The sequence below is a fragment of the Pseudomonas sp. SWRI92 genome (genome assembly GCF_014268685.1).
GTDB lineage: Bacteria > Pseudomonadota > Gammaproteobacteria > Pseudomonadales > Pseudomonadaceae > Aquipseudomonas > Aquipseudomonas marvdashtae.
In genome coordinates this window covers 115,344-173,014 of the sequence record NZ_JABWQY010000001.1, presented here as the reverse complement: position 1 = coordinate 173,014, position 57,671 = coordinate 115,344, and the positions used below count along the sequence as shown (strand labels likewise).

The window sequence follows — 57,671 nt, the reverse complement described above, 5'->3', positions numbered from 1 at the left end:
CAACGTGTCGGTAATGGCCGCCCGGCTGGGTGTTCGCAGTGCCTACCTGGGCCGGGTTGGCGATGACCGGCAAGGCCAGTACCTGCTCGACTGCCTGCAACAGGAAGGCGTCGATGCGTCCCGTTGCCGGATGCTGGCGGGAAACAATGGCTGGGCGTGTGTCGACAGTATCGATGGCGAGCGGGTGTTTCTCGGCAGCGACCCTGGCGTGTGTCGCCAACTGCGGCTCGATGCCGACGACCTGGCCTATATCGGGACGTTTGGGCTGGCCCACAGCAGCCTCTACAGCGGCCTGCAAGATCAATTGGCCCAGGTTCGCCAGGCCAGTGGTTGCCTGTCCTTCGACTTCTCGGACAACTGGGTCGAGTTCGACTGGCAGGCGCTGATCCAGCACGTTGATATCGCTTTTTTCTCGGCGGCCGAGCACTCCTCAAAACAAGCCGTCGAGTTGGCGAACTCACTGCGGGCCATGGGCCCGGCGGTAGTGGTCATCACGCGGGGGGCTCAAGGCGCCATCGCGGTCGACGCCCGGGGGACGTACGAACAACCTGCGCTGCCCTGCACGTTCGTCGACAGCATGGGCGCCGGCGACGGTTTTATCGCCGCGTTCCTGCTGGCCTGGCAGGCACGCCAGTGCCTCGCCGACTGCCTGTCAGAGGGTGTCGGTTACGCCGGACAGGTGTGTGGCTGGAACGGCGGCTTTGGCCATGGTCAAGCCGTCGACGCCGAGCGCGTCCAACAACTCAAACGCGCCTTGAACCTTCAAGGCTGAACCCTGCTGCCGCGGGCCAATGCCCGGGACGGCTCCACCCACCTGTCGTGGATACCCTGTCGATGAAAAGATGTCTGATCGGTTTGATGCTCCTGGCCAGTCCATTGATGACCTGGGCCGCCAGCGAAGAGCTACGTTTCGGGGTCGATCCCACCTACCCGCCGTTCGAGTCCAAGCGACCGGACGGCACGCTGACCGGATTCGATATCGAGTTGGGCGAAAGCCTCTGCGTCGAGTTGAAACGGCGTTGCGTGTGGGTGGAAAACGCCTTCGACGGCATGGTTTCGGCCCTCAAGGGCAAGAAGTTCGACGGGATACTCTCGGCCCTGTCGATCACCGAAGAACGCAAAGCTGAAATTGCCTTTTCCAACACCCTCTATGACACCCCGGCACGCCTGGTCGCCCCTGAAGGCAGCCCGTTGCAGCCGACAGCCGAATCCCTGCGTGGCAAGCGCATCGGCGTGCAGCAGGGCAGTGTGTTCGAAGTCTATGCCAAGCGGATGTGGGGCGCCAAGGGCGTGGAAGTTGTGCCTTATCAGAGCAGTGACTTGACCTACTCGGACTTGATCAACGGTCGGCTGGATGCGGCATTCGACGACGCCATCGCGGTGGCCGAAGGCTTGTTGAAGAAGCCCATGGGCAAGGGTTTCGGTTATGCCGGCGAGGTGGTCAAGTCACCGGAGATCTTCGGCCCGGGCACCGGGATCGGCATGCGCAAAAGCGACACCGCCCTGGCCGGCGAAATCAACCAGGCGCTCGAACGGATCCACCAGAACGGCACCTATGAACGCATCGCCAGGAAGTACTTCGACTTCGATATCTCACCGAAGTGAACCACTCGAGTGGAGCCTGACAGCATGTTTCTCGAGGGATACGGCTATCTGATTTTCCAGGGCGCGTGGCTGACCGTGCAGGTGGCCACGTGGGCTGCCTGTGTCGCCTTGGTCCTGGGCCTGCTCGGCGCCTTGGCGAAACTCTCGCCACTGGCACCTTTACGACTGGTGGCCACGGTCTATACCACGCTGGTGCGCAGCGTTCCTGACTTGGTGCTGATGCTGCTGATCTATTACAGCGCGCAGATCGGACTCAACCAGATGGCGGAAGCGTTTGGCGGCGAATCGTTCCAGTTGAACCCTTATGGCACCGCGATCGGCACGTTGGGGTTCATCTACGGAGCCTACTGCGCCGAAACCTTCCGCGGCGCCTTCCAGGCGATTCCGTTCGGCCAACTCGAAGCAGCCCGCGCCTATGGCATGAGCCATTGGCAAGTGCTGCGGCGTATCCGCCTGCCGCAGATGATGCGGTTCGCATTGCCCGGCATTGGCAATATCTGGCAAGTGCTGTTGAAAAGTGCCGGCCTGATATCACTGCTGGGCCTCAACGACATGGTTCAGGTGGCCAAACAGGCGGGCAATGCGACGTCGAGACAGATGTTTTTCTATCTGGTGGTTGCGGTGATATTTTTCGCCTTCGCGATCCTTTCCAACCTGGTGCTCAAACATCTGGAACGACGCTACAGCCTTGAGCCGCAGCGGAGAGTGTCATGATCGAGATTCTGAAAGAGTTCGGACCGAGCTTCCTCTGGTCGGACGGTTATCGCTGGAGCGGCCTGGCCGTCACGCTCTGGCTGTTGGTGACGTCCGCCGTTATCGGCTTGCTCGTGGCCATACCGTTGGCGCTGATTCGCACCTACGGCAACCGCTGGCTGGCCCTGGCGATCCAGCTGTACACCTTGGTGTTTCGCGGCACCCCGCTGTTCGTGCAATTGCTGATCATCTACAGCGGCCTGGCGAGCCTGAGCCTCATCAGGGAATCACCGAGCCTGTGGTGGTTCTTTCGTGACGGCATGCATTGCGTGATCCTGGCCCTGGCCTTGAACACCTGCGCCTATACCATCGAAATCCTCGCCGGCGTGCTACGCACGACACCACGCGGCGAGATCGAAGCCGCCCTTGCGCTGGGCATGACCCGCCGCCAACTGTTCATTCTGGTGCTGATACCGAGCATGCTGCGCCGGGCACTCCCGGCCTATAGCAACGAAGTGATCTTTGTCCTGCATGCCACGGCCATCGCCTTTACCGCGACGGTTCCCGACATCCTTAAAATCGCCGCGGATGTCAACGCGGCCACCTTCAAGACCTTCCAGGCCTATGGCATCGCCGCCCTGCTTTACATGCTGCTGGCGTGTGCGCTGGTGGCGGTGTTCCGATTGGCAGAGCGGCGGTTGTTGGCGTATCAGCGTTAAGCGGGTAAAACCTGGGAGGCTGAAAATTCACGCTTCAGCGTCTATGGTAGATAGCTAATAACAAGATCCCAGTGAAGCCTCTTGGGCTTCACCGCTGATGGAGCCTTTCATGACCCTGCATGACACGCAGACGATCCCCAGCGAACTCGCGGCGTTCGTCAACGACCATTTTTCCGGGCGCGGCCTCAGGCCCGATGGGGTCATTGCACAGTCCTGGTACCGCAGCGTCGTGCAGCACCGGCTGGATCCGGGCGCGGCGAGCCGCAAGAATATCCTTGGCGCCGAGGACATCCGTCGTCACCAGGAACAGCATCAGCAATATCTTTCCATTGCCAGCCAGGGCGTGAACGGCCTGGCCCGGCGCGTGGTGCCCGCCGGTTTTGCCGTGCTGCTGAGCGATGAGCACGGCATCACCCTGGATTCCCGGCTGCCCAGCCAGCACGATGCCTACACCCGATCCGGGCTGGTGGTGGGCGCGCGGTGGGACGAGTCGGAGGTCGGCACCAACGGCATCGGCACGACCCTGGCGGCGGCGCAACCGCTGATCATTCACCGGGAAGAGCACTTCCTGGCGTCCAACTTCCGCCTGAGCTGCTCGGTGGCGCCGATCTTCGACGCGCAAGGCTTGTTGCGCGGTTGCCTGAATGCGACCTGCATGAACAACGAGGGTCCTCGGGAAAGCCAGTACCTCACGTTGCAACTGGTGATCATGTACGCCCGCCTGATCGAGAACGCACACTTTCGCCAGAGCTACCGCGACCGCCTGACCCTGTCCCTCAAACCCATCGATGAAATCGCCGACCTGGCCAACGAGCAACTGCTCGCTTTGGATGAAAGCGGTCGCATCATCGGGGCCAACCGTGCCGCGTTTGTCGCCTTGGATCTGGCCGACAATCCCAGATTGCTCGGCGCTCGCATCGACAGCCTGCTCCCAACCACGGTGGACGAACTGCTCCAGCTGACCAAGGGTGGCGCCCAGGGGGTGCGCTTGCGTGGCCTGCGTGATGAGGCCTTGCTGGACGTCGGCCTGCGTATCCCCTCCGAACAGCACCGCCCGCTGCCCGTCGCCCGCCCCGCCCTCCAGGCTCACCCGGATCTGCAGCAACTCGCAGGTAGCGATGCCAGGCTGCAACAGAACGTGCGGCGCGTGCGCAAGGTGATCGACAAGGGCATTGCGATCCTGATCACCGGCGAGACCGGCACCGGCAAGGAGGCCTTTGCCCGTGCCATTCACCATGCCAGCAGTCGTCGCGCCGGACCTTTCGTTGCGCTGAACTGCGCGGCTATCCCGGAGACGTTGATCGAGAGCGAACTGTTCGGCTATCGCGCCGGCAGCTTCACCGGCGCCAACCGAAAGGGCATGAAAGGCAAGCTGGAACTGGCAAACGGCGGCACCCTCTTTCTCGATGAGATCGGCGACATGCCCGCCCACCTGCAAACCCGCTTGCTACGCGTGCTGGCAGAACGAGAAATTTCGCCACTGGGGGCCGAGGCGCCGGTGATGCTGGACGTCCAAGTGATCTCGGCCACCCATCAGGATCTGCACAGCATGATCGGCGAGAAGCGCTTTCGCGAAGACTTGTTTTATCGCCTCGCCGGCATGAACCTCGCGCTGCCGGCGTTGCGCGAGCGCAGTGACCGAGCCGAGCTGATCGACACGCTGCTCGCAGCCCAGACCGACGCCCGCGGGTTGCGGCTGGACGCCGATGCCCGCCGATGCCTGTTCGATTACCCATGGCCCGGCAACATTCGCCAGCTGCTCAACAGCCTGCGCTACGCGGTGGCCCTGGCCGAAGGCGGCGTGATCGATCTGGACTGCCTGCCCTGCGAATTGCTGACACCGCAGGGGCTGCCACTGGCTACCGGCGTTAAGCCGCAGGCCGGCAATCTGGAAGAACAACTGGGCGGCGAAGAGTCCCGCCACTTGCTGGGCACTCTGCGCCGGCATCGCTGGAACATCAGCGCCGCCGCGACGGACCTGGGCATCTCGCGCTCGACGCTGTATCGCAAGATGAAAAAGCACGGCGTCGTCGCGCCCAACGACCAGCCCTGATACCACGTCCGCACCAATAAAAATGCCGGCGCCCTCACGGGTGCCGGCATTTCTCTGCGCACGGACCAGCGATCAGATCTGAATGTAGACCACGTGGGTGTGGGTGTATTCATACAAGCCGTGCTTGCCGTCCGCGCCGCCAATGCCGGATTTGCGCGTCCCCGCATGGAAGCCCTGCATCGCTTCGAAGTTCTCGCGATTGATGTAGGTTTCGCCAAAATCCAGTTCATGACTGGCGCGCATGGCCGCGCTCAGGCTGCGGGTGTAGATCGATGAAGTCAGGCCGTATTCGCTGTCGTTGGCCAGGGCGATGGCTTCGTCCAGGTCTTCGACGATCTGGATCGGCAACACCGGGCCAAAGATCTCCTGGCGCATGATCGCCATGTCGCTGCCACAGCCGGCCAGAACGGTTGGCTGGTAATGGAAACCCTGGCCCTTGTCGGCCACGGCGCCGCCAGTCACCACTTCGGCGCCCTGCCCCGTGGCGCTCTTGACCATCTGCGCGACCTTGTCCAGCGCGGCCTGATTGATCAGCGGCCCCATGTCCAGATCGTCTTCGGCCAGCGGGTCGCCGTACCGGGTAGCGGCCATCGACGCGGCAATCTGCTCGATGAACTGATCGGCGACCTTGCGTTCGACGTACACCCGCTCGGCGCAGTTGCAGACTTGCCCGGTGTTGATCACCCGTGACGCGGTGACGGCCTTGACCGCCAGCTCCAGGTCGGCGTCCGCGAGCACGATAGCCGGCGCCTTGCCCCCCAGTTCCAGGTTGAGCTTGGTGATGTTCGGCGCCGCCGCGGCCATGATCCGCGAGCCAGTGCCGACGCTGCCGGTAAAGCTGATCAGATCAATGCCGGCATGGCTGGTCAGCTGATGCCCCACTGTCGCCCCCGTGCCGCTGACCACGTTGAACACCCCGGCCGGCAGGTCGGTCTCGGCCACCAGGCGGGCGAACTCGAAGCAATTGATCGGGGTTTCTTCACTGGGCTTGATCACGATGGTGTTGCCGGTCACCAAGGCTGGCGCCATTTTGCGAGCGATCAGGAAGAACGGGAAGTTCCACGGCAAGATGCCGGCCACCACACCCAGGGGTTTGCGCAGCAGGAAGATGCTTTCGCCGACGCGGTCGCTGGTCAGCACCTCACCTTCGAGACGCCGTGCCCATTCGGCCATGTAATCCAGGTAATCGGCGGTGAAGTTGACCTCCACCCGCGCCAGCCCCAGCACCTTGCCTTGCTCGGCGGTAATGATGTGGGCGAGTCGTTCGGCGTTGTCGCGCACTTTGCTGGCGATCTTGCGCAGGTAGCCGGCGCGTTCGATGGCCGGTCGGGCCGCCCAGCTTCTCTGCGCCTTGCGCGCCGCGGCGATAGCCGCTTCAACGTGCTCGCCAATGGCTTCGGGCACCCGCGCCAACAGTCGGTCGTTGGCCGGGTTGCGCACTTCGATGCTGGGGTCGCCGGGAACGAAGGCGTTGGCGATGAAGTTCTGGTAATCGATGATTTCGGTCATGTGCTTGCTCTCGCGGACAGTGTCGAAAACGATGCAGAGGCGCCCCGCCCCTGCATCACCGGGCGTTCATTTGGCGGTGAAGGTTTTCCAGACGCCGCCTTCCTGCTGCAGGTCGTGGGCGCGCTTGATCAGGTATTGATGGATCTGCTCCACCTGTGCCGGCGTGAAGGCGTCGGCAAAGGACGGCATGCCGTCGGGCACTCGGCCACCGAAGAGAATGCCGAGGAACATCTGGTGTTTTTCCGGCGTCAGCTTGCGCAGGTCCGGCAGCACGCCGCCGCTGACCGCATGGATGCCGTGGCACTGCGAGCAATAGCCGTCATAAAGTTTGCCGCCGGCGTCCACCGCGGCGGTGTCACCGGTCAATGGCGGCGGTTTCGGGGTGTCGGCAAGCGGTGCCGGCTCGTTGAGCTTGGCGGTGCCGCCCAGTTTGTAGGTCAACACCTGGGAAAACGGCCGGACCCCGGCGCGCAAGGACAAGGCACCCGCGAACGTCGAGAAGGCACCGCCCCAACCGGCCATGAAGGTGACGTATTGCTCACCATCCACGCTGTAGGTAATCGGCGCAGCCATGACACCACTGGCCGCTGGCTGCTCCCAGAGTTTCTTGCCGGTATCGGCGGCATAGGCGATTACCCGGCCATCGGCGCTGCCCTCGAACACCAGGTTGCCGGCGGTGCTCAAGGTGCCGCCGTTGAAGATCGTCACGTAGGGCACTTCCCAGGCCGGTTGCTGCTTGACCGGGTCCCAGGCGATGAGTTTGCCCGACCAGCCCTTGGCCATTTCCAGCAACCCATCGGCGTCCTCGGGCATCATCCCGGTGCGCAGGCCCAGTTGGTACATGCTCTTGAACGGGTTGCGCTTGGGCGCCTCGGGGATGTGTTCGTAATAGGCGGACATGATGTGCGCCGGGATGTACACCAGGCCGGTGTTCGGGTTGTAGGACATCGGCTGCCAGTCGTGGGCGCCCCAGAACGCGGGCGTGACCAACTTGCGCTTGCCGTCCTTCCAGTACGCGGCGTTCTCGTCATCGACGATGGGCCGCCCGGTCTTCATGTCCATGCCCTTGGTCCAGCTTTGCGGAACGATGCCCTTGGCCGACAGCAGCTCACCCGTGGCGCGGTCGATCACGTAGAAAAACCCGTTTTTCGGCGCCTGCATCAGCACCTTGCGCGGCTTTCCATCGATCGGCAGGTCCGCCAGGATCATGTGCTGGGTGGCGGTGTAGTCCCAGGCGTCTCCGGGCGTGGTCTGGTAGTGCCAGGCGTACTCGCCCGTGTCGGCATTGACCGCGACAATCGAGGACAGGAACAGGTTGTCGCCCTTGGCCTGGCTGCGCCATTTCGGGTCCCACAACGAGCCATTGCCCACGCCGATGTACAGCAGGTTCAAATCCGGATCGAACGCGAAGGAGTCCCAGGCCGTGCCGCCACCGCCTTGAGCAACGTAGGCATCGCCGTGCCAAGTCTTGGCGGCGATGGCCATGGCCTTGTCTTCCGGCGGCAGCTTGGGGTCACCCGGCACCGTGAAGAAACGCCAGGCCTGCTTGCCGGTTTCGGCGTCGTAGGCGGTGACATAACCGCGTACGCCGAACTCGGCACCACCGTTGCCGATCACCACCTTGCCGTTGACCACGCGAGGGGCACCGGTGATGGTGTAGCTGCGCGTGTGATCGGCCCGGGTGTCCACCGACCAGGCGCGCTGGCCGGTCTTCGCATCGATGGCCTCCAGGCGACCATCGAGCACACCCACGTAGACCTTGCCCTTCCACACCGCGACGCCACGGTTGACCGCATCGCAGCACGCCTCGCCGGCGCGGTTGCGGTCGGACTTGGGGTCGTACTTCCAGATCAGCTTGCCGTCGCGTGCGTCCAGGGCGTAGACCACGGAGAACGGGCCGGTGGTGTACATCACGCCGTCGACCACGATAGGCGTGGCTTCGACGCCCCGATCCAGGTCCAGCTTGTAGCTCCAGGCGAGCCCCAGCTGGCCGACGTTCTGGTCGCTGATTTTCTTCAATGGGCTGTAGCGCTGCTCGTCGTAGGTGCGGCCGGTGCTCATCCAGTTACCGGGCTCCTGATCGGCGGCGATGATGCGCTTGCCGTCGACATTCGCTGGCATATCCTGGGCCCAGCCCGGCGCGGCATTGAGAGTCAGCGCCAGCACGACAAATAGCGTCTTGAGCGGAACACGAAGGGGCGCGCTCCGAGAAGCAGTAGGCACGGCGAGGCCAATCTGTGTCATGGGGGAACTCCTGATTCTTATTAGTAGCGAAGCCATTGCGCTGCGCAGCAGAAGAGGAGCAACCCCCATGCCACCGTTTTAAAAATCGTTGCAGGTCCCGTTTTACGGGGCTTTCAAGCCAGGTTACGGGTTGCATCGGCATGCGACAGTTGTCGCATTTGCCGCGACAGCTGTGCCACGCCTGCCACACCCCCGCGCGGTTGCTCCGACGTCAGCGCGGTTGCACACGATCCGTGAAGAAAGCGCTCACACGCTGCGCCCTGGCAGGAAGGATCGTTCGCTCTAAAATAGGCGCAACAATCAGAAGGAGCGCCACGCGATGTTTGCCTCATTTGAATCGGGCCGATGCCAAGTCAACGGTATAACCGTCAACTACCGCAAAGGTGGAAGCGGCCATGGCTTGCTACTGCTTCACGGGCACCCGCAGACTCACGTCATGTGGCACAAGGTCGCCGAGCCCCTGGCGAAGTATTTCACCGTGGTCGCGGCGGATCTTCGCGGCTACGGCGATAGCGACAAACCGGCAAGCGACGCCGAGCACCTCACCTACTCCAAGCGGCAGATGGCCCTGGACGGGTTGGGTCTCATGCGCGAACTGGGATTCGTAAAGTTCGACGTAATGGCTCACGACAGAGGTGCTCGGGTGGCCTTTCGCATGGCGATGGACCATCCAGACGCAGTGAAGCGGTTGATCACCCTGGATATCGCTCCAACGCTGGCGATGTATGAACAGACCAACGAAGCTTTCGCCCGGGCCTATTGGCACTGGTTTTTCTTGATTCGCCCCGCGCCCTTCCCCGAGACGCTCATCGAGGCTGATCCAGAGCTGTATCTGCGCAGCGTCATGGGCGCTCGCAGCGCTGGCATGGCGCCTTTTACCGACTCAGCGTTCGCTGAATATCTGCGATGCCTGGCACTTCCTGGCGCCGCCCATGGTGTGTGTGAAGATTACCGAGCCAGTGCCAGTATCGATTTGGAGCATGACAAGAGCGATCTGCAAGCCGGGAAGAAACTTTCAACGCCATTGCTTGCGTTATGGGGGGCTGACGGCGCCGTGGGCCATTGCTTCGATCCGCTCGGCGAATGGCAAAAAGTGGCCACTGACGTGCGAGGAAAAGCGTTGCAGTCAGGGCATTACATTGCAGAGCAGGTGCCGGAGCGGTTAGTTGACGAGGCGCTTGAATTCCTGCTCCCGTCGGTCCCCGGCGTCAGGTAAGTTCACGCGGTCAAACGGGTTGCGCGAGGAATCGAGCAATCTGGATGACGTTCAGTCTGACTTTGAACGGAACGCATCAACCTTCAATCCGAATCGACTCATTTTGTTGTACAGCCCGCCACGTGACACATTCAACCGCTGAGCCGCCAGGCGGATGTTCCCGCGGCTGTCCTTCAGAGCGGCGATGATTGCGTTCATTTCATGGGTGCCGAGGTCCGCAGCCGCCCGAGGCTCAGGGACGCTGCCCCACGCCGTCGATGGCCGCCCTCGCTGCCTGATCTCCAGCGTAAGATCGCCCGGCAGGATCAGTTCGCCCATCGCCAGGTTGGTCGCCCGCTCAATGACATTTTCCAGCTCACGGACATTGCCCGGCCAGTGATAGCTGCTGAGCATGTCCAGCGCTTCCGAAGAGAGGTCCTGCATCGACTTGCGTAGCGACCGGGCACAACGGGCGAGAAAATGCCGCGCCAGCAACGGCACATCGTCGCGGCGCATCCGCAGTGGCGGCACCGTCAGGTTCAGTACGTTGAGGCGGTAGTAAAGGTCCTCGCGAAAAGCACCCTCGGCCACCGCTTGGCTGAGGTTGCGGTGGGTGGCGGCGATGATGCGCACGTTGACCCGCAGCGATTTTTTCGCCCCCACCCGTGTCACCTCGCCTTCCTGCAGGACACGCAGCAAGCTGACCTGCGCATCAAAAGACATGTCGCCGATTTCGTCGAGAAAGATCGTCCCGCCATCGGCCAATTCGAATTTGCCCGCCGACCCACCGCGAGCCGATCCGGTGAACGCACCTTCGACATGACCGAACAGTTCGCTCTGCACCAGGTCACGGGGAATAGCGCCGCAGTTCACCGCCACGAAAGGACCGCCACAACGGTCGCTGGCATTATGGATGGCCTGGGCGAACAGCTCCTTGCCCGTGCCGCTCTCGCCGAGGATCAGCGTGGTCGAATCACTGCGGCTGGCAATCCGCGCCAGGTGCATCGCATCTTGAATTGCCCGGGAACGGCCGAGGATGGTTTCAAAGGTGTAGCTGGCCTGGGTGCCGATGATCCGTCGGGTGATTTCCCGAATGCGTCGATTCTCGCGCAACGAAACGATCCGCCCGCCTTGCTCCAGCGGGCAGACCGATACCAGGCAGGCCAGATGGCTGCGGTCATGCAGTTCAATGGTGCAATCCAAGTCTCGCACCGTCTCCCCGCTTGCGAGCAGGACTGCATCGGTCAATTCACTCTTGCCCAGGCTCTCGAACGGGCTGCCGAGCAAGTCATGGCCCACGCGAAACAGCTGTCGGGCGTAATGATTGAGCGCCTTGATGCGGCCTTGCTCATCCAAAACCACCAGGCCCTCGTTGAGTACCTCGAGGACTGTTTGTTGTTCTTCCAGCAAGGCTTGCAGCGCCATTTGCCTGGAGACCGCCTCGGCCGCGGCCTGGACGGTGCCCAGCGTATGGAAATGAAACCAGCCTGGCTCCGCCGTCAACGTCAACATACCCAGCGTCCGGCCCTGGGCATCGCGGATGGGCGCAGCGGCGCAATGCATGCGGCGCTGACGCAGGCCAAGCCCGAAGTTTTCCTCGGCCAGCACGTAGACCAAACGGTCTTCGAGGATCGCCAGCCCGGTGCAATTGGTGCCCTGCACTGATTCCAACAGTCGGCTGCCTATGGGAGTGAGGTCCAGGCCACAGAAGTACAACGTGGTGCCTTCGGCATCGGTCAGGTTGATATGCCCCCTGGGGTTGTAGGCAAGCAAACCACGCATGACTTGCGCCGCCGCGGCGATCAGCAGCCGGTTGGCGGCCAGTGTCGCGGTCAGGGCGGCGGGCGCGACAAAACGATACTCGCCGTCTTCCGGATCCAGGCCGGCACCGACGCTGCGCAACCAGGACTCCCAAATCACTCGCCTGATCCCGCCGGGCCGATGAATCTCACCCGCCAGGCACGCGCGCCAGGCCTCATCCAGCGCAGTGCTTGGCCCCTCGTTCAAGGACGCTGGGCCAAGCGCGGTGAGGTAATCGCGGTCTTCGGCGGTCAATGCTGCGGGCTGATCGTTCATTGTCCGGCTCCATGTCCATAATTTCGACATGTCAGTATAGACATGTCATGCAAATGAACATCGACTCAAGCGCGATCACCGTAAATTACCTTACGTTTCAAACACTTAACTATTGGCACAGCGCTTGCTCCTTGCCTGGACAGACGAGGACACTCATACCGCCGAGTCGTAAAAACAATAAAGGGAGTCAAGTTCATGAGCACATCCAACCCACTTCGCCTGGGCCTCATCGGTGCCGGCCGCATGGGCAGTTTTCACGGTTTGACCGCCGCCCGGCACATTCCCGGCGCGTGCCTCGCCGCCATCGCCGACCCTACCTGCGGCCAAGCCGCGCGCCTGGCGGCAGAGTTGGGTGTACAAAAGATCTATACCGATCCACAGCAACTGCTTGATGACCCGGACATCGACGCCGTGCTGATTGCCGCCCCGGCGCGCAGCCACGCTGAACTGGTGATCAGTGCAGCCCGGGCTGGCAAAAGTGTGTTCTGTGAAAAACCGATGGCCATCACCCTGGACGAAGCGGACCGCGCCATCGCCGCCGCTGCCGATGCACGGGTGACGCTGCAAGTCGGCTTCAACCGGCGCTTTGCCAGGAGCTTCCGCACCGCTCATCTGGACGTGGTTGACGGTCGGATCGGCACGCCACAACTGCTGCGCTCGCTGACCCGCGACCCGGCGCTGAACAATCCGGCGGCGTCGCCGCAATGGGTGATCTTCCTGGAAACCCTGATCCACGACTTCGACACCCTGCGCTACCTGAATCCGGGCGCCGAGGCGGTTGAAGTATTTGTCATGGCCGACGCCCTGATCGCACCCGCCTACAAGGACAAAGGCTTTCTCGATACCGCCGTGGTCACGATCCGTTTCGACAACGGCGCCATCGCCACGGCCGAGGCCAATTTCCAGGCCGTGTATGGCTACGATGTTCGTGGCGAAGTGTTCGGCAGCGCTGGCATGTTGACCATGGGCAACGTCAACGACTCTGATTTGCTGCGGTACCTGGCCAATGGCGTCCAGGCCGACACCCAGCGCATGGACACTGACTTGCTGCGGGATGCCTATGTGGCCGAGCTCAACCACTTTGTCCATTGCGTTCGCAGTGGTGAAAAACCATTGGCCAGCGGTGAAGACGCGCGAGCGGCATTGGCAATTGCCCGTGCCTGTATCGAGTCCTTCCAACAAGGCAAAACGGTGCGTGTGCAAGGAGCGCTCTCATGAGTTTCACACCGTTCAAACTGGCGATCAGCGCCGAGATGGTCTTCCTCGACCTGCCCTTCGTCGAACGGGTCAAGCGCATCCACGGCCTGGGCTTCAGCGTCGAGATATGGAACTGGACGAGCAAAGACATCCAGGCCCTGGTGGCGACCGGCGCGGATTTCACCTCCATGACCGGCTACATCGCGGGCAACCTGACCGACCCCGAGGGCATCCGGCAACTGCTCGACAGCGCCAGGGAATCCTTGGCCGTCGCCACTCAATTGGGTTGCCCAAGCCTGAACCTGCATGGCACCGGCCTGGATGGTCAAGGCCTGCCGGTCAAACCCGTGGCCCAGACCACCGGCCGCATGTGGTTGAACGCCTGCAAGACGCTGGAAAAAATCGCCCGCCTGGGCGAAGACGCGGGTCGGGTCTTCCTGCTGGAAAACCTCAACACCGAAGTCGACCACCCCGGCACACCGTTCGCCCGCGCTGACGAGACCCTGGCGCTGATCGAGGCTGTGGGCAGCCCGCACCTGAAGATGAACCTGGACCTCTATCACGCACAGATCGGCGAAGGAAACCTGATCGAACTGATCCAGCGCGCCGGCAGCGCCATCGGCGAAATCCAGGTCGCCGACGTCCCGGGTCGCATGGAACCCGGCACTGGCGAAATCCATTACCCCGCCATTGCCAGGACCTTGTTTGGCATGGGATACAGCGGTGTCGTCGGCCTCGAAGGCTGGGCCAGCGGTGACAGCGAGGTCGCGCTTGAGCGCTTCAGGCAGGCCTTCACGCTTGATGGATGAGGCCCGTATGTAATCAGCACACGCGGCAAATTTCTGCTCTTGATGACGTTTCAACTCATAACAACAAAAGGAAAACCATCATGCGTCGTTGCACACTGCTTTTCGCCACCCTGCTATCGCTCTTCAGCCAATGGGCCGCCGCCGACTATCGCATCGGCGTCAGCATCGCCAGGGTCGACGACAACTTCATGACCTACGTGCGTAACGGCCTGGATGAGGCCGCGAAAAAGGAAAACGTGCAGATCCAGTTCGAGGACGCCCAGGGCGACGTGGTACGCCAGCTCAATCAGGTCCAGGGTTTTATCAATCAAAAAGTCGACGCCGTTATTGTCCTGCCGGTGGACACCTCCGCCACCGCCAACATCACCCGCGCCGCGGTCGAAGCGAAGACGCCGCTGGTCTACGTCAACCGTCACCCGGACGAGCGCACTTTGCCCAAAGGCGTCGTCACCGTGGCCTCCAATGACATTGAGGCCGGGCAATTGCAAATGCGTTACCTGGCCGAAAGGCTCGGCGGCAAGGGCAACCTTGCCATCATCATGGGTGACCTGGCGCAAAACGCTACCCACGACCGTACCGAAGGGGTCAAACAGGTGCTCAAGGATTATCCCGGCATCAAGATCGTCGAGCAGCAAAGCGCCGAATGGCAACGTAACAAAGGCATGGACTTGACCAGCAACTGGCTACTGGCGGGCAGTCGTTTCGATGCCATCGTCGCCAACAACGACGAAATGGCCATTGGTGCGGCCATGGCCTTGCAGCAGGCTGGCAAAGCCAAGGGCGAGGTCGCGATTGTCGGCATCGACGGCTTGCCTGACGGCCTGGCGGCGATCAAGCGTGGGATGCTGGTCGCCTCGGTCTTCCAGGATCCCAAGGCCCAGGCGACCAGCGCGGTGCAATCAGCACTCAAGATGATCAAGGGCGAACCGGTGGAAACGGACGTCTGGGTGCCCTTCCAGTTGATCAAGCCCGAGCAATTGGCGGTGTTTGAACAACATTACAAATAACCTCAAGTGCCCACCCGGGCCCAGAATGCTTCGGCCGATTGACTGAGCGGTGCCGTTGGACGGGTCAGATGAATTTCCAGCGGTATGTCCCAACTTTCGTCGAGCGCCCTGACCAAGCGCCCGTCGAGCATTTCTTGTTCGGTGAGGCTCTTGGGTAACCAGGCCACGCCTTTGCTTTCCAGGGCCATGGACATCAGCACCGCTGCCAGGTGGCTGCTGAAAAGGGGCTTGAGGTGAAGGTAATCTTCTTTACCACGCAGCCTATGGGCGACGATACGTCCCAGTCCAGACTCGTGGGTGTAGGCCAGGTAGGGCAATGCCGCGGGCGAGGTACCGAATTGGGCGGACGCACTCGCTAGCGGGATGAGCACGTCTTCACCGACCTTCTTGCCGACGAACTGATCAGGGGCCAGCAGAGGCGGAACGTCGGGATGGCGATGGCAGAGCAGAAACTGCACCTGGCCATGGATCAGCATCTGCTCGCAGACGGCCATGCTGTCTGAATGCAGCTGCACAGCCTCAATGGGCGCACCGTTCTCCGAGCTTCGAAGCCACTTGGGAAAAAACGTAAACGACAACGAATGGGTGGCCGCGAATTGCAGCGACCTCGCTGTCATTCCGGCGATCTCTTGAGCCTCGCTGCGGATTCTGTACAAGCGCCTGGCCGCCTCCTGGGCACTGGGCAGAATTTGCCGCCCTGCGTCCGTCAGCGTCGCGCCTTGAGGCGTACGGACGAACAATTGCACGCCCATCCAACTCTCCAGCGAGCGAACTCTGCGACTGAATGCCGGCTGGGTAACGTGCCGCGCCTCAGCCGCTCGAACAAAGCTGCCGTACTCCGCAAGCGCTGAAAAGTCTTCAAGCCAAACCAGTTCCAAGGGCCATGCCTCCTGTGCATAGGGTGCGGCATTAATAGCATTGGGCGGGTGACATCTCAACGCATAACGTGGGGCTGCAAACAACAAGAGGAGCCCGCCATGCGGATCGTAGACATTCGTGAAAAAACCGTTTCCATCGCCTCGCCCATTGCCAACGCCTATATCGATTTCTCGAAAATGACCTGCTCGGTTGTCGCTGTCATCACCGACGTGATTCGCGACGGCAAGCCGGTCATCGGCTACGGCTTCAACTCCAACGGCCGCTACGGTCAAGGCGCGCTGATGCGTGATCGCTTCCTGGCGCGTATCACCGAAGCTGACCCGGATACGCTGGTCGACCACGAAAACAACAACCTGGATCCGTTCGCCATCTGGAAAACCCTGATGACCAACGAAAAGCCAGGCGGCCATGGCGAGCGCTCGGTCGCAGTGGGCACCATCGACATGGCCGTGTGGGATGCCGTGGCCAAGATCGAAGGCAAACCGCTCTATCGCCTGCTGGCGGACCGTTACCGTAACGGCGAGGCAGATGACAAGGTCTGGGTCTACGCAGCGGGCGGCTACTACTACCCTGGCAAGGATCAGACCAAGCTCAAGGCAGAAATGCAGAGCTACCTGGATCGTGGCTACGACGTGGTCAAGATGAAGATCGGTGCGGTGCCGCTGGATGAAGATATCCGGCGCATCGAAGCGGTACTCGAAGTGGTTGGGGACGGTCGTCGACTGGCGGTCGATGCCAATGGTCGCTTCGACCTTCAAACAGGCATCGCTTACGCCGAAGCCATCAAGAAATACAACCTCTTCTGGTACGAAGAAGTCGGCGATCCGCTGGACTACGCGCTTCAGGCCGAGCTCGCCAATCACTATGAATTGCCCATGGCCACCGGGGAAAACCTGTTCTCCCACCAGGACGCCCGCAACCTGCTGCGCCACGGCGGCATGCGCCCTGATCGCGACTATCTCCAGTTTGACTGCGCCCTGTCCTACGGACTCGTGGAGTACATGCGCACCCTGAAAGTGATGGAGGAAATGGGCTGGTCTTCGCGCCGCGTAGTGCCTCACGGCGGGCACCAGATGTCCCTGAACATCGCCGCGGGCCTGCACTTGGGCGGCAACGAATCGTATCCCGACGTGTTCCAGCCTTTTGGCGGCTTCGCTGACGGCATTCGTGTGGAAAACGGCTATGTCGGCCTGCCGGATATTCCCGGTGTCGGCTTTGAAGCCAAATCCGCCTTGTATGCCGTCATGCGTGAGTTGGGCGAAGGCTGACTAGCGCCGATCTGCGGTCTCTTTGAAAGAGGCCGCAGCACCCGGTGTCCCCTCGACGCCAAGCCACATGCCCATCACAAAAATAAAATGAGGTGCTCCCGTGGAAATCTCCCAGTCCCGCTGGTACAGCCAGCTATATGTGCAAGTGCTGATCGGTATCGTGATCGGTGCAGCAATCGGTTACTTCATGCCCAATATTGGCGCCAAGCTCCAGCCCTTTGCCGACGGTTTCATCAAACTGATCAAGATGCTGTTGGCGCCGATTATTTTCGGCACGGTGGTTGTCGGTATCGCGAAGATGGGCAGCATCAAGGAAGTCGGACGGATTGGCGTAAAGGCGCTGATCTATTTCGAGATTCTTTCGACCATCGCCCTGGTCATCGGCCTTATCGTGGTCAATCTCGTGAAGCCAGGCGTGGGCATGAACATCAACGCTGGCGCGCTGGATGGCAGCGCCATCAGCAAATACAGCCAAGTCGCGAGTGAGCAAGGCGGCACCGTTGAGTTCTTCCTCAACATCATCCCGCAGACCTTCGTCGGCGCATTCTCCAATGGCGTCATGCTTCAGGTCATCCTGCTTTCGGTGCTGATGGGGGTTGCCCTGGTTCAAATGGGCGAAACCAGCAAGCCGCTGATCAACACCATCGATCTGTTCCTGCAAGGCCTGTTCAAGATCGTCGCAATGGTCATGCGCCTGGCGCCGATTGGTGCCGGTGCCGGCATGGCTTTCACCATCGGCAAATACGGGATTGGGACCTTGCTGTCGCTCGGCCAGTTGCTGGTCGCGCTCTACATCACCACCTTGTTTTTCATCGTCGTCGTGCTGGGCACGGTTGCTCGATGGTCGGGCATGCCGCTGATGCAATTTCTTCGTTATTTCAAGGATGAAATTCTCATCACCCTTGGCACCTGCTCCACCGAAGCCGTGCTGCCGAGAATGATGGTCAAGCTTGAAAAACTCGGCTGCAAAAAATCCGTGGTGGGCATGGTGTTGCCAACCGGGTACACCTTCAATGCGGACGGCACCTGCATCTATCTGACGATGGCCGCCATCTTTATCGCCCAGGCGACCAACACACCGCTGACATTCGTGGATCAGATGATCCTGCTGGGCGTGTTCCTGCTGACCTCAAAAGGCTCGGCTGGCGTTGCAGGCGCGGGTTTCGTAACGCTCGCTGCGACGCTCACAACCATTCACTCAATCCCTCTGGTAGGCCTGGTTTTGCTCCTGGGCATCGACCGGTTCCTGAACGAAGCGCGAGCCGTAACGAACTTGATCGGTAACGGTATCGGCACCATCGCCATTGCCAAGTGGGACAACTCCTTTGACGTCGAGGCCTGCGAGCGTGAAATCGCCGCCATGAAACACGACAAGGCGGCACGAAAGGCGTTATTGGCGCAGAAGTAACCAGTGCGACACTCCGGTCATCGCGTTTCAACACGGCGATGACCGGTGGGGTTTTCAGGTTTGGTTCAAGGCTGGACCGCAGGGACCGTCATCAACTGCATTTGCCTTCAGGCTTTCGGGGCTGCCTGCGCATAAGCCATCCATCACCAGGTCCATCAACCTGGCGAGACGTGGGCGCCATTCGCTCTGGGAGTCTATTTGCCAAATTCCGGCAGTGGCCAGGAAAAAGTCGTCGTGAGTGACCCCGCTACGAATCGTTCCGGCCTTTTCGTTAGCCCTCAAAAGCAATTCGGCTGCTGCCTGGACTGGCGCGTAGCCGGATTTTCCAGGGAACTCGTAAGCGGAAGCGGCCTGGCGTATCGCGGTCGCAAGTCCCGCCTTGGTCATCGCATATTCAACGAGGCAGTCCATCCACTCTCGGAGCGCCTCTTTTGGCGGTTTTGTCGCGAGCAGCTGTTCCGCCAACGAGGCCACCTGCTGCATTTCGAATTGATACACCTCGAATACCAGGCTCTCCCTGGTGGCGAAGTGCCGATAGAAGGTGCCCTGTCCGACTCCGGCTTTCTTGGCAATCGTGCTCAGCGCAACGGCAGGATCATTTGTAAGCTCCACCACGGCGACTTCCAGTATCCGTTCGCGGTTTTTCCTGGCGTCAGAACGCATCACCAATTCGTCAGGCATGGGCAAAGTTTTTCCTTGAGCGCATTGCAAAGCGGACAGCTGTCCGGTAATTTTCAAGAAGCGGACATATGTCCGCTTCCGCATCTCATTGGAGTTTACTATGAACGGCACTGGCAATACGATTCTGGTTACCGGCAGCACCTCAGGTATCGGCCTTGGCTTGGCGCTCAGGCTTCACAAGGCGGGCAACACAGTCATCATCGCGGGACGGCGCAAGGCTTTGCTCGACAAAATTGTCTCGGAACATCCAGGCATTGAATCGGTAGTGCTGGACGTCTGCGATCCACAATCGATCCAGCGCAGCAGCGAAGCGCTTGCGGTCAGCCACCCGAATCTGAACGTCCTGGTCAACAACGCCGGGATCATGCATTGGGAGGATTTGACTGACTCCGGCTACCTGAGCACAGCCGAAGACATCGTGGCAACGAACCTGCTTGGCACGATTCGCATGGTGTATGCCTTCACGCCCCAACTGATCAAGCAGCCCAGTGCCACGATCGTGAATGTCAGCTCAGCGTTGGCATTTGTCCCACTGCCGGCGACACCGACCTACAGCGCAACCAAAGCGGCCGTTCATTCATTCACACAAAGCCTTCGCGTGCAGCTGCAAGCCTCGTCAGTCGAGGTTATCGAGCTTGCGCCACCGGGTGTGCGCACCTCTTTGCTCGGTCAGGAAAACGACGAACATGCCATGCCTTTGGAGGAGTTCCTGGATGAAATCTTCGAACTGCTCAAGCTGTCTCCTACCCCGCGCGAACTGGTTGTCGAACGCGCCAAGCCTTTACGGTTTGCTGAAGCGAGCGGTTCACACGATGAGGTATTGAAAATGCTGGCGGAATACAAAGCACCGGCAGCGTGACGGTCAACAATTGTTATCTGTAAAGAGGTCATTAAAATGAAAATCGGAATTATCGGCGCGGGCAACATTGGGGCAACCCTCGCCCGTAAACTTGCGGCGTGCGGTCATGAGGTCAAACTGGCGAACTCGAGGGGGCCGCAGAGTATTCAGGCCCTTGCCAACGAAATTGGCGTACGCGCCGTGACCAGGGAAGAAGCGGTGTCTGAGGTGGACGCCGTTATCCTCTCGGTTCCATTCGCTAAATATCCCGACCTCAGGCAAACGCTGAGCGATGCTTCCGAGAAAGCCGTCGTCATCGACACCTCCAATTACTACCCGGGACGTGACGGGGCGATTGAGGACATTGACAGTGGCAAGCCCGAAAGCGTCTGGGTGAGCGAGCAGATCGGCCGCCCGGTGGTCAAGGCATGGAACGCCGTGCTCGCAGCAACGCTTGCCGACAAAGGCCAACCCGCCGGGTCTTCGACACGTATCGCCATCCCCGTAGCGGGGGATGACACCGAGGCTGAGGCATTAGCGCAGGGTCTTGTCGAGGACACCGGCTTCACCGCGCTTGCCGCGGGCTCCCTTGAGGACTCATGGCGTCAGCAACCGGGCACGCCGGCGTACTGCACCGAACTGACACTGCCGGAACTGAAACTGGCCTTGTGTGCAGCGGATAAAATAAAAGCGCCACACAACCGGGACGCACTCCTGGCCTGCTTCATGGCCCCGGGCAGTCAGTTTACCCATGAGCAAATTATTGCCGCGAATCGGGCAATGACAGCCTGACAGATGGGCCTGAGCGGGACCTTCGCTCCGCGAGAACGACACCAACTGTAGTGATTACTGCATAACGATATGCAAGTTTTACGATCCGCTACCCGCCAACAAAAAAACAAATGTATTCACCGTAGAAACATCATTACTCTTTGACCATGATCAAAGAACTGAAAACATTCATTGCGGTGGCGAGAGAGGGAACCTTCGCCGCGGCCGGCAGCAAGATAGGGCTCACCCAGGCCGCTGTCAGTGCGCAAATGCAACGCCTTGAGGCGGAGCTCGGCGTCGAGCTGTTTGACCGTAAAGGACGATCAGCCCAGCTCAACCGAATGGGGCAACAGGTGCTGCTGCAAGGGCAGGACCTGGTCCGTCAGTTCCAGAATCTGGGCACGACAAACGTCGGGCTGCCCACCAGCGTCCTGGTAACGATTGGCGCGATTGCCTCTGTGCAACGCTCATTCCTACCGCAAGCGATTGCTCATTTTCATCAGCAGTTTGCGCAGTGCAGGACACGTGTCATTCCGGGTCTTTCCATGGAACTGGTCAATCAGGTGGATGCCGGCGAAATCGACATGGCAGCGATCATCCGTCCGCCCTTCTCGCTTCAAAGTGACTTGCGCTGGACAACGTTGACACGTGAACCCTATCGCCTCATCGTCCCGGCCGATATGCCTGGCGATGACTGGTCGGAGCTGGTTTCAACCCAGCCATTCATTCGTTACGACCGATCTTCTTTCGGCGGCCGACAGGTAGACCGTTTCTTGCGACAAACCCACGTCGTATTGCACGAAGTGTGCGAGCTCGACGAGCTGGATGCGATCGTCAAGCTGGTGGCCAACGGCGTCGGCGTGGCCCTGGTGCCTGAAACCGCCACCCTCCAGGAATGGCCGGCAGCGGTCCGCGCCGTAGACCTGAAACAGCGCACGTTCCACCGCGATATCGGCCTCGTGCACCGTGCCCGCCGCAGCCTCACCGAACCGGTAAACGCGCTGGTCCAACTGATTACCGAACAGGGTCTGAAGAAGCCTTGACGTCTCCCACGGCAACCAGACGATAAGCGCAGCCCGAGGTCGGCAGTATTATTTCGCGAAAAGCTGACGCATATCCTTGAACGCCTTGAACTCAAGCGCGTTACCGCAGGGGTCGAACAAGAACATGGTCGCTTGTTCACCGACCTGCCCCTTGAATCGAATGTAGGGCTCAATCACAAACTCGGTACCAAAGGACCTGAGACGCTCAGCCAGGGCCTCCCATTGCGCCCACTCGAGAACAATCCCGAAATGCGGGACCGGTACGTCGTGACCATCCACCGGGTTACTGTGGACGCTGTCTTGAGAAGCGGTCTTCGGGTGTTCGTGGATCACCAATTGATGACCGTAGAAGTCGAAATCGACCCATTGGCTGCTGGAGCGCCCTTCGCAAAGGCCAAAGACCTCTGCGTAGAAGGTGCGGGCTGCAGCGAGGTCATAAACCGGGATTGCGAGATGGAAAGGAGAAAGACTCATCAGGACTCCGATACAGCTTTCATGGGGTTGTGGGATTGGGCATTGCACGCGTTGCCCAACGTTCTTTTGTAGGTGATTTATGCTAAAGCCGCACCAACCTAATAAAAATCAATATAAATTTTTCACAAACACAATTTTTATTTGTACTTAAGTGCGTGAGCATTCATAGGAGCTGTGACGTGAGTGTCGATATCGATTGCGTCGTGGTGGGTGCGGGCGTGGTGGGGCTTGCTGTCGCGCGCGAAATGGCCCGGGCCGGCCACGAAGTGCTGGTGGTCGAAGCCGCAGAAGCCATCGGTATTGGCATAAGCTCGCGTAACTCGGAGGTCATCCATGCGGGGATCTATTATCTCCCCGAGAGTTTGAAAGCCCGACTCTGCGTCGAGGGCAGGCATGCGCTCTACGCCTATTGCGACGGCCACGGCGTCAATACGCGTCGAACAGGAAAACTGATCGTCGCCAACACTGACGCGCAAGTAGGCCAGCTCCAGGTATTGCTCCAGCGAGGGCGTGAGAACGGTGTAGATGATCTGCGCCTGCTTGATCGTCATCACGCCACCGCTTTGGAACCGGCCCTTGAATGCATTGCTGCGTTGTATTCACCTTCGACTGGCATCGTTGATTCCCATGCGCTGATGTTGTCGCTGCAAGGGGATTGCGAGGCAGCCGGCACCAGCATCGCGTTCCATGCCCCATTGCTCGCTGCAAAAGTGACGGCCGACGGTTTTCTGCTTGACGTCGGTGGGGAGGCCCCCATGGCGCTCGCCTGTCGCCGACTGATCAATGCGGCTGGCCTGCAGGCCCCGGCATTGGCCCGGCGCATCGTTGGATTGGCGCCCGACACGGTGCCACGTGACTATTTGTGCAAGGGAAGTTACTTCAGCGTGTCAAAGCCTGTGCCCTTCACGCACCTGATCTACCCGGCACCGGAAGCCGATGGCCTCGGGGTGCACATGACCATCGATCTGGGCGGGCAGGCACGCTTCGGCCCGGACACCGAATGGATCGAAACCGAGGATTATCAGGTCGATCCGGCTCGCGCAGACGGCTTCTATTCCGCCATTCGCAATTACTGGCCCGGCTTGCCGGACGGCAGCCTGCAGCCGGGCTATAGCGGGATTCGCCCGAAGATCTCGGCGCCTGGCGAGCCTGCCTGCGATTTCCTGATCAGCAGCCCGCGCGAGCATGGCGTTGCGGGGCTGATCAACTTGTTCGGCATCGAGTCCCCTGGGCTGACGTCGTGCCTGGCCATCGCCAAGCACGTTCGCGAGCTGATTGAGCGTTAAAGCGGCGCTACGTGACTACGTGACTACATGACTGCCCACGGAGCACACGTCGGCGCCCGGACTGGTCGACGGGCGAGGACCTGCTATGGTGGATACAGGCCTGAGTAGTTGCGATCCCATACGTATTCAGGTTCGTACAGGGAGTGACGAAGTTGGAAGCAGTGGAACTGCTCGCTATTGATGAATTGGCCACATCGTCTCCACGTGGCGAGTGTGATGTGATCATCGTCAATTACAACGCTGGCGAATACTTGCTGGAGTGCGTGGAGTCGGCGTTTGCCGCCGGTGCGTCCAGGGTGATCGTGGTGGACAACGATTCTCGCGATGACAGCCTGAAGCTGCTTGAACGAACCCACGCGGCTGGCGACTCGCTTGATATCCTACGCAATGCCGCGAACCTCGGCTTCGCCGTGGCGTGCAACCAGGGAGCCCGCCTATCAGCGGCGCCCAATTTATTTTTCTTGAACCCGGACACGGTATTGGCCGCTGATGCGATAAGCCGGTTGCTGCTGACGCTGCGCAGCTCGCCGGAGATCGGCATGGTCGGAGGGTTCCTGTGCAATCCGGACGGCAGCGAGCAAGCCGGCGGACGACGGGTGTTTCCGACGCCAAGGCGCGCCTTCATGCGGGCTTTCGGGCTTTCGCGGCTCTCAACTTTTTTCCCGTCGGTGTTGTCGGATTTCCTGCTGCACAAGGAGCCGCTGCCCAGCGCGCCCATTGTCGTTGAAGCCATCTCGGGGGCGTGCATGCTGGTCAAGCGCGAAGCCATCGAGAGCGTCGGGTTGTGGGACGAAAACTATTTCCTTCACTGCGAGGACCTGGACTGGTGCATGCGCTTTCATCAGGCCGGATGGCGCGTTCTGTTCGTGCCAGGTGCCCGGGTCATGCATGTATTCGGGGTTTGCAGTCGGCACCGTCCGTATTTCGTCGAATGGCACAAGCACCTGGGATTCTTGCGTTTCTATCGCAAGTACTTCCGTCGCAAATACCCTGCCGTCCTCTGGATCAGCGTGGTGATCGGCGTCTGGTTTCGATTCAGCCTGATGGTCCTTCGCCATGCGACTCTGCGGCTCAAAGGTACATGGAATCTACGCTAAGGGACCTCAATTGCGGATAGGGATATTGGGCGGTTCCAGCCTCCTGGGCGAGCGCGCCCTGCCGTTGCTGGCCCAAAGCGGTCACACAACGAGCGCCTTCACCCGAGGCCTACCCAAGGTGCCCTGCTCCGGTGTGACGTGGCGAAAGGCTGATGACTGGCACGCACTGGAGCTGGACATTTTCCTGTCATTTGCGCCCATCTGGGTGCTTGCCGACTATTTAAGGCGCCTTGCCAGCACCCGCATCAGACGCGTTGTCGTCCTGTCGTCCACGAGCCTTTTTGCCAAGCAAGCATCACCTGATATTCGCGAAAGACAGGTGGCGCAACGCTTGATACATGCCGAAGAGCAGCTCGAACAGTGGGCGATCGAACGGCAAATCGAATGGGTGATCCTGCGCCCAACCATGATCTATGGCTTTGGTCGCGACAAGAACATTTCTGAAATAGCGCGGTTCATTCAACGCTTCGGTTTTTTTCCGCTGATCGGTGGCGGTACCGGGCTGCGTCAGCCGGTGCATGGCGATGACGTGATCCAGGCGTGCCTGTCCGCCATCGGCACAGCTGACTTGCCCAGTGGCGGCTACGACCTTTCGGGGGGAGAAGTCCTGTCTTATCACACGATGGTGCAACGCATTTTCCAGGCCCTGGGCCGCCCTGAACGGACATTGCGCCTGCCCGCCAAGGCGTTGAGCCGGGGCGTTTCGATCATGCGCTGGCTGCCTCGCTATCGACACCTTTCCAGCGCGCTGGTGGGGCGAATGAATGAGGATTTGGTGTTCGACCATTCGGATGCCCGGGACCGGCTCGGGTTTACTCCCAGGGCTTTTCAGCTGATGGCTGAGGACTTGCCTGGGGGCTGAGTTGGAGCCTGCCTCTTCGACTTAGCCCTTCCCTCCCACCCCAGTCTCGTCACGCTGGACATGGGCTTGCCAAGCGCCCCATTTGCTTTCGAAGTACGCCTGGTTTTTATCCCAGAGGGCCTGATATTCGCCACTGGCGAACAGCTTTCTGAACGAGGCCTGCCCGTAGTGGTGGATAAACGCATCTTCGGCGCAGACTGTCCGATAGCCGGCCGACTGGACGCGTCGACTGTAGTCGTCGTCTTCGAACATCCCGATACCGAATGCCTCATCCAGATACCCCACCTCTTCGAGGATGCTGCGGCGAAAGGCCACGCAAAACATCGCCAGCATCGAGATATCGAACGACTGTCCCTGGTGGGCCTCGGTATGGCGGTCGGCAAAATTTTGCATCTGTTGGATGTCGGTGTAGGAAACCTCGATTTTCGCCTCGTTGCCTACCGCATTCGTGACCGGTCCGACCAGGCCGATACTCGGGTCCCTCAAATGCATGACCAGCGGGTCCAGCCAGCCGCCAGGCACTACCGTGTCGTTGTTGAGCAGCAGCAGGATGTCACCGTCGGCTTCGCGCAAACCCTGGTTGTTCGCCGCGGCGAAGCCCCGGTTGTCCGGGTTGAGGATGATCTTCGCGGTCGGTACTTCCTGGCGCAGGCGTTCAAGATAGTCACCCGTGCCGTCGTCCGAACCATTGTCGACAACAATCAGCTGGTAATCGGGCCAGGTGGTGTTAGCCAGAATGCTGTTGACACATTGAATGGTCAGGTTGAGGTTGTTGTACGTCACGAGCACGATGGAGACTTTTTCGTACAGTCCGGCGATTGCCATTTGCAGGCTGTTGAATCGATCCTTCCAATCATTGGCCCGGGCGAGTTCCACGCGGCGCTTGTTGAGCGCCAGGTCGCGCTCGGCCAAGGCTCGCTCGATCTGCTCGATGAATTCATCGACCCCGGTGGCGAAGTACAGCAAGTCCTTATAGATGCTCATTTCCGCCAGTGGCGTGGAGATCACCGGCTTGCCCGCGCTCATGTACTCGTAGAACTTCACCGGATCGACCGCATGCGTCACGTTGTAGAGCCTGAAGGGAATCAGGCAGGCATCGAAGTGATCCAGGTAAAGCGGCATCTGCGAGTAAGGCTTGCGACCCAACAACTGCACATTGGGCTTGTGCTCCAGGCCCGCCATATCGTCGACGAAAACATCCCCCACCAGGATGAAATTCCATTCCGGCCGCCGGTCCGCCATGGCCGCCAGCAAGGGATAATCGAGCCATTGCGCCAGGGCGCCGTAGTAGCCAATCACCGGGCCGGCAAGCCCGCCCAGTAGATCATTGGTGAAACAGTGCTGGCGAAAAAAAGCGAAATCCACCGCGTTTCGGACCAGCACGCAGCGGGGGTTATGGGCACACCATTTCTGGTGAAGCAACGCGGCGGAAACAGTCACCAGATCCGCCTGGACAACCAGGTTCTTTTCTTCGCTCAGCAGTTGTTCGCCGATGTTCGGAAACCCATCCCAGTCATCCATGCAGTCATAGTGGATGCGCCAGCCATACCTGGTGCGCAGGCTGAGTGCCACGGGGCTCCAATAAGCGATATGCACCACCGAAAGTGCGGTTCTGATCTGCAGATCGGCGGTCAACGCAGCCATGGCACGCAACAAGGCCTGATGATTTTCAGGCGTGACTATTTTTTCGTAATACGCCTCCTGGAAATCGCGCTGCAGTGCCACTTCGTAAATATTGGGCGCCACCGATGTCAATCGATAGGGCTGCCCCTGTTCCGGCACTTCGCAGGGAACGATATAGAACACCCGATAGCCATTGCTCGCAAACTGGCTCATCAACTGCTGCGGTCGCTGGAAGCGTGCGGCCCAGTCGATGTTGGCGAAGCAGAGAATATCCAGGCGGCCTTTTGTGCCGAAATCAGCTTCCACCTCGACGTTCGGCAATGGCTCCGGTGCTGCCGGGTAGACGATCGCAGCGGTTGTTTCGGGTAATTCCTCGGTGGAGGCGAACCCATAACGCAGCACCCGGAAAAGCGACCGCAATGGCCGGGTAAAACGCCACGAACGGGTCTTTTGCAGGAAGTCGACTTTTGCCAAGGCGATGTCGCGTTCGTTGATGGCCGCGTCTCGTTGAGCCAAGGCGGCGTCGCGGTCGATGAAGGGGCTGTCAGGCTTAAGCACGTGGATACTCATGCAGCGCAGTGCCGTCGCCCGGCGGCCACAGGGAACTGACAGAACCCGGTCGATAAAACGTCGCAGTCAGGCTGCGTCGGGAAGAATGGCAGCCGCGTACCACGGGCGTGACGGCATGCCAGGAATTATCCGAGCGCACCAGGATCGCCGAATTGCCCACCAGCGGCTCGATCTCCGCCGCCACGGCAGTGGGATCGTTGCGGTGCAGGATGTTCAGGCAACCGCCGTCGTTGCGGTCCCAGGACTCATTGAAATAGAGAATATGGGTGACCAGTTTATCGGGCAGGTCCGGATGCGCTCCCAGGCTCGCGCCGGGGCCGTAATGAAAGACATTGACCTCCATCGGCACGCTGCGCAGATCGATTCCGGTCAGCTCCGACATGGCCTCGCGATAGCCGGCCGAGCCAAGGTCCTGCGCCAGCCGCAACCACGCCTCGCTCAGCTCCTGCGCAAAAGCGATGGTATCGGTGCCCATGCCCAGCAAGGCGCGAGCCTCGTAGTCATAATTTTTCTCGCCGCCATAACCACTCACCGTCTTGAAGTGATCATGGGGAAAGGACGCCGCCAGCGCGGCGGCATCCTCGGCCGAGTACAGGTTGCCGATTTCAGCCCATGTGAAGGGATGAGTCCTTAGAGCCGCTGGCGTGAGACGCGAGAGATCTAGCATTGTCAGTTCTTGATCGCTGAGAGGTTTCTGATACCACGGGCGATGGAACGCAGTGGTGCGGTCATTCGGAATGAATGGGAGTTCTGTAGCTCCAGCATCCTGGCGTCACTGCGGGCCAGTTGCTCACGGAGCTGGACGATCCGTTGCTGCTGGGCAAGGTTTTGTGCAGGTTCGATGACGTCCGGCTTCGGCACAACGGGGCTTGCCGGACACTCCGCAGGCGATGGTTCAAGCCCCTCGGCCGCCGCCTCGAGCAGATTGGGCAGATGCTGTAGAAAAGCCCCTAACGCTGGTTGGGACGCCGTTTTACCCCGGCGAATGATCGCCGCGACTCGGTCCCAATGCTCGACCAACCGATCCGCCGCCGCACGCGCCGCGGGCGATGGGTGTGTCTTGCCCACGCGGGCGAGGAACCATTGCGGATCGACCGTCGCCACGTCCGGCAACGCATGGAGTGTGTCGAACCCGGCCAGCGCAGTGTACTTGCCCGTGGTCAGGTCCGCCGAGCAAAACACCGGGACGCCAAACGCCAGGGCGGTGATCGCCAGGTGATAGCTGTGGCCGATCACCGCTTGGGCCTGGCTGATGATCTGCGCCATCAGCAACGGTTCCGGCCAGAACGACAAGGTGACAGCCCCAGGCAAGCGCGCGGCAATCACCGACGGATCGTCACCCAGGACGGGGCCAATCGGCACCACCAGGAACTGATAGCCCTGGAACGCCTCGGCGTGGTCTTCGAACAGTCTTACAAAGGGTTCCACCACATGAATGGCGTGGATCACGATGTAGGGCCCGCTCAACCCGGCGTGCTGGCGCAGGCGAATGAACTCGGCCGAGGGCTGCTGCTCATCGATCAGGCATGGCAAGCCAAACGCGGTATCGGGCAGCACTTCGATTTCGGCCTGTCCGGCAAGCGCGCCGAGGGCATCGCGCGACAGTGCGTCACGGACGCGCACGTACTGGCTTTGCTCAAGGGCCATTTTCAACAACGGCCTGGCCCAGTCGGGAATTGCGTTGCAATGCATCCCCGGGGCGTTCCACATGAGTGGGATTGCGTGCTGCAGCGCGATGAGCGCAGGGGTCAGCCAATAACCGGTAGGGTGATGGATCTCGTCGGTTGTCGGACCATAGCCGTGGGCAACGACTTTATCGAATCGGATCAGGAAGCCGCCGCCGATCAATACCCCATCCAGGCTGGGCGCTATGTCGGGCAGCTCCGTCAACGACGTGACCGCATAGGGCCATTCCGGCCGGGTTTTCCCGTGATAGGAAAACCGATGCAGATTGACCGGGCCCAAGCGCCGGGTCAGCTCCGCCTCGGCGATGATCGGAAACAGCAGATCGCCGTAGTTTTCTACGTCGAACGTGCCAAATATGGCGACCTGCCAAGTGCGTTCGTCCCGTTGTTGCGTCAAAAGCCTCGTTCCTTGAGTCCCGCAGGGCTTGGGCAGCGACTCGACCGGTGGTAGATCGATCCTCTGCAACCCCAGGTCAACCATGCCCAAGAAATTCCTCGGGTTGGGCAGCATATCGAACGCCAAGGGCGCGACCTGCTTCTCGATCAGCTGCGAGGTATCTTCCGTCGCCCCGTGCAACAGCTTGAGCGTGACATGATAGCGCCCCTGCGCAAGGTTGGCCGGGAAGCGCACCGTAATGGCCGTACGCCGCCAGCCGTTTTCGACGGGCCCCGGTTGCAGTGCGAAATTGCCCCCGCCAATCACCAGCAGCCTCGCCTCCTGAATGGTGAAACTGATGTTGGGTTGCATGATCGACTCATGCAGCACCGCCTCGACGTAAATCTCGATGTTGTCGCCATACAGGTAGCTGGAGCATAGCTGCTGGGTGCTGGTGAAGCAGGCAGCGCTGATGTGCCCTTCTTCAGTCCCAAAGGCAATGCCCTCCTGCCCGCCCATGAATGACTTGCGCGTAACCGGGATGACCCCGCCACTGGCCCAGCGACGTTGCTCGTCACGCATGTCGAGCAAGTGCAGCTCGGCCATTTCATCGGGCGAGCCGCTCGCAACGACCCGGCCTGCGCGCAGGTAGATGACCCGGTGGCAGAAGCGCTTGACCATACTCATGTCGTGGGAGACGAACAGCAGTGTCGTGCCGTTGGCAGCCAGCGCTTCGAGCCGATTCAGGCATTTGAATTGAAAGGATGCATCACCGACGGAAAGGGCCTCATCGACGATCAGGATTTCGGGCTCCACACAGACCGAAACAGCGAAGGCCAGCCGTACCAGCATGCCGCTGGAATAGATTTTGGTGGGCTGGTCGATGAAATCGCCGATATTGGCGAAGGCGATGATGTCATCGAAGCGAGCGTCGATTTCCGCGCGACTCAAGCCCAGTACCGCCGCGTTCACATAGACGTTTTCCCGGCCGGTGAACTCCGGATTGAAGCCAGACCCCAGTTCGAGCAACGCGGCAATCCGCCCATGCGACTGGACGCTTCCCCGAGTGGGCATCAACGTCCCGCAGATCAATTGCAGCAAGGTGGATTTGCCGCTGCCGTTACGGCCGATGATACCGACAGTTTCCCCGCTTGCGATGGTCAGGGAAACATCGTCCAAGGCCCAGAACTCACGGTAGAAACGCTTCCTGCCGCGCACCAGCATCTGCAACAGGCGGTCCTTGGGTGCGTCGTAAATCTGATAACACTTGCCCAGGCTTTTGGCGCTGATGGCCACTTCAAACGACATCGGCAAAACCCTTCCATGAATCGCAACCAATAGTGCGGCGCTACCGATCAGTCCTGCTTGGGCGCTGCGGATGAGTTAAGCACAGATGGGGGAAAAAACTTGAAGGAATCGACACTTGGCCTACCCTCCATGAGGACGCGATTCAAGGAGTTCCAGATACAGTCTTGAGGATCAAGCACCGATGCAGTCGTTCAGCACGTCCCCCGCCGCCATGATCAAGAGTGTCCTGATCAATCGAATCCTGATCTACGTGTTGATCCGCAGGGAAGTCATCGGTCGCTACAAAGGCTCGGTGCTCGGTATCTTGTGGTCGTTCTTTACGCCGGCATTGATGCTGGTGGTCTACACCTTCGTGTTCAGTGTCGTTTTCAAGGCCCGCTGGTCTGGCGGCGATGAATCCAAGAGCGAATTCGCCCTGGTGCTGTTCGCTGGCCTGCTGGTCTTCAACCTGTTTTCCGAATGCCTGAGCCGTGCGCCAGGCCTGGTGCTGGCCAATACCAACTACGTCAAGAAAATCGTGTTCCCCCTGGAAACCCTCCCCCTGGTGTCGCTCGGCGCGGCGCTGTTCCACATGGCGGTCAGCGTACTGGCCTGGCTGATTTTCTATGTCGTCCTGTTCGGCACCCCACCGGTAACTGCCCTGCTGTTGCCGTTGGTGCTTCTTCCGTTGGTGTTGATGACGCTGGGAGTCTCCTGGTTTCTCGCCTCGATCAGCGTCTACCTGCGCGATATCGGCCAGTTCATCGGCATTGTCATCACCGCGATGCTGTTTCTCTCACCGATCTTCTATCCACTTTCGATACTTCCACAAAGCTATCAGGCCGCCTTGCAGGCAAATCCCCTGACGCTGCCGGTGGAAATGGTTCGCGATGTACTGTTCTGGGGCAGGCCACCGCAATGGGAGCACCTGGCGGCGTATTCGGCTGTCTCGGTGCTGATTGCCTGCTCCGGGTTTGCCTGGTTCCAGAGGACACGCAACGGCTTCGCCGACGTCATATGAGTGGGTTAGCCAAGGCGCCGTGTCCAGCAACCGTACCAAAGGACTAGATAACCGCATGGACCAGATCAACCGTCTTGTTGATTGCATTGACCAACTGACTCGCTCAACACAATCCAGAACCCTTGAAAACTTGCAATTGACCAAGGAAATCGAGAGTCGAGATCGGCTTATCAAACAACTGGACCTTGGTTCAAAAGCGCTTCGCACGCGCCTGTCACTTCAGGAAGGCAAGACCGGGCGGCTGCGCGAGCAACTGCGGGTCGCCGAACAGCGCCTCAAGGACGCCGAAGCATTACTCCAGGCAAGAGAAAGCGAGGCCGTCACACTTTCTGATCGGGCGCAGGATCTGAGTGCCCAACTGACGGCGAAGCAGGCTGAGCTGTTCAAGCTTTCCGACTGGGGCAACGCCATCGAACGGGCACCGCTGCGGTATTCGATACGCAAGCAGCTGTATAAATTATCGCGCTGGATCTACGCCTGGTTGCCCCTACCCGCACAGCAAAAAAGCCAACTGGCGCGTCGGCTTCGAAGCTGGTTGAAACCCGGCAAGGCCACGCCAGGCGAATCAGCGGCGGCCGCTGGTTTCCTCCCGCTGCAACCGCCCGTAAACCTTGCCGTGCCATCCACCCTCGGGCAGCCCGTGATCCTGATGTTCGGTGTAATTGACTGGCATTTTCGTATCCAGCGTCCACAGAACCTGGCCAAGGAGTTGGCCCGAGCCGGACAAACGACTTTTTATATCTCGAACAACTTCATCGACGACGATGCTCCTGGCTTCGAAGCAAAGCCGCTGGAGGGATCCAACCGACTGTTCCAGATCCGTTTCAAGGTGCTTGGTGCACCGGCCATCTATCATGCCCCGCCGTCAGCGGCGGCGATTCGCCAGTTGTGCGAAGGCCTGGCCATGCTCCTGCGATCAGCGAACGTCGAAGCCGTGGATTGCATCGTCCAGCACGCCTACTGGTTCCCGCTGGCAAGGCGTGTCCCCAACTCCACGCTGGTCTATGACTGCATGGATCATCACGCAGGCTTCGGCAACGTTGCCCAGGAATTGCTTGACCTTGAGATTGCCTTGATGCGCAGGGCCGATCTGCTGGTGGCGACCTCCGACTGGATTGAACAACACGGCAAGCGGGAAAACCGCAATGTAGAGGTGATCCGCAACGCCTGCGAATTCAGTTTCTTCAGCCGACGTCCCGACAAGGTCTACCGGCCCCCCGGCGACAGGAAGATCATCGGTTACTACGGTGTCATAGCCGAATGGTTCGATCTGGACCTGGTCAAGCGAGTCGCCCAGTCCTTTCCGCAGCACCTGGTACTGTTGATCGGCAGTGATATCGTCCAGGCGAAAAAACACTTCAAGGCCTACCCGAACGTGGTCCTGGAAGGCGAAGTCCCGTATGACTCCCTGCCCTATTACCTTCACGCCATGGACGTTTGCCTGCTTCCATTCAAAGTCATGCCTTTGACCCTCGCCACCAACCCGGTCAAGGTCTATGAATACCTGAGCGCGGGAAAACCGGTGGTGTCGGTGAAGCTGCCGGAGTTGAGCCAGTTCGGCAAACTGGTCTGGGCGGTTGAAGAGCCGACTGAGTTCATCTCGGCCATACGCGGTGTCCTCGGCACATTGCCAGAGGCCAGCGCTACGCTGGAGGCTCGTCAATCGTTCGCCCGGGGCCAAACCTGGCAGCACCGGGCCGCCAGCCTGCGCGAAGCCATCGCGACATTGCCCCAGCCCAAGGTCAGCGTCGTGGTGTTGACCTACAACAATCTCGAAATGACCAAGGCCTGCCTCGACAGCCTGATGACCCAAAGCCAGTACCCGAACCTTGAAATCATTGTCGTCGACAATCATTCCAGCGACCAGACTCCAGCCTTTCTCACCGCCTGGGCCGACGGACATCCAGACCGGATCGTGATCCTCAACCCGGACAACAAAGGATTCGCCGCCGGCAACAACCTGGGCCTCGCAGCGGCCAGCGGTGATTACCTGGTGATCCTGAACAACGATACGGTCGTCACCGCCGGTTGGGTCAAGGGCTTGATCCGCCACCTGCGGGATCATAAGGAGATCGGCATCATCGGCCCGATCACCAACAACATCGGCAATGAGGCCAAAGTGGGCACCCGCTATAGCCGCATGGAAGACATGCCCGCCGAAGCCGCGCAAATGACCGGCGCCCGCATGGGCGAGTGGTTCGAGATCAACACCCTGGCGTTCTTCTGCGTGATGTTCCCGCGCTCGACCTACGAACAGATCGGTGGCCTGTGCGAAGAGTACGGCCTGGGGTTCTTCGAGGATGACGATTACTGCCGCCGGGTACAGCGTCTTGGCATGCGCGCGGCCTGTGCCGAAGACGTCTTCGTTCACCACCACCTGTCCGCCTCGTTCAACGCCTTGGGGGCGCGAAAAAAACAGGCACTTTTCGAGAAAAACCGGGCGATCTACGAAAGCAAATGGGGACTGTGGGTCCCGCACACGTACCGGGATGTATGAGCACCCTTTTGCAACCGAGATGATATTTTGCCCAGATTCGGCCTGAAATACGCAGTGGTGTTGTTGGTGTTACTGGCGAGTGCCGTGGTCGGCGCGTACGGTTTTTCGACGCTTGAACTGGCGCCCATGAACAGCAGCACCCGGACGATATTGCTGTCATTGGCGGGCCTGGCCGCCCTCACCGTTCTCACGCGCAAGCCACCGGTCATTCTTTGCCTGGGGTTGCTGGCGTGCATGTCCATCGCCTGCGGGCAAACATGGCCTGTGATTGTCGTCGCCGTGTTCGCACTGTCTGCCACCGTACTCGGCCGGTGGATGCTCAGGCAACAAGCCTCGGCCGACTGGAGCGTCCATCTACTGGTGGGCGCCGGTACGTTCGGTACGCTGACAGGCCTGGCTGCGTACCTGCCGATCAACTACCCCTGGCTGTATGGCACGCTGCTGTCGTTGCCGCTTTTGTTGGGGCACACACACGTCAGCGCGATAGGTCGTGACCTGCTGAGGCACATCCAGCCCACCCGCTCAGCGCAAACACCCTTGCAGACCGGGCTCGACGTCCTGGTCTGCGGCTTCGCCTGCCTTTACGTGCTGGTAGCCTTCATGCCGGAGGTTGGGCATGACGCGCTGGCCATGCATCTCTTCGTCCCCTCACACCTGGCCCAGCGGCACCAGTGGTCGTTCGATGCAAGCACCTATGTGTGGGCGGTCATGCCCATGCTGGCCGACTGGATCTACAGCATCGTCTATATGCTGGCCGGCGAAACGGCAGCGCGCCTGGGCAATAGCGCCTTCACCTTGCTGCTGGCGTGGCAGATCCGCAACGTGACCCTTTGGGCCGGGGGCTCTGCGACAAGTGCCCGCTGGGCAAGCCTGATTCTCCTATCGACCCCCCTCGCCTTCGCCGAAAGCAGCAGCCTGCACGTAGAGTCGGCGTGGACCGCCTTCATGCTGGCCGGGACCCTGGCGATCCTCAAGGTTTCAAGCTTCACGCCGGATCCCAGTGAGCGCCTGTCGCAACTGCTCCTGGCCGGCGTCCTGCTCGGCTTCGCCATGGCGACCAAAGCCGTGACCCTGAGCGTCCTGCCGGTCCTGCTGGCGATTCTCCTGTTGCAGTACAGAGCCTGGGCGATCCAGGGGCTCGGCAAGACGCTTCTGCTCGGCAGCGCCGGCCTGCTATTGGCCGGTGCCACCCCGTACGTCTCTGCCGGGTACTTGACCGGTAACCCGGTGTTTCCGTTTTTCAATGCCATTTTCCACTCGCCGCTCTGGCCGAACATCAATTTCGAACCGCCGGCCGCGTTCGGTACAGGGATGACCTGGGACACCCTTTATCGAATGGTCTTCAAGTCGCCCCAGTTCATTGAGGGGCGAGTCGGCGCGGCCGGCTTTCAGTGGCTGTTGCTGCCCACGGCTGCCGTCGCCGTGCTGTTGAGCGGCAATAAAAAAGCCTTGGGCATTCTCCTGGTCGGCGTCGGCGCGATGTTCGTGACGTTTCACTCAACGGCGTATCTGCGTTATGTCTTTCCCTCCTTCGCGCTCTTTTCAGTGATCCTGGCCCTGCCCTTTTCCGATGCCAGGATCTTCCCGCGCAACCTCGCCATCGTCGCCGGGACCTTGTTGATCCTGACCAATACCCGTTTCATTCAGGCCGCGACTTACTATGGCGACATCAACCCTTCGGCACTGTTGAGCCAGGCAGGCCGGGAGGCCTATCTGCTGGAACGCCTGCCCATCCGAAAAATGGTCGACACGGTCAACACCTTGAACAGTGGCTATCAGCCCGTGGCGGTCTTTGCGCCGCCGTTGATGGCGGGTTTGCGCGGCGATGCCCTTTACGCATCGTGGTACAACCTGAAATGGAAAAACGAGTTCGACGGAGCGCACACACCCGCGGCGCTGACCCAGCGCCTGCGCCAGCGCCAGGTGAACTGGCTACTGATCGACCTCAAATCCCTTCCCCAGGCGCCACTCGAGCGGCTGCTCGCTGTGTCCACGTCGTATGCCAGATTGGACGATCTGGACCTGCGCAAACTCGATGTCACACGTTACGAGCTCCTGCTCAACCCGGAATTATCCAGCCTCGAGGGCTGGAGCCTGACGTCCTCCTCATCCTATGACGCGTCGCGCAAGATTCTCACCGTCAACGTCAAGACACCGGCCACACAACGGGTCGAAGTCACACCGGGGCTTAGCTATATCAACAGCGTTTCCGCACGCTGCGCAGCGACACCTACTGCCGGCAGAGTCCAAGCCAATTGGATGGACGACCAAGGCGATTTCATTACTGCCAGCATCGAAACGTTTGACTGCACCAGGCAATGGGAGACCCATGAGATGAACGTCGTTGCCCCTGTCAATGCCACGTCCGTGATCATTTATGCGTCCGGTCATACCGACACTCCTGTGGCGTTCAGGTCACTTTCATTCCGGTAATAACGGGCGATATCGATGAACTCAAACACAGCGCTTTTCACGGACGAACAACGCGTCGCCGTCGTCATCCCCAGCTACCGGGTCACCGCACACATCGCGGGCGTCATAGACGCCATCGGGCCGGAAGTGTGGCGAATCTACGTCATCGACGATGCCTGCCCGGACGGTTCGGGCGGGCACGTCCAGGCCTGCTGTAACGATCACCGGGTCAAGGTGCTGCCCCACGACGTCAACAAAGGCGTGGGCGGTGCGGTCATGACCGGCTATCGCGCGGCCCTCGCCGACGGTGCGAGCATCATCGTCAAAATCGATGGGGACGGTCAGATGGATCCGACCCTGATCCCGCTGTTCATCGAACCGATCCTGGCGGGAGAAGCCGACTACACCAAGGGCAATCGGTTTTTCAACTTGGAAGAAGTCCAATCGATGCCACGGCTGCGCCTGTTCGGCAACGCCGTGTTGTCGCTGATGGCCAAGCTTTCGACGGGTTATTGGGATCTGTTCGACCCCACCAACGGCTACACGGCGATTCACCGTGACGTCGCCAGGCTGCTGCCCCTGGACAAGGTCAGCCAGCGCTATTTTTTCGAGACCGACATTCTGTTCCGCCTGAACACCGTGCGCGCCGTGGTGGTGGATATTCCGATGGAAGCCCGCTACGGCGACGAAGTCAGTCATCTCAAGATCTCGAAAATCGTCGGTGAGTTCCTGTTCAAGCACCTGCGCAATTTCACCAAGCGCGTGCTCTACAACTACTACTTGCGCGATATGTCCCTGGCGTCGATCGAATTACCGATCGGGATCCTCATGTTGTTGTTCGGCATCATCTTCGGCAGCTATCACTGGTATGAGTCGGCGCAGCAGGGCATCGCGACGCCAGCCGGAACCGTGATGCTCAGCGCGCTGCCCATGCTCATGGGGTTGCAACTGATCATGGCGTTCCTCGGTTACGACATCGCCTCGGTACCCAGCAGGCCACGACAATCCAGGCGTGGTAAGGCAACGTCATTGCGGGAAGAAAACTCATTAAAACGCTGAGAGATTTTTTATCGGACCCGTCGCTCAAGGCATTCGATGTCGACGGCAGCGAACGCTTCGAACTTCACGGCAAAGTGCTTGAACGCAAGCGCATGCTTCGGGAAGTCTTCGTAGAGTTCCACCACGCGTTTCGTCGCCTGGCAGACCGCTATTTCGAGGTCGAGGGCCTTGAGGTGGAACTGGGGGCGGGCATTGCGCCCATGCGTAATTCGTTCCCTGAGGTATTGGCCACCGACATTGTCGCCACCGAACAACTGGACATGGCGCTCAATGCCGAGGCGATGAGCCTGGACGATCATTCGGTCAGGGCCTTTTATGGCCAGAACTGCTTCCACCACTTTCCTCATCCCGAGCGGTTTTTCACGGAGTTGGAAAGAACGCTCAAGATCGGCGGCGGCGCCATTTTGATCGAGCCTTATCACGGCCCCTTTGCCGCTTTTCTCTATAGACGCCTGTTCAAGTCCGAAGGCTTCGACATGCACTTCCCTTCCTGGGAAACACCGTCGAGCGGCCCCATGAACGGCGCCAACCAGGCCCTCAGCTACATCGTCTTCGTGCGCGACAGGCAAGCGTTCGAGCGCAAGTACCCAAGCCTGGAAATCGTCCACCAAGAAGTGTGCGGCAGTTATCCGCGCTACCTGGTTTCCGGCGGCCTGAACTTTCGCCAGCTGTTGCCTGACGCGCTGATCCCCGTGCTCAAAGTCGTTGAAAAAATGCTGTATCCGTTGAGGCGGATGTTGGCGCTGCATCACATCGTGGTCATCAGGAGGACCTCTTGACCTTTATCCGATACGGCGTCGTCCAGCTCATAGCCTATGCGCTGGACATGGGGGCCTTTTTGCTGTTGATCGCCTTGTTCGAGGACCAACCCGTCCTGGCCAACATCGCCGCCAAAAGCGTCGCCGGGGTGTTTGCGTTCTTCCTGCATCGGCACTTCACCTTCCAGTCGACCCACGGCAGCAGCAAGGCGCAAGCGGTGCGCTATTTCTCGTTACTCGCCATCAATATCCCGATCGCTTCGGCGCTGTTCAGCCTTGGACTGTATTTCGTCGATAACCCTGTCCCGATTAAATTTTTCTGCGATGTGGTCTGCGTGGCCCTGACCTACTGGATCAGCAAATTGTTCGTGTTTCATTCCGATACGCAGCCGCCGGTTCCCGCCGACCGCGTCGAAGGCGCATGACGATGAAGCTACTGATTACCGGCGCGACAGGCTACATCGGACAGCGCTTGTCAGCCCTCGCGGTGGCAAGCGGTCACGAGGCCATTTGCGCCACGCGCCAGCCGTGCCCCGCTCCCTGTGCCTGGCTTGCCTATGATTTGCGGGGGCCGGCTCCGAAATGCCCGGCGGGCGTTCAGGCATTGATCCATCTGGCGGCTGATACATCGACAAGTACTGACATTGGCGAAGACGAAGAAGTCGAGGCCGCCCAGGCATTGATCCGTTGCGCCCAACAAGGCTCGGCCAGGTTCATTTTCATTTCCAGTCAAACCGCCGAAGCCACCGCATCGAGCGTTTATGGCCGGACAAAATGGCGCATCGAACAACACGTGCTGGCCGCCGGAGGCACTGTGATCCGTCCCGGCCAGGTGTATGGCGGCCCCGAACGTGGGCTCTTTGGCTTGCTGTCAGGGCTGGTTCGCCGAAGCCCGTTCATTCCGATTCTGTTGCCGGCGCCTCGCGTGCAACCTATCCACGTCGACGACCTCGCGGCTTCGATACTGGCCGTCGTCGAGCGAGACGACGTGCCTGCCGAGGTCCTCCATCTCGGCGCCGTGCAGCCGGTTGCCTTCGGCCACTTCCTGAGGTTGATTGCAGTGCACCGGGTCCGAGCCCCGCGCCTGCCCATCCCCTTGCCGGTGGCCTTGCTCAGGCTGTTGCGCCGATTACTCGGGGAGGCCTTGAGCACGAAACTGGGCCTGGAGCGGATTTTGTCCCTCATCCGCTTGCCGCCCATGGACAGCGAGCGCTCGCTGCACACACTCGGGATCCAACTGCGCCCCCTTGCCGACGGCATGCATCGCTCCGGCCACGGACAACGACGAGGACTGCTCCAGGAAGCCACGGTTCTTTTGCACTACCTGCTCAAACGCCCGCCGAAAAAAAGCCTGGTCAGGCGCTATGCCAGGGCGTTGGAACGTGCGGCTAGAACCCGTCCCATTATCCACTCTCACGTGCTGATGGGCTGGCCGATACTCCTCGCGCTCCTGGACAACCCCGGCGTCCTGCAAAAGCCCGACGGCCAGGAGCTGGCCTGGCGCCTGCAGGTTGCACTCGCAATCGCCGAAGCCAGCCCCCAGGGCGCCCAAGTGTTTCTAGGCTCCCTGCAACGGCGCAGCCTGATCGCCACGCTGGTTGCGTTGGGACTCACCTCGGTCAAGGCGTTGGCGTGGGAGCTTGCGGCGCTGGCGTGCCGTCCCTTTGCCCGCCGGCTGTTGCTTGGACGTGAAGCCCGTGAAGCCTGAATTCGATGTGATCATTGTCGGCAGCGGCCCGGCCGGGACGTCAGCCGCCTATCCGCTGGTCAAGGCTGGCCTGCGAGTGCTCATGGTCGATGCCCAGGCCGATGCCGGTTCGTCGATGCTGCCAACCCGCTCTTTTCTCGATGCCAGGGCCAACGACGAGCATCAATGGAAATGGATGATCGGCAAAAACTTCCACGCGTTGAACCGACTGGACGCGGTATCGCCCAAGTTGAAGACGCCGACCCACGCCCACGTCTTCGAGGGGTTCAGCGCCGGCAATCGCATCGCGACCGACAACTTTATCGGCATCGGCTCATTGGCAACCGGAGGCCTGTCCAATGCCTGGGGCTGCGGCGTGGCAGCGCTCGGCGCCAGCGATTTTGCCGGGCTGCCCATTGATTATTCCGAGATGCAGGCCTCCTACGAAACGGTGGCTCGCCGGATCGGGATCAGTGGCCGGATCGACGACGACCTCTCAGGCTACTTCGGCCTCGATCAGTGGTCGCAACCGCCCCTGCCGCTGGACACCCTGCACCAACGCCTGCTCGATGACTACTCCCGGCGCCGACCTTGGTTTCCCGAGCTGGGATTTCGCCTTGGCCGCTCCCGGGTCGCCGTCTTGAGCCAGCCTCTGGAGGAGCGCAAGGCCTGTGACCTGTCCGGGACCTGCTTGTGGGGCTGCCACAACCAGGCCCTGTACAGTGCGTCGCAAGAGTTGCAAAGACTCAAGCAATACCCCGGCTTCCAGCACGTGCAGGATTTTCTGGTGGACGACCTGCTAAACCAGGACGGTGCATGGACAATCACCGACCAGCGCTCCGCCCGGCGCTTCGGCGGTACGCGATTGTTGCTGGCGGCGGGCACCCTGGCCTCGACCCGGATCGCCCTTAAGCGCCTGAACCATTTGGCCCCGATACCGCTGTTGTCATCGCCCACGGCGGCCTTCCTGCTGTGGTTGCCGAAAATGCTCGGAACCCCTCGGGCTTCAGCATTTGGCCTGGGCCAGCTGTCGTTCGCTCTTGCGCTGACGTCCAGTGCCACGGCGTTCGGTTCGACGTTCAGTACCACCGGATTGCCAATGAGCGAGTTTGTCAGCCGGATTCCCCTGGGCAAACGCTACAGCATCGAATTGCTGAAAAACCTGCTCAGCGCCTGTGTGGTCGGGAACATCTTCCTTCCCGGCCAACTGTCGAACAACACCGCGATCTTGCGCCCGGACGGCTGGTTGAGCATCAACGGCGATGTGCATCCCGAGCTCCCCGCGCTCATGAAGGTGGCCGAGGCAAAGCTGCGCCGGATCTATCGGAAAATGGGCGCGCTGTTGATGCCCATGAGCTTTACCGTCGGCAGGCCAGGGGCGGATATCCATTACGCAGGCACCCTGCCCATGCACTCGGCGCCCAGAATCGGGCAGACCGATTGCCTTGGCGAAGTGGCGGGTCTTCGTGGTGTGCATATCGTCGACGGAGCCTGCCTGCCCAGCCTTACCGAGAAATCCCACACGCTGACCCTCATGGCCAACGCGGACCGAATAGCGCGCTCACTCGCATTAACGATAGGGAATCGAAAAGCATGACTCCAAAGGTACTCTGCATCGTCGGTACGCGCCCGGAGGCCATCAAGATGGCCCCGGTGATCAAGGCGCTCCAGGCTGAAAAGAACATCGATTGCCGGGTGCTCGCCACCGCTCAACACCGAGGCCTGCTGGACCAGATACTGCAGGGATTCGCCATCACCGCCGACCTGGACCTGGACACCATGCGCCCGAACCAGTCATTGGCGGCACTGACCTCACGCCTGCTGCTCGGACTTGACGGTGTGCTCCAATCGGAACAACCGGATGTCGTACTGGCTCAAGGCGACACGACCACGGTCATGAGTGCCGCATTGGCGTGTTTTTACCTGCAAATTCCCTTTGGCCATGTCGAAGCAGGCCTGCGTACCGGGGACCTGCGCAATCCATTCCCCGAAGAAGCCAACCGGGTGATAGCCGGCAAGCTGACCCGCTGGCATTTCGCGCCCACCCAGCGCGCCGTCGACAACCTGCTGCGCGAAGGTGTCGCCGCCAGCGATATCGCCCTGACCGGCAATACCGTGATCGATGCCTTGCTGATGACTGCAGCCCAGGACTCAGTGTTGGCTATCCCACTGGACCCCGGCAAACGCCTGGTGCTGGTGACCTCCCATCGCCGGGAAAACTTCGGTGAACCGTTGCAGAATATCTGCCAGGCTCTCAAGCGCCTGGCCGAGCGGAACCCGGGCATCCAGATTCTCTATCCGGTCCATCCCAATCCGAACGTCAAGGATATCGCCCACCGATTGCTCGGCCGGACCCGGAACATCATCCTCTGCGCACCGCTGGACTACGCACCTTTTATCGCCGCAATGAAGCGTTCGTACCTGATCATCAGCGACTCGGGGGGCGTGCAGGAAGAGGCCCCGGCCTTGGGCAAACCCGTGCTGGTACTGCGCGAAGCGACCGAACGTCCGGAGGCGGTCGACCTCGGCGTGGTCAAGCTGGTCGGCGCCAACCGGGACAACATCGTCGAACAGGCGCAGCGCCTGCTCGATGACCCACAGGCTTATCAGGCCATGGCACGCGGGGTCTCCCCCTATGGCGACGGCAAGGCCGCAGCGCGCATCGTCGATGTTCTCAGGCAGTACTTCCAGGCATGCCCATGATCTATCTGTCCCCGGTGCCATGGGCGAGCTTCAGCCAGCGTCCTCACCATTTCGTCGACTGGTATCACCACCAGACCGGGGCCTCGGTACTGTGGATCGATCCGTACCCGACGCGCTTACCCACATTGAACGACTTCAGGCTCAAGCCGCCTGTGGCCGACCCGCCAAACGCCAGCATTCCCCCCTGGTTGCAGGTCTGCAAACCTCCAAGCTTACCCATCGAGCCCATCCCTGGCTCGGCGATGATGCTCAAGTGGCTGTGGCGCAACGTGTTCAAAACGGTCGCGGCATTTTCTGCGCCAGGGCCCAGCATGATCTGCGTGGGAAAACCTTCCGAACTGGCCTTGCAACTGCTGGCGCGGTTTCCGCAAAGCCATGCCCTCTACGATGCCATGGATGATTTCCCGGCCTTTTATCAGGGCCTGTCACGCCGGTCCATGGAACGTCGCCAGGCTCAGCTCATGCGTCGGGCATCCCAAGTACTGGCATCCTCAACACCCCTTCGCGACAAACTGCTGGGGATGACCGAACACGTGAAACTGGCCCTCAATGCGTGTGACATTGACCAACTGGCGCCGGTCGAAAGCCTGGACCTGGGTGCCAAACACCAGGTACTCGGTTACGTCGGCACGCTGGGTCGCTGGTTCGACTGGGACCTGGTCATCGCCCTGGCGCACGCCAATCCGGGAAACCGCATCCGGCTGATCGGCCCCCTCGCCACGCCGGCGCCTTGCGTACTGCCTGCCAACATCGAGCTGCTCCCGGAGTGTTCCTACGCTGATGCAATTACAGCCATGGCAACCTTTTCGGTGGGATTGATCCCGTTCAAGCTCAACCGCCTGACCGCCTCGGTCGATCCGATCAAATACTACGAGTACCGAGCCCTCGGCCTGCCCGTCATCTCCACCCGCTTTGGTGAAATGGCCCTGCGAGACCGGGAACCGGGCGTCTGGATCGTGGACAACGGTAGCGATCTGGGGGAAACCGCTGTTGCAGCGCTCGCCAGTCAAAACGATTATTCGACTGTTCGTCAATTTCGTGAAAGGCATCTTTGGGCTCGGCGTTTTTCCGCGATAAATCTCCAAAATGGACAATGACGGTCGATAGAACTAGCCCATCGCCGCCCACCGCCAGCGTCGTGCCGGTGATGAAAAATCGAATGATTGCTCGCAGTTCTTGCGCATGGTCTCAGATCTGGATCTGACGAGTTGAAAGACTTGGGACTGCCTATGGCCGAAAGCCCAGGACAGCTTTGAACAACGGATCATTCAGATACGCAACATTCAATCTCGTCCATGGATTGATACGCGATTGCTCCGGTGAAAAAATGTGTCCAGGGGCGATCATGAAACCCTTTGGAAGCAGTTGTCGCGTCAGCTCCCTGGCATCGTCAATGTGAGGAAACCTGACCCACAGATAAAGACTTTGCTCAGGACGAACAAATACCTCGGCGCCTATTTCGTCCAGAATCTGCAAGCCTTGCGTGGTAGCAGTCTTCAACCGTTCTTGAAGACGGATCAGATGTCGCAGGAAATGCCCCTCCATCAGAATCGCATCCACGGTTCGCTCACAAAGCTCGGATGTGCTGGTATGCAGCAGCATTTTCAGGTCACCCAATTCATCGATGACATCTTTACTGCCAGCGATAAACCCAACCCTTAATGCCGCAGAGACCGATTTGGAAAAGCTGCCTACGTACAGCGAGCGGCTCAACTGGTCCAGCGCGGACACCTTGATGGCCGAGGCCGGTTTGAAATCCGCCAACGCGTCGTCGTCCACCAGGATAAAGTTGTGCGCTTGCGCCAACTGAACCAACCGATGGGCTTTGCCGGGTGAAATATCGGAGCCCGTCGGGTTGTGCCCGACCGACTGCATGAAGAACAACTTTGGCTTATGCACAAGCAGATGCTGTTCCAGCACCTCCATGTCCGGTCCATCCGCCAATCTCGGCACAGACAGCATCAGCGCTCCTTGCAATTGCAACTTGCCGAACAGCGGGTAATAGCCGGGATCCTCGACCAACACGTGATCCCCCGGGGCAATAAAACGGCGGATGATCAGATCCAATGCGTGGTTCGCCCCATGGGTGGTAACGATCTGGCGAGGGCTGGCAGCAATTGAATAGGTCGCGAGTTTTTGCACTAGGTGTTGGCGAAGAGCGGCGTTCCCTAGCCGATTTCCGTAGCGAAAAAGTGTCGTGACCCCGATGCGCATGATTTGCCGGGTGAACTTGTCCAGCCGCAAATCCATCAGCCACTCGACGGGCGGAAAACCCTCACCGAGTGGCGATTGGCTGGGCTCACGGACAAATTGCTGGCGCATGAGCCAGATGGTGTCCATCGCCCGGGTGAACGGCAGCGGCTCTTCCGGTTCGTTGTTGCTCGGTGCGCCCTGTTTGACGAAGAAGCCCTGCCCATGGCGCGCTTCGACAAGCCCTTGCGAGGCCAGCGATTCATAAGCGTTGATCACGGTATTTTTCGAATGGCCAAACAAGCGCATGCACTCGCGCAGCGATGGCAAGCGGTCACCGACTCGATAGGTGCCATTGCCGATTTGCTCGACCAATGACGCCGCCAGTTGCTGGGCAAGTGTCAGCCGTGACATCGAAAGGAATCCTGAGTGAATGAATCGCAGAGGGTACAGCTTAGGTACTGTCTGTCCAAACTGTACCTTTTTCGCCAAGACACATGCGCATAGGGTGACAGCCACTCGACAACAATAACTGCATCAGGACTCGTCAAATGAGTATCGACTCCCGCCTCCCCATGTTCCGCAGCATGTCGCCCGCCGAACGCCTGGGTCACTTGCAAGAGCTGCTCGAGCTGCCAGAAGCCGATATTGCCCTGCTACGCGATGCCGGCGCCCTGCCCCTGGAAATAGCCGACGGCATGATCGAAAACGTCATCGGCAAATTCGAACTACCCTACGCCGTCGCGAGCAACTTCCAGATCAATGGCCGCGACGTCATCGTGCCGCTGGTGGTTGAGGAACCTTCGGTCGTCGCGGCAGCCTCGTTCATGGCCAAGCTGGCGCGCGAGGCCGGTGGTTTCCAGACGTCCAGCTCCCTGCCGCTGATGCGCGCCCAGGTGCAGATTGTCGACATCGAAGATCCGTTCAATGCACGCCTGAGTCTCTTGCGCCGCAAAGACGAAATCATCGAACTGGCGAACCGCAAGGACCAACTGCTGAACAAGCTGGGCGGTGGTTGCCGCGACATCGAAGTGCACAACTTCGCCCAGAGCCCTCGTGGGCCGATGCTGGTTGCCCACCTTATCGTCGACGTGCGCGACGCCATGGGCGCCAATACCGTGAACACAATGGCTGAAGCGGTGGCGCCACTGATGGAAGAAATTACCGGCGGTAAGGTACGACTGCGGATTCTGTCCAACCTGGCCGACCTGCGCCTTGCCCGAGCCCAAATCCGCATTGCCCCTGAGCTGCTTGCGACTGCAGCCTTCAAAGGCGAGGACGTTATCGAAGGGATTCTCGATGCCTACAACTTCGCCGTCATCGATCCTTATCGTGCAGCCACCCACAACAAAGGGATCATGAACGGCATTGACCCTCTGATCGTCGCCACGGGCAATGACTGGCGCGCGGTCGAAGCGGGTGCACACGCCTATGCCTGCCGCAACGGCCATTACGGTTCGCTGACCACGTGGGAAAAAGATGCCAAAGGGCATCTCGTCGGCACCCTGGAAATGCCCATGCCTGTCGGCCTGGTCGGCGGTGCCACCAAGACTCACCCACTGGCACAATTGTCGCTGCGCATCCTCGGTGTGAAGACCGCCCAGGAACTCGCCGAAATCGCTGTGGCCGTCGGCCTGGCACAAAACCTGGGCGCGCTGCGCGCACTGTCGACTGAGGGAATCCAACGCGGTCACATGGCGTTGCACGCGCGCAACATCGCCCTTTCCGCTGGCGCCAGAGGTGAAGAGGTCAACTGGCTGGCCAAGCAAATGGTCGAGACTGGTGACGTGCGCTCGGACAAAGCGGCTGAACTGCTCAAGCAAAAGCGTGCACAGTCATGATCAGGACCGTCTCGTAGAAACGAACCAAGTCACATCTCTCTTCACGTTCATAACAATAAAAGCCCGCAGGGGCGATGGGAGAACCTTTATGAAAGCCGAACTGTTTGAAGTATGGGGCGACACGGTAGACGGTCGCCACCTGCTGTACTCCATTGGCATCGGCGCAGTCGTCAGCCTGGGTGCTTTCTTCGTGGCGCAGCACCTGCTTGTCGGCTGGGTCGAGTCTGCGCAGATGGCCCGCGCGTACGCGATGCTGGTGGGTATTGTCGGTTGCCTGGCAGGCGGAGCCATCAGTGCCGCGCTGTTCAAACCCAAGCGTCATGTCGTAGAACTTGTGGCAGATCCGGCATGGCGTTCAAAGATCCTGATCGAGTTGCAGAATGAATACGGTCCCCTTGGCCGCCTGAGCGACCTGCCACCCGCCACGCTCGCGGAGCTGCGTGAGTTGGACCTTCATGATCTGTTCGCTGACTACGAGAAAGGTCTTCAGACCTCCGCGGAAGGCTTCTATGCTCCCGCCGCGGTCAGCCCGGCGAGCATCAATGGGGGTCGGTCATGATCGAACCGTTGCTGGATCAGATCCTGATAGCGTTGGGCATGGGTATCCTGGGAGCCATTGTGTTCGCCGGGATCGGACTCATTTCAGGTAGCGATGAAACCACTACGCTCGCGCCGCTGACTTTACTGGTCGTTCTGCTGGGCGTGCCTGCCGCAGGGGTGCTGACATTCTTCCTGGCGGGCGCCGTGGCCAAACACATGACCCACGCCGTACCGACGGCCCTACTGGGTATTCCGGGCGACACCATGGCAACGCCACTGATGCGCGAAGCCAACTTCCTGCGCAACCTGGGCGTCCCCCACATTGCGCTGCGCAAGATGATCTCCGGTGCGGTCATTGCCGCGTTGATCGCTGTGCCGATGGCCGTGCTGTTCGCCGTGATGCTCGCGCCGTTCGGTGACATGATCAAGCGCGCGGCACCTTGGGTTTTCCTGGCGGCGGCGATCGCCATTGCATGGTTCTCCAAAGGCCGTATGGCGGCTGTGTTGACGCTGATCCCCTTCGTCATGGTGATCGTCGGCCTGCAAAGCATCACCGGTCAGTATGGGGTCAAGCTCAGTGTCAGCTACTTCCTCGGCATTGCCATCGGTCCGCTGATCGCCGCACTGTTCTGCATGCTCGCACCTGCCGAGCGAGCAACCATGCGACGCCAAGAGGTGCGCACTTTTTCCTTATCGCCCGACGTAAAAAGCTGGGGCGGATTTTTTCCGAATCCGCTCAGGGTGTTGGACAGCAAACAAAGCATGTGGACCGCCATCACCGCCGTAGTCTCCAGCGCCACCTTCGTGTTCAGCCCGGTTGCCATGACCGTCATCATGGGCGAAGTCGTCGGTTCCAGGGTCAAGCACGTCTACCATCGCATGACCACTGTCATAACCGCGCGAAACGGGGTCACCGAGTCAACCTACATCGCGGAAGCATTGATCCCGCTGATCGCTTTTGGTCTGCCTCTGAGCCCTGTTGCGGCGGGCCCGGCAGCGCCACTCTTCAATGCGCCCCCGCGCTTTAGCGTCGACACAGCGACCGGTCAGGTGCACAACTTGCACTCACTTCTGAGCACTTGGGAGTTCTTGGGGTATGGCATGTTGGCAGTGGTCATTGCCATCCTGATTGCCTACCCCTTCACCATGAATTACGCGCACAGAGCGGCCTCCTACGTGTCGCGCAAAATCAGCCACGAAGCTGTGATCTCGACGTTCGTTGGCCTGATCCTGGTGATTGGTATCTGGGAAGGTGGCCTCTTGGGTTTGCTGGTCATCATCACCATCGGGCTGCTGGGCGGATTTCTTTCACGCTTCCTGGGGTTCAACATTGGGGTGCAGTTCATGGGCTATTACACCGCCGTACTCACTGTCCCTGCACTCGTCGCCCTGATGCGCGCCTGACTCCCGGCAGACATGACTCAAATGGGGCGTAGCTTCGCCAACAGTGCTCGAAGAGTCGTCTTATGGCTCTCGAGCTCTTCGTTGGTCAGTTCATACTCCTGGACAGCGGCGTTTCGTCCGGAATCCTTACTGTTTTGAATCAGCCGGCCCACGAGCAACTGCTTTTCATGCAGCGCTCGAATCGCGACCCAGAGCGCTTCTTCCACTGTTTCATTCTGGGCTTTAGACAAAACGGTATAGGTATAGCTATGGCCGGTGTGGCAACGGAAACGCAGCGGTGTGGACCCCAGCTCCCACAGCGCGCCTCCGCATTCAGGACACGACATCCCAGCCTTCTCACCTACCGCCTCCAAGGCATGGGCGCCGCCAGAACTCAGATCCTCAGTGAGGTCGTTTTCCGTGGCAAAAGGCTCGATACGTCTCGGCTGCCAAGGCGAGTCAGCTTCGGTTCCCCACTGCTGGATGGTCTGCCCCAAGGTCTTTCCCAGTTCATCGAGCGGCAAGCATCCGTCCACCTCAACATGCCGAAGCGCATTCATCGGCATGGAGGGGGCTTCGGCCGTCTGCGGATCTTGAACGAATGCCATGCCACCGTATGCCTTGATCGCCTGAAGGCCGACGACACCGTCATCGAGCTCACCGGTCAGCACGACACCGATTGTCCTATTCCCGTAGCTGATGGCAGCGGATCGAAACATCGGATCAATCGCCGGGCGGGAATGGTTTTCCTTGGCGCTGCGGGCCAACTGCAACGTTCCCCGTTTGATCAGCAGATGCCTGTCCGGTGGCGCGACGTAAATACGACCGCTCTTTATTTCTTCCTCGGACATCGCAAAATCAATGTCCATGGCACTTACCTGCGCCAGAAGGCGTGGCAACAGACTTTGTCGATCGCCTATGTGCATCGTAATGAAGATTGCAGCGCGCAAGTCGCTCGGAAGATGGGGGAGCAGTTCGCGTAACGCCGCGAGTCCACCGCTGGAAGCGCCAATTACGATGATTTTGTCAGTACGGCTTTGTTGCGCCATAAATACTTCCTGACTAGCGACCTGGTCGCATGTTCACGGTTTCAAACCGCGGCTTATTCTGGAATTTTCCTGGGGAGATCTTCCTGCGACTCACGTGTCCCTGGGATTACATTCAGCGCCTGTCCTGTCTCTTCTGATACGTTTGAGCACCCGAAGGTTCGGAAAATCTCACCGTCAATTTCCAAGGTGTTGAGATCCGGGATTTCGGGAACGCCCACAACGGCCAATGTTTCAGCCGATACTAAAACAGTAATGATTCTCTCGGATGCTGCCAGTTACCTACTGAACATGGAAAAGGCGCATTCACGATGTGCTGGTAAGACGTCAGTCTGATAGGTATACGATGAATCTCGACAGCCCCAGCCCGGAAAGAACTCTTTGCGATAGCAGGCCGAACATCCCTGTACCGGACAACGCGATCTGTTTCGGCGCGTACGTTCTGATCCCACAGCATCATTTGCTGTTGAGAAACGGCGAACCCGTCCCTCTTGGCAGCCGCGCAATGCTCCTGTTGATCGCCATGGCCACGCGTGCCGGTGAGCTGATGGAGAAAGCCCAATTGCTCACTCTCGTCTGGCCCAGGGTGGTGGTCGAGGAATGTAATCTGCGGGCGCAGATCCTGACGTTACGTCGCACCTTCGGCGCCAATGGCGACCTCGGCTACATCGCCACCGTCCCGGGTCGCGGCTATCGTTTCGCCGCGCCGATAACCGCGCCATCGAACTCCACCAGGCCGCCCGACGAGGCTGAAAACGCTGAACTTCAAGGCACAATAAAGCGGATATTCGGCAGGGAAGAACTGCTGGACACGCTGGAAAAACAGCTTGAGCAGCGTCGCTTCGTGACCGTCACCGGCCCTGCAGGCATTGGCAAAACCACGGTTGCGCTGGCCTTGGCGAACCGGATGCGGCACCGATATCCGCAAGGCGTCAGTTTTATCGATCTCGCCCCAGTCAGTCGCGGTCAGTTGGTGCACGTCGTCATCGCCGCAGCCTTGGGAATCGACTGCACGGCCGACGACCCATCAATGGTCATCGCCAGTAGCCTCGCCACCAGCAAGGCATTGCTCATTCTGGACAACTGCGAGCACGTCCTCGAAGAAATCGCCAAGTCCATCGAAACGATCCTGCGCAGTGCCCGGCAATGCTCGGTGCTGGTCACGAGCCGCGAGCCGCTGCACGCCGAAGGCGAGTTCGTGCATGACCTGGCCCCCCTGCCGTTTCCAACGCCGGAGGCCCGCCTGGACACGGTGCAAGCGCTGGCCTACCCCGCCATCGCGTTGCTGGTGGAGCGCATCGCAGCGCACGATCTGGGTTACGTTTTCACGCATCAGGATGTCCCTGCCGTTGCCGCCATCTGCCGCAAACTCGACGGCAATGCACTGGCTATCGAGATCGCCGCCGCACGAGTACGAGCGTTCGGCATCGAGCCGCTGGTGAAGATGCTCGACGGCAGCTTTCGCTTGCAAATGACCGGTCAGCGTACCGCGCTCCCGAGGCATCGCACCCTGGGGGCCGCCCTGGACTGGACCCACGCGATGCTCTGCGCCGCTGAACAAGCCATGCTTCGTCAACTATCGGTGTTCACCGGCGTGTTCACCTTGCGCGCGGTGGAGGCCGTGATTGCCGTCGACAACCAGGACCCGGCGCAACTGATGGAAAACTTGGTGGACAAGTCGCTGGTGACCTCCTGCGGGCAAGGCTCGGCCAGACGCTACCGGCTGCTGGAAACCACCCGCCTCTATGCCGCAGAGAAACTCGCGGCGCAGGGCGCAACCGACACCACTGCGCGGCGTCACGCAAACTGGACGCTGGATGAGTTGAAAGCGTCCGTACAAGGCCTCGTCACAACGCCCCCGCAAGCCTGGCTCGCTCGGTATGGGACACAAATCGACAGCGTTCGCGCTGCGCTCGACTGGGCGTATTCATCGCGAGGCGACTACGGATTGGCGGTGGAGCTGACGCTGGCCAGCCTGCCGCTCTGGTTGCGCCTTTCACTCAGCGCTGAATACTACGACTGGGTCAACCGCGGCCTGCAGCCCATCTACGACAGTGCGCCCATCCAGCAACGCCAACGCATGCTGTTACTGACCGCCTCGGCCAGCGTCATGATGCTTACCTTTGGTGGCGGTGCAAAGATCCGCAACGCATGGCAGCAAGTCAGCGAAGACGCGCTGATGCTCAATGACACCGAGCATCAACTGCGTGCGCTGTGGGGCCTGTGGCACGATAGAAGCTGCGCGAATCAGTACATTGCCGCACTTGAGCTGGCCGATCAGTATGTGGCGTCAAGTCAAGGCGCGGCCCACAGCGACCGCCAGTTGCTCGGCCTGCGCATGCGTGCCAATGCGCAGTTCCACATGGGTCGGTTGGAAGATGCACGACGCTCGGTGGTCGAAGCCCTGAGCGCCCCGCTTTCGGCGAACACCCACTTGATCGACCTGCATTTCGACCAACGTATCGCCGCGCGGTCGCTGAAGGCGAAGATCCATTTGTTGCAAGGGGATGTCGCGGCGGCGCTGTCGACACTGGAAAAAAGCGTGAGCCAGGCCATCAGCCTCAATCATCCAGCCACGCTGTGGTACACGTTGTGCATTGGCGCGATTCCGACTGCTTTATTGGTGGGGAATGAGCGAAAGGCGCGTTACTACCTGTCGGTGCTGCAAGACAGCTTGGAAGCTCATGATCTTTATTTGTGGCGCCAGTTCAGCCGGTGTTTCGAGCACATACTGCTCATCCGCCAGGGCGCTGCGGAAGACGGCGTACCGGGCCTGGGCGAAGTCCTAGAGCAGTTGCAGGACCAGGGTGGCAGCCCCCTGTATAGCCTGCTTCGCAGCGAATACGCCTTGGGGTTGGCCATGCTCGGGCTGGAGCACCGCAGCCTGGAGATTGTCGATGAAACCCTGCAAACCGTTCGAAGCCGCGAGGAGCGCTGGTTTGTTCCGGAACTGTTGCGCATCAAGGCGCAGCTTCTGCTCAAGCAAGGCAACCCGCTGTCACATCGCGTGCTTCAGGATGCGTGGAACGAGGCTGACAACCAGGGTGCACATTTCTGGTCGACGCGTATTGCGGCTGACCTTGGCCGTTTGAAGACGCGCGTCTGCAACGCCAGTTGAACCTTCAAATCAACCGAGCCGCTACCAGCAGGTCAGCCACGGCCTGAAAGGTAGAGTCAGGCACCGGTTCACCGGGCACCGCACGCTTGGCAATTTCAGCGGCCAGCTTGGCGCTCAAGCCGTGGGCGATACCCAAGGTCGCCGCTTCCGCCAGCATGGCCGACGAGTCCTGCGGCTCGGCGCGGCACACCACAACGGGAACGGGCGTCTCGCCACGGACATAACGCACACCGACAACCCAGCCGCCGCCGGTGCCGATCATCAACGAGGCACGCCCCAACCCGAGCTTGGTCGCCAGCGCCTGCATTTCCCGACGCTGGCGCTGACGTTCGCTCTTGACCAGCGGGTCACCGTCGACATCCTTGCGCTCGCGTTTCTGCTCACTGCGGGTCATTTTCATGTCGCGGCCGAACAACCAGCGCTGCATCAGCACGTCGACGCAACCGACCAGCAGAAAGGCGGCCAGCACAGTCAGCATCAGGGGCTTGAGCACCAGGTAAAACGTCGATTCGATGCATCCGGCTCCGCAGCGCGATGATTCCATCAGCGCCTGCAAGGCATGCCGGCCGACCACATAAAATGCCAAAGCGAGCATGACCAACTTCACCAAGCCCTTGAGAAATTCCACGAAACTGCGCATCGAAAAAATACGCTTGAACCCTTCAGCCGGGTTGATGCGTTTGAAATCCGGCTTGATCGGCTCCACCGAAAATACAACGCCGCGCATTGAAACGATGTTGGTGACGATGACCACGCCTACCGTTACCGAAACCACCGGCAAGGTGATCGTCAGCACCAGCTGTCCAGCGGTATCCAGCACCCGAGGCCAGACGGAGTGAAACGGCTCGATGTACAGCAGCGCAACCATGTCCAGCAACGCCGCCACTTGAGCCTGCGCCCGCGGCAACAGGATCGATATGCAGAGTGTGCAGAACAGGATGACCATCCCGGACACCAGGTCCTGGCTTTTGGCGACCTGGCCCTTCTGCCGTGCATCACGCAGTTTCTTGTCCGTGGCCGGCTGGGATTTTTCTTCGCTGCTATCGCCCATGCAAGGCCCGCGGTGCACAAGGGCTCATAACGAACCTGCCAGGGTTTTGAGGAACTCCACCGTACCGCGAAATTCGCCCAACTGATCGAGCATCACCGGAATCAGGAAGCCGATATAGATCACCATCAACACCGTGAAGAACAGGTTCTTGACCGGCAGTGACATGTCAAAAATATGCAGACTTGGCGCCATCCGCGACAGGTACGCAAGCATCAGGTCGGTCACCAGCAAGCAAATGATCAGCGGCGAAACCATCAGCACGCCGACGCGCATCACCTGGTCGAGGATCGACAGCACGGCTATCAGCGCCGAGCTGGCGAATAACGGGGTGAACGCCGTTACCGGCCACAACTGGTAGCTGTGGTAATAGCCGTCGACCAACATGATGAAGCCGCCGGACATGAAGAACAGCGTAATCAGCATCACCGTCAACAGCGTCGCCATGACGCTGGATTCGCCGGACGACAACGGGTCGACCAGTTGCGCCATGGTCGAGCCGCGCTGCAGGTCGACCAGCTCCCCCGCCACCTCGGCCGCCCAGAACGGAATGCCGAACAACAGCCCGATGAGCACGCCGATCAGCATCTCCTTGACCATCAAGCCCGCAAGGAAAAAGCTGCCGTGCTCGGGTAGTGCCGTGAAAGCCCCGAATACCGGTACGAACATCGGAATGGCGATCGCCACCGCGACACAGCCGCGGATCATCCCGGTCAGGCCGAGGCGATTGAACGCCGGGGTAATGAGCACCACGCCCATGGCACGGCTGGCCGCCAGTGCCGCCGAGCTGATGACCGGGTACGCAACCTCGAGGAAGGCGTTGGCGACGTTGGCATCCATGTAGGCTCAGCGCGTCCACAACGGGAAGTTATCCAACACTTCGCTGCCAAGCTCGGCGACCTGGCTGGCCAACAGCGGCCCGACAAACACGATCACCAGCAGCACGGCAACCAGCTTCACCACTTGCGGCAAGGTCTGGTCCTGGATCTGCGTCAGCGCCTGCAGCAAACCAACGCCCAGGCCAACAACGATGGCGATACCAAGCGCGGGTGCTGACAGCAACAGCACGGTCATCAACGCCTTGTTCATCAACGAAAGAAAAACATCCTGCCCCATGATTTCACCCGTAACTTAGAATCAGGCCATGCATCAAGCGCGACCAGCCGCTCAAGGCAACAAAGAGAAAAATCTTCAGCGGTATCGATATGAGCGTCGGTGAAACCATCGACATGCCCATCGCCATCAAGACATTGGCGACCAGCAGGTCCACCACCAGGAACGGGATGTACAGCAGGAAGCCGATCTCGAACGCGCGTGTCAGCTCAGAGCTGACAAAGGCCGGCACCAATACCACCAGATCATCGTCGCGCAGGTCTGCACGAGCTTCGGACGACCAGATCGTTTCGGTGGCCTGCACGAAAAAACCGCGCTCGCTTTCGTTGGCGAACCGCGACAAATGCGCCTGCAACGGCGGCCTGAGCGCATCACCGAGCTCCCGGAGTTGCTCGACGTTTTCCATATTCAAGTTGCGCCCTTCGACTTGGCGATACATGTCACCAATCAACGGCGTGGTCACATACACCGAAAGAATCAGGGCGATGCCATACAGCACCAGGTTCGGCGGCGTCTGCTGCACGCCCAAGGCGTTGCGAATCAGAAACAGCACCACGGATATCTTCATGAAACCCGTCAGGGTCACCACGGCCAGCGGAATAAGGCCGATGGTGGCAACGACCAGAATGATTTCGATCAGGTTGGGCTGGTAGCCATTCATGGCGTGCAGAAGCTCAGAAGACGTACGCCCAGACCGTCGCCAATCTTCACGAGTTGGCCCTGGCCGACGCGTCGACCGTTGACCATAAGGTCGACGCCGGCGTGCAACTGCGGCGCCAGCTGCACCAGGCTTCCCGCTCCCAACTCACGCAATTGCGCCAGCGACAGGTCCACGCTGCCGACCTGACACACCAGTTTGAGCGGCAGGTCGTCCAGGGTGGTGTCGAGCGCAGTGTCCAAATCGGACCCGACGGTTGTTACAGACATGGGATGTTCCTTCAAAGAGTTAACAGCAGTCGGTTGTTCAAGCAACTTCAAGGTGTCGCCATCGCGTTCAGCGCGGGCTTGCAGATGAGCGCCGAGCGCCAGCCGAACCTGCGCCTCGGGCCAGTCCTCCAGCATCAGCACATCACCCGGCCGCAGGCTGCGCAGCTCGGCCACGCTCAGCCAGGCCTCGCCCCCCTCCACCGCCAGCGGCAAACACAGCGCAGCCAATGATTGGGTTGCGGGAGCGGCGTACTGATCCAATAGCTTGGCGATCAGCCGGGCGGCATCAGCGCTCATATGCAGCGGCACCGCCCACAGTGAATGCTGGGCAACCTGCACCTGCAGCATCAGGCTCAGCACAGGCGGCGAGTCAGCCATGTCCCCCGGTTCTACAACCCGCAACGACTGGCCGGTCAGTTGCTCCAGCGGTTCGATCAGGCTGAGCAAAGCCAATTCCAGCAGCAGCACGCCGGGTAACCGCTGCAAATGCTCCAGCGGGTAATTCGCCAACCCGAGCACCTCGAGCGCCGGAGTCGGCAGTTGCAACACAAGCGGGTGATTACCCAGCGATAAATGGATGTCGAGCAATGGCTCGAGCGGCGCGGTGACACCGGCCAACAGCACGCTGACCGGCTGGTCGGCGCAGTGCCCCTGCCAGGGTGCGCGGTGGCGATGCAGTCGATTGTGCAACGTCAGCCATTGCGGATCGTAGATGGGCAACCCGCTCAGTGCTGTATCGGTGCCTGGCTCCGGCGCCAAGCATTCGCGCTCGCGGCAGGTCATGCCGCGCCCCTCGGCGCAGCAGGAACATCGTCGGCATCGTCCCGAGATTCCCCAGCGCGACGCTCGCTTCGCAGGCGCCCCTCGAGCAGCGAGTCGCACGCATCGGCCTGACGCTGCCGCGCCATGCGGGCCGCGCGAAACACTTCGCGCTCCTGCTCCTGTACTTCGAACAACTGCGCAGCCTGCTCGACTGATTCTTCCAACTGACGCCGACTACCCGCCAGCTCGTTCAAATGTTCCTGGGCGGCGTGCCAGGCATTGATCGACAGCCCATCACTGAAAGATCCGTA

47 protein-coding genes and 2 pseudogenes (2 of these 49 cut by a window edge) are annotated in these 57,671 nt (G+C 60.2%); 31 read left to right on the top strand and 18 right to left on the bottom strand.

Features of this window, described 5'->3' with window-relative positions:
* The 5 genes from HU762_RS00675 to HU762_RS00655 form a co-directional block, all read left to right on the top strand.
* Window positions 1-772, top strand: the 3' portion of a protein-coding gene (locus HU762_RS00675) for a PfkB family carbohydrate kinase (protein ID WP_186631506.1). The gene continues 83 nt to the left of window position 1, outside the view; only the last 772 of its 855 coding nucleotides appear in the window; its start codon lies beyond the left edge, outside the window; the stop codon is at window positions 770-772.
* 62 nt (window positions 773-834) lie between these two features.
* Complete coding sequence (locus HU762_RS00670) at window positions 835-1,605, top strand: ABC transporter substrate-binding protein (protein ID WP_186631503.1); 771 nt, start codon at window positions 835-837, stop codon at window positions 1,603-1,605.
* Between the two features lie 24 nt (window positions 1,606-1,629).
* The gene (locus tag HU762_RS00665) at window positions 1,630-2,319 is read left to right on the top strand and encodes an ABC transporter permease subunit (RefSeq protein WP_186631500.1); all 690 of its coding nucleotides are present in this window, start codon (window positions 1,630-1,632) and stop codon (window positions 2,317-2,319) included.
* Complete coding sequence (gene hisM / locus HU762_RS00660) at window positions 2,316-3,017, top strand: histidine ABC transporter permease HisM (RefSeq protein ID WP_186631497.1); 702 nt, start codon at window positions 2,316-2,318, stop codon at window positions 3,015-3,017. The genes HU762_RS00665 and hisM overlap by 4 nt, the downstream gene beginning before the upstream one ends.
* Before the next feature lie 109 nt (window positions 3,018-3,126).
* Window positions 3,127-5,070, top strand: a complete 1,944-nt coding sequence (locus HU762_RS00655) for a sigma-54-dependent Fis family transcriptional regulator (protein ID WP_186631494.1) — start codon at window positions 3,127-3,129, stop codon at window positions 5,068-5,070.
* A 72-nt stretch (window positions 5,071-5,142) separates the two neighbouring features.
* On the opposite strand, the gene aldA is transcribed toward HU762_RS00655, so the two are convergent.
* Window positions 5,143-6,579, bottom strand: coding sequence for an aldehyde dehydrogenase (gene aldA / locus HU762_RS00650; RefSeq protein WP_186631491.1), 1,437 nt, complete (start codon window positions 6,577-6,579; stop codon window positions 5,143-5,145).
* Between the two features lie 66 nt (window positions 6,580-6,645).
* Window positions 6,646-8,823 (bottom strand): PQQ-dependent dehydrogenase, methanol/ethanol family, encoded by a 2,178-nt coding sequence (locus HU762_RS00645; RefSeq protein ID WP_186631488.1) that lies wholly within the window; start codon window positions 8,821-8,823, stop codon window positions 6,646-6,648.
* Window positions 8,824-9,142: 319 nt separating this feature from the next.
* Between HU762_RS00645 and HU762_RS00640 the strand changes: the two genes are divergently transcribed.
* Complete coding sequence (locus tag HU762_RS00640; protein ID WP_186631485.1) at window positions 9,143-10,039, top strand: alpha/beta hydrolase; 897 nt, start codon at window positions 9,143-9,145, stop codon at window positions 10,037-10,039.
* Window positions 10,040-10,090: 51 nt separating this feature from the next.
* Here the strand turns inward: HU762_RS00640 and HU762_RS00635 are convergent, their stop codons facing one another.
* On the bottom strand, window positions 10,091-12,094 hold the full coding sequence (locus HU762_RS00635) for a sigma 54-interacting transcriptional regulator (RefSeq protein WP_186631482.1): 2,004 nt from the start codon (window positions 12,092-12,094) through the stop codon (window positions 10,091-10,093).
* 195 nt (window positions 12,095-12,289) lie between these two features.
* Here HU762_RS00635 and HU762_RS00630 point away from each other — a divergent pair, with 195 nt between their 5' ends.
* From HU762_RS00630 to HU762_RS00620, 3 genes are all read left to right on the top strand, one after another.
* The gene (locus HU762_RS00630) at window positions 12,290-13,312 is read left to right on the top strand and encodes a Gfo/Idh/MocA family oxidoreductase (protein ID WP_186631479.1); all 1,023 of its coding nucleotides are present in this window, start codon (window positions 12,290-12,292) and stop codon (window positions 13,310-13,312) included.
* Window positions 13,309-14,100 (top strand): TIM barrel protein, encoded by a 792-nt coding sequence (locus HU762_RS00625; protein WP_186631477.1) that lies wholly within the window; start codon window positions 13,309-13,311, stop codon window positions 14,098-14,100. The genes HU762_RS00630 and HU762_RS00625 overlap by 4 nt, the downstream gene beginning before the upstream one ends.
* A gap of 80 nt (window positions 14,101-14,180) precedes the next feature.
* Window positions 14,181-15,107: a sugar ABC transporter substrate-binding protein gene (locus tag HU762_RS00620; protein ID WP_186608871.1), complete on the top strand. Its 927-nt coding sequence runs from the start codon at window positions 14,181-14,183 to the stop codon at window positions 15,105-15,107.
* Between the two features lie 2 nt (window positions 15,108-15,109).
* Here the strand turns inward: HU762_RS00620 and HU762_RS00615 are convergent, their stop codons facing one another.
* Window positions 15,110-15,985, bottom strand: coding sequence for a LysR family transcriptional regulator (locus tag HU762_RS00615; RefSeq protein ID WP_186631474.1), 876 nt, complete (start codon window positions 15,983-15,985; stop codon window positions 15,110-15,112).
* Window positions 15,986-16,084: 99 nt separating this feature from the next.
* On the opposite strand from HU762_RS00615, the gene HU762_RS00610 reads away from it, so the two are divergent.
* Complete coding sequence (locus HU762_RS00610; protein ID WP_186631471.1) at window positions 16,085-17,254, top strand: mandelate racemase/muconate lactonizing enzyme family protein; 1,170 nt, start codon at window positions 16,085-16,087, stop codon at window positions 17,252-17,254.
* A gap of 100 nt (window positions 17,255-17,354) precedes the next feature.
* On the top strand, window positions 17,355-18,662 hold the full coding sequence (gene dctA, locus HU762_RS00605) for a C4-dicarboxylate transporter DctA (RefSeq protein ID WP_186631468.1): 1,308 nt from the start codon (window positions 17,355-17,357) through the stop codon (window positions 18,660-18,662).
* 54 nt (window positions 18,663-18,716) lie between these two features.
* Here dctA and HU762_RS00600 read toward each other — a convergent pair whose 3' ends face one another.
* Window positions 18,717-19,343, bottom strand: a complete 627-nt coding sequence (locus tag HU762_RS00600; protein WP_186631465.1) for a TetR/AcrR family transcriptional regulator — start codon at window positions 19,341-19,343, stop codon at window positions 18,717-18,719.
* A 100-nt stretch (window positions 19,344-19,443) separates the two neighbouring features.
* Here HU762_RS00600 and HU762_RS00595 point away from each other — a divergent pair, with 100 nt between their 5' ends.
* From HU762_RS00595 to HU762_RS00585, 3 genes are all read left to right on the top strand, one after another.
* Window positions 19,444-20,202 carry an SDR family oxidoreductase gene (locus HU762_RS00595; RefSeq protein ID WP_186631462.1) on the top strand — a complete coding sequence of 253 codons (759 nt, stop codon included), beginning with the start codon at window positions 19,444-19,446 and terminating at the stop codon, window positions 20,200-20,202.
* Between the two features lie 30 nt (window positions 20,203-20,232).
* Window positions 20,233-20,973 (top strand): NAD(P)-binding domain-containing protein, encoded by a 741-nt coding sequence (locus HU762_RS00590; protein WP_346656822.1) that lies wholly within the window; start codon window positions 20,233-20,235, stop codon window positions 20,971-20,973.
* 146 nt (window positions 20,974-21,119) lie between these two features.
* Entirely contained in the window at window positions 21,120-21,995 is an 876-nt protein-coding gene (locus tag HU762_RS00585; protein ID WP_186631459.1) for a LysR family transcriptional regulator, read from the top strand.
* 48 nt (window positions 21,996-22,043) lie between these two features.
* Here the strand turns inward: HU762_RS00585 and HU762_RS00580 are convergent, their stop codons facing one another.
* Window positions 22,044-22,469, bottom strand: a complete 426-nt coding sequence (locus tag HU762_RS00580; RefSeq protein ID WP_186631456.1) for a VOC family protein — start codon at window positions 22,467-22,469, stop codon at window positions 22,044-22,046.
* A gap of 179 nt (window positions 22,470-22,648) precedes the next feature.
* On the opposite strand from HU762_RS00580, the gene HU762_RS00575 reads away from it, so the two are divergent.
* The 3 genes from HU762_RS00575 (at window position 22,649) to HU762_RS00565 (ending at window position 25,714) form a co-directional block, all read left to right on the top strand.
* Complete coding sequence (locus HU762_RS00575) at window positions 22,649-23,755, top strand: FAD-dependent oxidoreductase (protein WP_186631453.1); 1,107 nt, start codon at window positions 22,649-22,651, stop codon at window positions 23,753-23,755.
* Window positions 23,756-23,898: 143 nt separating this feature from the next.
* Window positions 23,899-24,852, top strand: coding sequence for a glycosyltransferase family 2 protein (locus HU762_RS00570; RefSeq protein ID WP_346656813.1), 954 nt, complete (start codon window positions 23,899-23,901; stop codon window positions 24,850-24,852).
* Between the two features lie 25 nt (window positions 24,853-24,877).
* Complete coding sequence (locus HU762_RS00565; RefSeq protein WP_186631447.1) at window positions 24,878-25,714, top strand: NAD-dependent epimerase/dehydratase family protein; 837 nt, start codon at window positions 24,878-24,880, stop codon at window positions 25,712-25,714.
* A gap of 21 nt (window positions 25,715-25,735) precedes the next feature.
* On the opposite strand, the gene HU762_RS00560 is transcribed toward HU762_RS00565, so the two are convergent.
* The 4 genes and pseudogenes from HU762_RS00560 to HU762_RS26640 all read right to left on the bottom strand — a co-directional run.
* On the bottom strand, window positions 25,736-27,895 hold the full coding sequence (locus HU762_RS00560; RefSeq protein ID WP_186631444.1) for a glycosyltransferase: 2,160 nt from the start codon (window positions 27,893-27,895) through the stop codon (window positions 25,736-25,738).
* Window positions 27,888-28,574, bottom strand: coding sequence for a 2OG-Fe(II) oxygenase (locus HU762_RS00555; protein ID WP_186631441.1), 687 nt, complete (start codon window positions 28,572-28,574; stop codon window positions 27,888-27,890). Before HU762_RS00555 ends, HU762_RS00560 begins: the two co-directional genes overlap by 8 nt.
* A 2-nt stretch (window positions 28,575-28,576) precedes the next feature.
* Window positions 28,577-29,914, bottom strand: a pseudogene (locus HU762_RS26645) (polysaccharide pyruvyl transferase family protein); the annotation flags it as partial.
* Window positions 29,915-30,052: 138 nt separating this feature from the next.
* A pseudogene (locus HU762_RS26640) lies at window positions 30,053-31,276 on the bottom strand (ABC transporter ATP-binding protein); the annotation flags it as partial.
* Between the two features lie 181 nt (window positions 31,277-31,457).
* Here HU762_RS26640 and HU762_RS00545 point away from each other — a divergent pair.
* The 10 genes from HU762_RS00545 to HU762_RS00500 all read left to right on the top strand — a co-directional run bounded on the left by HU762_RS00545 (window position 31,458) and on the right by HU762_RS00500 (window position 44,489).
* On the top strand, window positions 31,458-32,276 hold the full coding sequence (locus HU762_RS00545; RefSeq protein ID WP_186631435.1) for an ABC transporter permease: 819 nt from the start codon (window positions 31,458-31,460) through the stop codon (window positions 32,274-32,276).
* Window positions 32,277-32,331: 55 nt separating this feature from the next.
* Window positions 32,332-34,773, top strand: a complete 2,442-nt coding sequence (locus HU762_RS00540; RefSeq protein WP_186631432.1) for a glycosyltransferase — start codon at window positions 32,332-32,334, stop codon at window positions 34,771-34,773.
* A 27-nt stretch (window positions 34,774-34,800) separates the two neighbouring features.
* On the top strand, window positions 34,801-37,206 hold the full coding sequence (locus HU762_RS00535) for a phospholipid carrier-dependent glycosyltransferase (RefSeq protein ID WP_189684594.1): 2,406 nt from the start codon (window positions 34,801-34,803) through the stop codon (window positions 37,204-37,206).
* A gap of 15 nt (window positions 37,207-37,221) precedes the next feature.
* Window positions 37,222-38,244, top strand: coding sequence for a glycosyltransferase family 2 protein (locus HU762_RS00530; protein WP_186631429.1), 1,023 nt, complete (start codon window positions 37,222-37,224; stop codon window positions 38,242-38,244).
* A gap of 92 nt (window positions 38,245-38,336) precedes the next feature.
* A complete protein-coding gene (locus HU762_RS00525) occupies window positions 38,337-39,023 on the top strand; it encodes a methyltransferase domain-containing protein (protein WP_186631426.1) in 687 nt (228 codons plus the stop codon).
* Entirely contained in the window at window positions 39,020-39,427 is a 408-nt protein-coding gene (locus HU762_RS00520; RefSeq protein ID WP_186631424.1) for a GtrA family protein, read from the top strand. Before HU762_RS00525 ends, HU762_RS00520 begins: the two co-directional genes overlap by 4 nt.
* A gap of 2 nt (window positions 39,428-39,429) precedes the next feature.
* Window positions 39,430-40,710 carry a sugar nucleotide-binding protein gene (locus tag HU762_RS00515; RefSeq protein ID WP_186631421.1) on the top strand — a complete coding sequence of 427 codons (1,281 nt, stop codon included), beginning with the start codon at window positions 39,430-39,432 and terminating at the stop codon, window positions 40,708-40,710.
* A complete protein-coding gene (locus HU762_RS00510; RefSeq protein WP_186631418.1) occupies window positions 40,700-42,286 on the top strand; it encodes an FAD-dependent oxidoreductase in 1,587 nt (528 codons plus the stop codon). The genes HU762_RS00515 and HU762_RS00510 overlap by 11 nt, the downstream gene beginning before the upstream one ends.
* Entirely contained in the window at window positions 42,283-43,392 is a 1,110-nt protein-coding gene (wecB, locus tag HU762_RS00505) for a UDP-N-acetylglucosamine 2-epimerase (non-hydrolyzing) (RefSeq protein WP_186631416.1), read from the top strand. Before HU762_RS00510 ends, wecB begins: the two co-directional genes overlap by 4 nt.
* Window positions 43,389-44,489 (top strand): glycosyl transferase, encoded by a 1,101-nt coding sequence (locus HU762_RS00500; protein ID WP_238340321.1) that lies wholly within the window; start codon window positions 43,389-43,391, stop codon window positions 44,487-44,489. Before wecB ends, HU762_RS00500 begins: the two co-directional genes overlap by 4 nt.
* A 130-nt stretch (window positions 44,490-44,619) precedes the next feature.
* Here HU762_RS00500 and HU762_RS00495 read toward each other — a convergent pair whose 3' ends face one another.
* On the bottom strand, window positions 44,620-45,996 hold the full coding sequence (locus tag HU762_RS00495) for a PLP-dependent aminotransferase family protein (protein WP_186632902.1): 1,377 nt from the start codon (window positions 45,994-45,996) through the stop codon (window positions 44,620-44,622).
* Between the two features lie 137 nt (window positions 45,997-46,133).
* On the opposite strand from HU762_RS00495, the gene HU762_RS00490 reads away from it, so the two are divergent.
* The 3 genes from HU762_RS00490 (at window position 46,134) to HU762_RS00480 (ending at window position 49,367) form a co-directional block, all read left to right on the top strand.
* The gene (locus tag HU762_RS00490; RefSeq protein ID WP_186631410.1) at window positions 46,134-47,423 is read left to right on the top strand and encodes a hydroxymethylglutaryl-CoA reductase, degradative; all 1,290 of its coding nucleotides are present in this window, start codon (window positions 46,134-46,136) and stop codon (window positions 47,421-47,423) included.
* Between the two features lie 88 nt (window positions 47,424-47,511).
* Window positions 47,512-47,982, top strand: a complete 471-nt coding sequence (locus HU762_RS00485) for a hypothetical protein (protein ID WP_186631407.1) — start codon at window positions 47,512-47,514, stop codon at window positions 47,980-47,982.
* A complete protein-coding gene (locus HU762_RS00480; RefSeq protein ID WP_186631404.1) occupies window positions 47,979-49,367 on the top strand; it encodes a tripartite tricarboxylate transporter permease in 1,389 nt (462 codons plus the stop codon). Before HU762_RS00485 ends, HU762_RS00480 begins: the two co-directional genes overlap by 4 nt.
* Before the next feature lie 17 nt (window positions 49,368-49,384).
* Here the strand turns inward: HU762_RS00480 and HU762_RS00475 are convergent, their stop codons facing one another.
* Window positions 49,385-50,395, bottom strand: a complete 1,011-nt coding sequence (locus tag HU762_RS00475; RefSeq protein WP_186631401.1) for a chemotaxis protein CheB — start codon at window positions 50,393-50,395, stop codon at window positions 49,385-49,387.
* Between the two features lie 343 nt (window positions 50,396-50,738).
* On the opposite strand from HU762_RS00475, the gene HU762_RS00470 reads away from it, so the two are divergent.
* On the top strand, window positions 50,739-53,510 hold the full coding sequence (locus HU762_RS00470; RefSeq protein ID WP_186631398.1) for a winged helix-turn-helix domain-containing protein: 2,772 nt from the start codon (window positions 50,739-50,741) through the stop codon (window positions 53,508-53,510).
* Between the two features lie 4 nt (window positions 53,511-53,514).
* On the opposite strand, the gene HU762_RS00465 is transcribed toward HU762_RS00470, so the two are convergent.
* The 6 genes in view from HU762_RS00465 to HU762_RS00440 are tightly spaced (at most 24 nt apart) and all read right to left on the bottom strand, a layout consistent with a single transcriptional unit that may run on beyond the window.
* On the bottom strand, window positions 53,515-54,561 hold the full coding sequence (locus tag HU762_RS00465) for an EscU/YscU/HrcU family type III secretion system export apparatus switch protein (protein ID WP_186631395.1): 1,047 nt from the start codon (window positions 54,559-54,561) through the stop codon (window positions 53,515-53,517).
* A 24-nt stretch (window positions 54,562-54,585) separates the two neighbouring features.
* The gene (gene sctT / locus HU762_RS00460; protein ID WP_186631391.1) at window positions 54,586-55,398 is read right to left on the bottom strand and encodes a type III secretion system export apparatus subunit SctT; all 813 of its coding nucleotides are present in this window, start codon (window positions 55,396-55,398) and stop codon (window positions 54,586-54,588) included.
* 6 nt (window positions 55,399-55,404) lie between these two features.
* Complete coding sequence (locus HU762_RS00455) at window positions 55,405-55,674, bottom strand: flagellar biosynthetic protein FliQ (protein WP_048726514.1); 270 nt, start codon at window positions 55,672-55,674, stop codon at window positions 55,405-55,407.
* A 4-nt stretch (window positions 55,675-55,678) separates the two neighbouring features.
* Complete coding sequence (gene sctR, locus HU762_RS00450) at window positions 55,679-56,332, bottom strand: type III secretion system export apparatus subunit SctR (RefSeq protein ID WP_186631388.1); 654 nt, start codon at window positions 56,330-56,332, stop codon at window positions 55,679-55,681.
* On the bottom strand, window positions 56,329-57,381 hold the full coding sequence (sctQ, locus tag HU762_RS00445) for a type III secretion system cytoplasmic ring protein SctQ (protein ID WP_186631385.1): 1,053 nt from the start codon (window positions 57,379-57,381) through the stop codon (window positions 56,329-56,331). Before sctQ ends, sctR begins: the two co-directional genes overlap by 4 nt.
* Window positions 57,378-57,671 carry the 3' portion of a hypothetical protein gene (locus HU762_RS00440; protein ID WP_186631382.1) on the bottom strand. It continues 177 nt past the right edge of the window, so 294 of the gene's 471 nt are visible here — the last part of the coding sequence; its start codon lies beyond the right edge, outside the window — the gene reads right to left on this strand; it ends in the stop codon at window positions 57,378-57,380. The genes sctQ and HU762_RS00440 overlap by 4 nt, the downstream gene beginning before the upstream one ends.

Coding starts and splice junctions, on each gene's coding strand:
- HU762_RS00640 (WP_186631485.1), top strand. CDS start 9,143: ATGTTTGCCTCATTTGAATCGGGCCGATGCCAAGTCAACGGTATAACC.
- HU762_RS00475 (WP_186631401.1), bottom strand. CDS start 50,395: ATGGCGCAACAAAGCCGTACTGACAAAATCATCGTAATTGGCGCTTCC.
- sctQ (WP_186631385.1), bottom strand. CDS start 57,381: ATGACCTGCCGCGAGCGCGAATGCTTGGCGCCGGAGCCAGGCACCGAT.
- HU762_RS00645 (WP_186631488.1), bottom strand. CDS start 8,823: ATGACACAGATTGGCCTCGCCGTGCCTACTGCTTCTCGGAGCGCGCCC.
- HU762_RS00620 (WP_186608871.1), top strand. CDS start 14,181: ATGCGTCGTTGCACACTGCTTTTCGCCACCCTGCTATCGCTCTTCAGC.
- HU762_RS00470 (WP_186631398.1), top strand. CDS start 50,739: ATGAATCTCGACAGCCCCAGCCCGGAAAGAACTCTTTGCGATAGCAGG.
- HU762_RS00610 (WP_186631471.1), top strand. CDS start 16,085: ATGCGGATCGTAGACATTCGTGAAAAAACCGTTTCCATCGCCTCGCCC.
- wecB (WP_186631416.1), top strand. CDS start 42,283: ATGACTCCAAAGGTACTCTGCATCGTCGGTACGCGCCCGGAGGCCATC.
- HU762_RS00655 (WP_186631494.1), top strand. CDS start 3,127: ATGACCCTGCATGACACGCAGACGATCCCCAGCGAACTCGCGGCGTTC.
- sctT (WP_186631391.1), bottom strand. CDS start 55,398: ATGGATGCCAACGTCGCCAACGCCTTCCTCGAGGTTGCGTACCCGGTC.
- aldA (WP_186631491.1), bottom strand. CDS start 6,579: ATGACCGAAATCATCGATTACCAGAACTTCATCGCCAACGCCTTCGTT.
- HU762_RS00600 (WP_186631465.1), bottom strand. CDS start 19,343: ATGCCTGACGAATTGGTGATGCGTTCTGACGCCAGGAAAAACCGCGAA.
- HU762_RS00530 (WP_186631429.1), top strand. CDS start 37,222: ATGAACTCAAACACAGCGCTTTTCACGGACGAACAACGCGTCGCCGTC.
- HU762_RS00635 (WP_186631482.1), bottom strand. CDS start 12,094: ATGAACGATCAGCCCGCAGCATTGACCGCCGAAGACCGCGATTACCTC.
- HU762_RS00495 (WP_186632902.1), bottom strand. CDS start 45,996: ATGTCACGGCTGACACTTGCCCAGCAACTGGCGGCGTCATTGGTCGAG.
- HU762_RS00625 (WP_186631477.1), top strand. CDS start 13,309: ATGAGTTTCACACCGTTCAAACTGGCGATCAGCGCCGAGATGGTCTTC.
- HU762_RS00485 (WP_186631407.1), top strand. CDS start 47,512: ATGAAAGCCGAACTGTTTGAAGTATGGGGCGACACGGTAGACGGTCGC.
- HU762_RS00500 (WP_238340321.1), top strand. CDS start 43,389: ATGATCTATCTGTCCCCGGTGCCATGGGCGAGCTTCAGCCAGCGTCCT.
- HU762_RS00580 (WP_186631456.1), bottom strand. CDS start 22,469: ATGAGTCTTTCTCCTTTCCATCTCGCAATCCCGGTTTATGACCTCGCT.
- HU762_RS00555 (WP_186631441.1), bottom strand. CDS start 28,574: ATGCTAGATCTCTCGCGTCTCACGCCAGCGGCTCTAAGGACTCATCCC.
- HU762_RS00670 (WP_186631503.1), top strand. CDS start 835: ATGAAAAGATGTCTGATCGGTTTGATGCTCCTGGCCAGTCCATTGATG.
- HU762_RS00515 (WP_186631421.1), top strand. CDS start 39,430: ATGAAGCTACTGATTACCGGCGCGACAGGCTACATCGGACAGCGCTTG.
- HU762_RS00455 (WP_048726514.1), bottom strand. CDS start 55,674: ATGGGGCAGGATGTTTTTCTTTCGTTGATGAACAAGGCGTTGATGACC.
- HU762_RS00480 (WP_186631404.1), top strand. CDS start 47,979: ATGATCGAACCGTTGCTGGATCAGATCCTGATAGCGTTGGGCATGGGT.
- HU762_RS00585 (WP_186631459.1), top strand. CDS start 21,120: ATGATCAAAGAACTGAAAACATTCATTGCGGTGGCGAGAGAGGGAACC.
- HU762_RS00545 (WP_186631435.1), top strand. CDS start 31,458: ATGCAGTCGTTCAGCACGTCCCCCGCCGCCATGATCAAGAGTGTCCTG.
- HU762_RS00490 (WP_186631410.1), top strand. CDS start 46,134: ATGAGTATCGACTCCCGCCTCCCCATGTTCCGCAGCATGTCGCCCGCC.
- hisM (WP_186631497.1), top strand. CDS start 2,316: ATGATCGAGATTCTGAAAGAGTTCGGACCGAGCTTCCTCTGGTCGGAC.
- HU762_RS00630 (WP_186631479.1), top strand. CDS start 12,290: ATGAGCACATCCAACCCACTTCGCCTGGGCCTCATCGGTGCCGGCCGC.
- HU762_RS00665 (WP_186631500.1), top strand. CDS start 1,630: ATGTTTCTCGAGGGATACGGCTATCTGATTTTCCAGGGCGCGTGGCTG.
- HU762_RS00465 (WP_186631395.1), bottom strand. CDS start 54,561: ATGGGCGATAGCAGCGAAGAAAAATCCCAGCCGGCCACGGACAAGAAA.
- sctR (WP_186631388.1), bottom strand. CDS start 56,332: ATGAATGGCTACCAGCCCAACCTGATCGAAATCATTCTGGTCGTTGCC.
- HU762_RS00595 (WP_186631462.1), top strand. CDS start 19,444: ATGAACGGCACTGGCAATACGATTCTGGTTACCGGCAGCACCTCAGGT.
- HU762_RS00525 (WP_186631426.1), top strand. CDS start 38,337: ATGCTTCGGGAAGTCTTCGTAGAGTTCCACCACGCGTTTCGTCGCCTG.
- HU762_RS00540 (WP_186631432.1), top strand. CDS start 32,332: ATGGACCAGATCAACCGTCTTGTTGATTGCATTGACCAACTGACTCGC.